Below are 45872 nucleotides of genomic sequence, written 5' to 3' on the forward strand. Positions count from 1 at the left end.
AGAATTTCGCCCGGCTTGACCGCCAGCTGCATTTTATCAAGAGCTACTACACCGGGGAATATCTTTGTCGTATTTTTTAATTCTACTACATATTCACTCATTGATTTTCACCCTTTTCTCTATTTCCCTGCGAGGAAAAGTGGTGCCCTTACCGATTTTTCTTCGATAAGGGCACCCCATATGATCGTTTCTTTTCTGCCCTTGTGTCTCTCTTACTTCAGGTACTCAGACAGCTGATCCAGACGCTCCTGTGCGGAGTCCTTATCAACGATACCGGAACCGGAGTCGATGAAGGAATCCAGCTTCTTGCCGTTCAGGTTATCTACTGCAGCCTGTACAGCCTTGTAGCCCATACCGTAAGCGTCCTGAATAACAGACATGGTCTCCTGACCTGCCAGAATAGCCTCGCATGCTGCGCGGTCACCGTTGAAGCCGAGGAAGATGGTCTTTTCGTATGCCTTGTTGCCCTTTGCTGCGCGAGCTGCTGCCATAGCCATATCATCATTGTTTGCACAGATGATTGCTACGCCTTCCGGATGCGTCTGCATGATCGCTTCCATGGAGTTTACAGCCTTATCTGCAACTGCATCTGCGTACTGGGTTTCCTTCTCAAGGAAGGTGCCGCCAGCTTCGTTGACGCCCTTCTTATAGCCTTCGTAACGTGCAGTGTTGGTCGGGTCACCCTGTACACCGCAGATTTCGATGCATTCGATCTTTTCCCAGCCTGCTGCCTTTGCTGCCTCTACTGCAGCCTTGCCGCCCTGTGCTGCCGCATCTTCGTTGCCGGTACCGATGAAGGAAATAACTTCCGGTGCATCAAAATTGGTATCAACCGCAAAAATCGGGGTCTTGGTTCCCTTTACCAGCGTTGCCGCCTGATCGCCCTGCAGCGGAGCAATGATGATGGAATCATATGCGCCAGACTGCACGTCAGTCTCAATCATGTTCTGCTGCTCATCGTATGCAGTCTCAGAGGTTGCGCCCTTTACATCAACGGTTACGCCGAGATCCTTTGCCGCTGCTTCTGCGCCAGCCTGTACATACTGCCAGTACTCTGCAGAGGTCGTCTTGAGAATCATACTGATCTTTGCACCGTCTGCGCTGCCGCCGCCGGAGCCTGCCGCCTTCTTGTCGTCTCCGCCGGAACTGCCGCAAGCACACAGACCTGTCAGCATGGCGCCTGCCAAGAGCATCGCTGCAATTCTCTTCATTTTCATAGGTCATTCTCCTTTTCTTTGTTCACAACATTCTATCTCTCTTGTCATCTGTTGTGTTTTTCTATGTATGCATTGTACCGTTTTGTCCCGTGCAAATAAATAACATTTCCTGCTATTGATTTGCGAAATCGTGCTCTTTTTGTGATTTTCTTATTAAATTGCACAAAATTTTTTTCTTTTTTTGTATAGTTTGTGAGATTTTCTTGTCATTTCCTTGTTTTCTCAATGGTTTCTCCGTAACATTGTTCAATGTGCACGGGCTTTCCCTTGTTCATCTTGTGTATTTTGCTTTGGATAAAATACTCTTTCGTACATCTGTCCGACATTCACCAAGAAAAACGCATATTTTTCAACAATTTCCCGCGTTTTTCCTTATTATAGTGACGAACAACCACCGATTCACACATTTCTTTACATCCCCTGTTTGCGTTATCTTGCTCTCCCCGCGATTTTTTGCAAGCGGGCACATGGTTCCATTTTGACATCTCGCAAACTAGATGCTACAATTTGACGTATTCTCAATGGATGATTTTCCTAAGGAGGTATCTTAACTATGCTCGGTTTCGAAGCCGGCACCTGCAACGGATCAGATTTATATTTTCAAAGCCCTTCTGAACAAGCACGCAGCATGCTGTTTTATATGACATCCTGCGGTTATTATTATACAGATAAAGACTATCGAATTGACCGCTCCCGCTATCCGGACGCACGCTATCTGCTCATGTACATCCGCAGCGGCCGGCTTTCTGTCACGGCAAATAATCGCACCATCATCGCGCACCGCGGACAATTGGTCGTTCTGGACTGTACGCAACCGCACCAATATCATACAATAGATAATACGGAATTCGTCTGGATGCATCTGGACGGCAGCAACAGCCCGCAGCTGTTTGAACAGGTATGCAGCCTATACCGCACACCGGTCTTTGATTCTTCCAGCGCATCCGAAGTGCATCGGCTGATGCTGGATATTCTATACGCTTGGCGCAACAATCAATTTATTGCAGAGGCACCGCTGTCTCTGCGGATCTATTCTATCTGGATTTCCTTGATTACCGGCAATGCCACTCAATCCTGCACAGACACCGGCAACGCCCAGACCGCCACAGAGGCTGCCATTCAATATATCGGCGAGCACTACGGAGAACCCCTGACGCTCCCTGAGCTGGCGCGGCATGTCAACATGAGTCAATTTTACTTCTCCCGCCTGTTTAAAAAGCAGTGCGGGTACTCCCCGCACGAATACATCATCCTTGTGCGCATCAATCGGGCGAAGCATTTGCTCAAAACGACGGATCAGCCAGTGAAAGTCATCGCAAACAGTGTCGGATATCCAAACATCACCACGTTTAGCAACCTGTTTTCATCACGCGTCGGCGTTTCTCCCAGTCAATTTCGAAAAAATCCGATTTGACATAAATGCGCTCCTTTCCGCCGTTCTATACACAAAAGAACATCGTTTTATACAACCTGCACAAATACATCCCACCGTATTTGTGCAGGTTGTGTTTTTCTCTAGATAAATGATAATTTATGTATAGAACAGGAAAACTCTATGCAATGACATTTCCAGATTTTCGCCGTATACTATGGGCACAGTCAAACGAAAAAGCACGAACAAAAACCAAAGAAACAAAACGTTTTTCCCTGATTTTCGAACTTTCCAAGGCTGTAAAAAAATCAGTAAATTTTATGTATCACCATTGAAAGAACATTTTTAGGAGGAAAAGAAAATGAAAGAAATCCGTATTGGTCTGGTAGGTTCCGGCTGGATGGGCAAGGCTCATTCCTCTGCACTGGCTGACGCTGAGATGCTGTTTGGTCCTGACTACGGCGTTGCATCCTTCGAGATCGTTGCTGACGCAAACGAGGAAGCTGCAAAGTCCGCACAGAAGAAAATCGGCTTTAAGCGCATCACCACCGACTGGCACGACGTTGTAACCGATCCGAACGTTGATCTGGTTGACATCGCAACCCCGAACGCTTTCCACTACGAGGTTGCTAAGGCGGCTCTGGAAAACGGCAAGAACGTATACTGCGAGAAGCCGCTGTCCATCTCCGCTGAGGAGTCCAAGGAACTGGCTGAGCTGGCTGCTCAGAAGGGCGTTGTAAACTACGTTGGCTTCAACAACACTCAGAATCCGGCAAACGCTTACGTTCGTGAGCTGGTTCAGTCCGGCGCACTGGGCAAGATCATGCGCTTCACCGGCACCTACGATCAGGATCAGCTGCTTGACGAGTCCCTGCCGATTACTTGGAGACACATCAACAAGCTGGCAGGCTGCGGCGCTCTGGGCGATCTGGGTTCTCATCTGCTGTCCATCTCCCAGTTCATCATGGGCGACATTTCTAAGGTAAACGCAGTTGCTACCACCGTATTCCCGAAGCGTCCGAAGTGCGCTGGTTCCGATGAGCTGGTTGACGTTGAGAACGAGGACATCATGACCTTCACCGCTGAGTATGCAAACGGCGCAATCGGTCAGATTGCTTGCTCCCGTGTAGCTACCGGCCGCAAGAACTACCTGTGCTATGAGATTCAGGGCACCAAGGGTTCTGTTCGCTACGATCTGGAGCGCATGGGCGAAGTTCAGGTATATTTCCAGAGCGACAACGAGCGTGACCGCGGCTTCCGCACCGTACTGCTGAACCCGCAGATGAAGGGCTACTCCGCATTCCAGCCGGCAGGCGGCATCTCTATCGCTTACAACGATATGAAGATCCTCGAAGTACATGCTCTGTTCGATGCAATCACCAATGGCGCTGACTACACCACCGACTTTGAGTTCGGCTACAAGATTGACCGCACCGTTGCTGCTGTTATCGAGTCTTCCAAGACCCGCGAGTGGGTTGACGTAAAGTAATCGTCACAGAAGAAATATCCGCCACTGCCGGAATATATTCCGGCAGTGGCTCCAGAAAATAGATGGAGGAAAAACTATGTCTATCAAAATTGGTATTGCTCCGGATTCCTGGGGCGTATGGTTCCCGGCAAGCGATCCGAACAACGCAAAGCAGCCGCAGTGGTGGCGCTGCCTCGACGAAATGAAAATTGCAGGCTACGACGGCTGTGAAATCGGCCCGTGGGGCTACATGCCGAACGACAACCCGCAGGTTCTCAAGAACGCCATTGACGCGCGCGGTCTGACGCTGGTTGGTGCTACCGAGGGCGGCAACTATCTGGATGACGCAAATGTTGAGCAGATGCTCAAGGACATTGACGACATCTCTGCCCTGCTCAAGAACTTCCCGTCCGCCAAGTATATCGTGCTGCTGCCGCCGATGTACACCAACCTCGCTACCGGCGAGCTGGAAATGAATCCGGATCTGACCGATGAGGAGTGGGCAAAGTACTGCGCAAACGTACAGAAGTGTGCTGACCGCTGTGCTGCAAACGGCTTCCAGGGTCTGTTCCATCCGCACGTTGACAGCCATGTGCAGACTGAGGAGCAGATTGAGCGCTTCCTCAACGACACCAACGTAGATCTGTGCTTTGATACCGGTCACCACGTATACGGCGGCGGCGAGCCAATCTCCTTCTACAAGAAGTGGGCAAAGCGCATTCCGTACATCCATTTCAAGGACTGCGACCTGTCTGTCAAGGCAAAGATGGACGAAAACAAGTGGTCTTTCGCTAAAGCTGTTACCGAGGACATCATGGTAGAGCCGGGCAAGGGCAGCATCGACTTCGCTGCTATGCATGACGCTCTCGTCGCGTGCGGCTATGACGGCTGGTGCGTTGTTGAGCAGGATCTGTTCCCGGTGAAGTCTTTCGACGTTCCGCTGGAGAAGGCTTCCATCGGCCGCGAAAACCTGCGCAAGGCTGGTTTCTAAACCACCTCTCTTATCCAAATATGTAAGCATCAATAGAAAACGCACCGGATGGGTTGTTCCATCCGATGCGTCCATTTTCTTTATGTTTGTGCATCTTTCAGCTTTTGGTAAATCTCACTCTGTCCGTCAAAAGGCGTTCCGAAGTCTAAACAAAGTGTATCGCCAATCTGTGCTGTCACATAACAAGCCTGCGCAGTCTTATCATAATTTACAGACAGCGTAACTGTATTTTCCCGTGAACTATCTCCGTTCAAATATCCGGATAACCCACCGGCAAAGCATTGATCTCCATTGTCCAACTTGATTTCTGTGAGCCTGCCTGTCAGAGACATCGTATCTGTAACACCATTTGCCGTAATCGTGGCTTCGGCATTCACGCTGGCGTCCGGATCCGAACACTCCGGAATATCCAATTGCAAAAAGCTATCGGAATCATTCGCAAGGGCATTCCATTCATCAAGCGTGAGACCATACTTTTCTTGAATTGCCAGTTCATTGTCCGGTGTATTCAAAGATACTGTGCACACAGGCAGTGTCAATGAACACTTTTCCAAGAACACGGAAGTCTGCTCCGTCTGCTGTTCTTGTACCACAGGTTCCTTCTCCTGCTCCGGTGTCCCACAGCCTGACATCAGCAGAGCAAGAACCGACAGCAACCCAACCACCATAGAAAACGCTCTTTTTTTCATAAACATGCTCCCTATTTAATCGTTTTTTGACTCCTGACAAAGCGCACAAAAAAACATCATATAAAGCAGTTCTTTTTGTCTATTTTTATTATATCCATTGCGTTCTCCATTGTCAACAATAGCTAAGGCAACATTCTTATGAGCTGTAGCAGAAATTTCCGTTTCTGTTTCAGCTCTTTTCTTTTTGAGTTGAAAACGAGTGATTGACAAATTCTTAAAGAATAGCTATACTCACGGTATCGAGAGGGGTTGATATCTCATGCTGGATGGCGGTAAACTTTCGGGCAAGGAAGCTCATGAAGAACACAAACACATGCAGAACGAAAAAGACACCATAGCAGTGCAAACGAAGAATGATGCATATGAAGCTTTCAAAGATAGAATTTCGATGCCGGGAAAACCTCAAAAACTCACAGCAGAGGAGATTAACAACTTGAGAAAACAAGGTCGTATTTAAGAACCACGATGCACACGCACCGTGGTTTTGTTATACCCATTTCTTTCTGTTCCCTTTTGGGAGTATTTATGGTATACTTTCGCTTATATGTATCTGTACACATAAAATCATTTGAAAATGAGGTTGTTTTGTATGGCAAATCTTAAGATATACTGTCAAATGTCAAGTAAAAAAGTACATCGAAAGGAGATATTTTTATGAGTTCGTCGCTGAATCAGCGATTTACCCCATGGTCTTTATTAAAATTCGCAGCGCCATCTATTGTCATGATGGTGTTTATGTCGCTGTATACAATTGTGGACGGCATTTTTGTCTCCCGCTTTGTCGGCAGCAATGCACTCTCCGCGACAAATATCGTCTATCCGGTTCTCAATATCGCCATTGCTTTTGCGACCATGCTTGCCACCGGCGGCAACGCAATTATCAGCCGTTATCTCGGCGAAGATCGTCCGCAAAAAGCCAATGCCTGTTTGACGCAATATGTCGTCATTGCCCTTGGATTGGGCGTTCTCATTTCCATTTTGGTTCAGATATTTGCCACGCCGCTCTCTCTGTTTTTGGGAGCCAATGACGTGCTTCTTCACGACTGCAACATGTATTTGCGCACGCTGCTTGCCTTTGCTCCCGCCTGCGTGCTGCAGGTATTATTCCAATCCTACTTTGTGACAGCAGGGAGACCAACGCTCGGTTTGCTGCTGTCTATCGGCTCAGGTATTTCCAACGCAGTATTGGATTATCTCTTTATTGTTGTCTTTCAGCTCGGCGTTGCCGGTGCTGCTTTGGCAACCGGCATCGGACAATGTATTCCGGCTGTTGTCGGTTTGATTTTCTTCTTGACAAACAAACAAGGACTGCATTTCACCAAATTTTCTTTTTACAAACGCGAACTGCTGCAGGCTTGTTATAACGGCTCTTCCGAGATGGTTTCTCAGCTGTCTATGGCGGTTGTAACCGTGTTGTTCAACATCGTTCTCATGCGCATTGCCGGAGAACACGGTGTTGCAGCCATTACTATCTTATTATACGGCCAGTTTTTGTTTAATTCGTTCTATCTCGGTTTTTCTATTGGCGTTGCGCCCATTGTCGGATTTCAATACGGCGCGCAAAACAAGATCTTGCTCCGGCGCGTATACCGGATTTCCTTCCTGTTTGTCATCGCATCCTCGATCTGTTTGTTGGGTGCGTCAGAAGCTTTATCCCGCCCGATTATTACAATATTTACCCACGACGCAAAGACCTTCCCGTTGGCATTGACCGGATTCCGCTTGTTCGCTTTCTGCTTTTTGTTCAGCGGTGTCAACATCACATCTTCCGGATTTTTTACCGCATTATCCAACGGCAGAGTATCCGCAATTCTTTCGTTCTGCCGTACCTTTGTTTTTACGGCAGCCTGTCTGCTTGTGCTTCCGCATTTTCTCGGCATCAACGGCGCTTGGATTGCCGTTCCGGCAGCAGAAGCGCTGACTTTGCTCATCTCTCTGTACATGCATCAAAAATACTTTATGCGTCCCGGAAAACAAAATTATTTCGCAGAATAAGTAAAAAAATCACGGCACGACGCCGTGATTTTTTTGTCTTTTATAGCCACGCACAATATAATCCAATCATGATTGGCATTGTGACAATGGAACATATCGTTGTCAAAACATATAGTACGCTGGATTTTGCCGCATCCTTGTCATACAACTGCGCCATGGAAGTGACGGTTGCACATGCCGGCGTAATGCAGGCCAAAAATACCGTCAATAAAATATTTTTGCCGTCTGCAACCATGCCAGTCACATGCATGACGCGAAACAAAACCAGCAATAACAACGGATACACGAGCAGCCGCAGCAGCACGGTTTTATAATTGCCCCACGCTGTAAAAACTTGCTTTAGCGGAATATCCGCAATGACCATACCAGCCAGCAGCATTCCCATAGGTCCTACCATATCACCGGTCATTTGAATCGTGTCATCAATCACAGATGGCAGTGTGATATGGCACAAAAACAACACGGCGCCAATGAAAATGGAAATCACATTGATGTTCCACAAAATCTTTTTCCATTGTATTCCGTTGTCTGCCGTCAGCTTACTGCGGCAATGCGTCCAAATCAAAACCAATTGCACAACGAGAAAGCCGCAGGAATAGACAACATATTGCTGTTCGAGCAGTGCTTGAATCAATGGTACCACCAAGATACCTGCATTGGTATAAATCACCGTCAACTGTTCGATTGTACTCAGTCGGCATGGCTTGCGCAAAATCGCTGTAAACAGCAAAAACAGCACATGAACTGCTGCCGCAGCTGCAAACGCAAACAGCAAACCTGTTCGTACCTGCGGAGAATCATCTATCTGAAATGCGTGAACAATCATACACGGGATGACCAAATAGACCAAAATCACCGATACAACTTTGCTGTCCTGCACACGGAGCAGCTTTGTTTTCACCAGCGCATAGCCCATAAACATAATCAGGAAAAGTTTTGCAATTTCTTCCATCAAAATCAAGCTTATTTGCATGTTCTTCGCCTCTTTTTCTGTTTTTCTTTTATTATATCACAGCTGTAAAGAGGTAATTTTTCATTATACGCTTGTCATGCGGTGCCGGCTTTCCACGATACGCGCTTCTTTTTCATCCGTCATGCTGTCAATGGCGGCATCCAATTTTTGTACGATTTCTGCTTTTTCAAACGGCATATGCACGACAAAAGGCATCGAATTTGTCGATGTCGCAGAAAAAACAACGATTTCATTGTTCATATTGGCAAGCAGGGTGCGAAATTCATCCAGCCGCTCGCGCTCTGTGACTTCCTGAAAGATTCCTGCATGCCATTCGTCATATAATTCCGTTCCCGGCAAAATCGCCAAAGTCGTGAGAATCATCAAATACGGATGCAGCTGGTTGAGCAGTGCGGCGGATTTTTTTGCACTCTCATGTGCTTTTCCATGTCCGGCCAAGCCGCCCAGATAAATCACGCGATAATCAACACCTGCTTGCTCCAGCTTTTTGCATCCCTCGAGAATATCTGCGGCAGTATATCCTTTTTTCGTATGTGTCAGTACCTCATCATCGCCGCTTTCAATGCCTACGACAATATCTTCAAAGCCCAATTGCTTGAGATACCGCATATCTTCTACACTTCGGCGCAGCAAATCATCCACACGGGCATAGGTGGAAATTCTGCCTTCCGGCAAATATTTTTTGAACAATTTTGCCAGCACTGCCAGCTTTTCCGTAGATAACGCATACGGATTTCCGCCAGATGCCCATACCTTTTTGGCGTGCGGATTGTACTGTGCCGCTTCTTTCAAATCCGCTTCAACCTGTTCCAGCGGCGCCACGCGAAATGGATATCCATCGTAAAAATTGCAAAAGGTACAACTGTCATGCGTACAGCCGACAGTCACTTCAATAAACACACTGTCTGCATCGGTCTGCGGCCGAATGACCGGGCCATTGTAATGCATCGTTTTTCCTCCAAATATCTATTCGTTTTTCACACTGCTATATAAGCTCATAAAAAGCCGGTTCCGTTTTGATGGTTAAGGTATAAAAATAGTATACCATCCATCCCATTGCGTGTCAAAAACTCGTTTTGTAAACGTTTCGGGAATCGTGTCATTTGCATTCCAATATGGATAGATTAAAACCGCGATATTCTACCTCATGTCCTTTTGCAGACGGGAATTTACATTCCAATATGGATAGATTAAAACAGTTTTTAACTCAAAAAAGAAAAGAGCTGAAACAGAAACGGGAATTTCTGCTACAGCTCATTGGAATGTTGAATCAGCTTCTCATAGGCGCGTCAGCATTCCTAACCGCATTACATAAATTCTTATCGTAATGCAACAGGGTATACAAGAGGTTCGCCCCTCTTGTATATTTCAAGTATATCATAGTACGGAGGGATTTTCAATGAAAAAATGTGATATCATTTATATTATTTTTATCGTATTCGCTTTGTTGTTTATCTTAGTAAACAACACGTAATAAAAAAAGACGGTTGACCAGCACCGACCAAAGCGCATCAACCGTCTCAATTACAACAGCATCAAGAAGCTATTGCACGTAATCATCCCACCGTATTCGGAATCTGCCGTCCGGTGTGATCCATCGTATAATTTTCCGTATAGATGAGCTTGGAGACCGGTAAAAACGAAAAGCCCTTCGCCTTGAGCCCCGCAATCACGGAAGGCAGTGCTGCCGGCGTGTTAACAGCAGCATTGTGAAACAGAATAATGCTGCCGTTTTGTGCATTTTCGACTACTCTTTTGGTAATTTCGGACGGAGCTGGGTTTCTCCAATCCAAGCTGTCCACGTCCCACTGAATGGAATACATGCCAATCGAACGCATGGTGGAAATAACCGCATTATTATAATCTCCGTATGGCGGGCGGAACAGTGTCGGCTGCACGCCGGTAATCGCTTTGATCTTTTCGTTGCAGCTCTGTACTTCTTCCGTCATTTGTTCTGTGGATAAATCCGGCATGTGCGGATGCGTTGCGGAATGATTCATCACTTCATGTCCGGCATCCGATAACGCTTTGACGGATTCTGGATACTTGTCAACCCACGCACCTACCACAAAAAACGTCGCTTGAATGTTCTCCGTTTTTAAGATGTCAATGAGCTGTTGGGTGTCCTCATTGCCCCATGCCGCATCAAAGGTCAGGGCACAGACCTTGTCTTTTCGCTCTACGCTGTAGATGGGAAGTTCCTTTTGTGCAGCTGACACACTGACCCAATTTCCTGCCCGAAAAACCAGACAACCTGCAGCGCACACCGCCATGCCTATCAGCAGTGCAGCCGCCATTTTTCTGCCGGATACTACCTTAAAATAGCACATTTCTCCACCTCAATGCCATATTACGTGCATAGTTTGTACATTATACCGCTTTCCTCACTTGTCTAGTTCTCTGTACGCTGTCACAATTTGATGCAAAAATATCTGGTGATTCTGCTGTGAAAAAAGTCGTGCTTTTCTCTTGCAATTCAAGGCATATCATGGTAAATTTATAAGCGTGGAAAGCATAATGCACAAAAGAGAATTCTTGTTCTCGCACAGGATAGTAGAAGTTTCTATTTGAAATGTGCCGACATCGCATCTCCGGCGTGGCGCAGACACCTTGTACAATTGGACGGATACAAAAAACAGCGGATGCTGGCAAAAAGGAAATCGCCAGTAATCATCCGCTTTTCTTTCTCCCAATTGCGTGCACGTGAACGCAACATTATGTAACACCTTCCCGTTGCACCTTTATAATTTCATAAAGGCATAGAATACGATCCTATGCATCCATAACAACAAAGGAAAAGGTTACTCAGATTCGATTCCGAATTTCAAAGACTACTTTTGTGTGACTTTGTTTTTCCCATACCGAAAGATATGTTCTTTTATGGAGAGAGTGTTATTTAGAGAATTTTAAAAGCGATCTTTTGGGGAAGCAACATGTGAAACAAAAGGAAATATAAAGAAAGAAGGAAAAATAAATGGGTTTTCTGAACTCCAACATTTGGGTTATTATCTCCTTCTTGGCCTTCACGATCTTAGTAGCAGTTATTGCTAGTGTAAAGACCAAGGGCGATAACCTCGAATCCGCAGACGGATACTTCCTCGCAAGCCGCAGCCTTCCGGGCTACGTCATCGCAGGTTCCCTTCTGCTGACAAACCTGTCTGCCGAGCAGCTGGTTGGCCTGAACGGCCAGTCTTGGCAGACCAACATGAGCCCGTCCGCATTTGAAGTTGGTTCCATCTTCACTCTGCTGTTCCTGGCTCATTACTTCCTGCCGCGTTACCTGAAGATGGGTACCACCACCATTCCGGCTATGATGGAAGAGCGTTTTGGCAAGGGCGTTAAGCTCATGTTCTCCGCTATCATCGTACTGATGTACTCCTTCCTGAACCTGCCGGTTATCCTGTACTCGGGTTCCGTTGCATTTGTAAGAATCTTTAACTTTGACAAGTTGTCTATCTTCAACGGCAACCAGTTCGCTGCTATTGCCGTTCTGTGTGTAGTTATTGGTATTGTAGGTGCTTGCTACGCAATCTTCGGCGGCCTGAAGGCCGTTGCTGTATCCGATACCATCAACGGTATTGGTCTTCTGATTGCAGGCTTCCTGATCCCGTTCATCGCTCTGGCAGTTCTGGGTCACGAAGTTGGCGGTTCCGGCATTGTTGACGGCTGGTCTTATATCCTGCACAACGAGCCGGAAAAGCTGAACGCATGGTCCGCTTGGAACTCCGCTCAGCCGAACCTGCCGTGGCCGCTGATCTTCACTGGTATGCTGTTCTCCAACCTGTATTGGTGGTGCACTAACCAGTCCTTCGTTCAGCGTTCCCTCGCTGCTAAGAACCTGGCTGAAGGCCAGAAGGGCGCTATCTACTGTGGCTTCCTGAAGTGCCTTGGCCCGCTGTACCTGATTTTCCCGGGTATCATTGCTTATCATATGCCGTCCATCCAGGAGACGATCAACAGCTCTTCTTCCCCGATCGACATGGCATATCCGGCACTGATTGCACACGTTGTTCCGACCCCGATCATGGGCTTCTTCGCAGCAGTCCTGTTCGGCGCTATCCTGTCCTCCTTCAACTCCGTTCTGAACTCTGCTTGCACGATGTTCACTCTGGATATTGTCAAGGATACCAAGCTTGGCAAGGGCAAGAACGACGCACAGCTGATTAAGATTTCCAAGTCTTACGGCACGTTCGCAGCAATCATCTCTATCATCATCTCCCCGTTCGTTATGTACGCAAACGGCATTACCACCTTCCTGAACTCTCTGGCAAACTTCCTGTCCCTGCCGGTACTGTGCACCGTCCTCGGTGTTATGTGGTTCCGCCGCGTACCGAAGTTCACTCCGTATCTGATTACTGTTATCCATTTCGTTGTTTACGGCGCATTCCTGCTCCTCAAGCCGTGCTATCCGGGAACCACCGAAGAGATCCATTACCTGTACGCAATGGCTGTTCTGTTCCCGATCTACCTGCTGATTATGTTCATTCTGCAGAAGGTTCGCCCGTGCGAAGAGTATGTCGTACCGGATGTTGGTGCAGTTGACCTGACTCCGTGGAAGTATCGTTGGCATCTGACCATTATCGGCCTGATCGTCGCTGCTATCTTCTACATCGTATTCTCCCCGCTGGTACTGGCAGCATAAGCTGTCTTCCAGCCCTTTATCCCCAATGATAGCTTTTAAGACAATTAAACACAATCTCCGCGCCCCCTGCAGTTCCTGATGCAGGGGGCTTTTGTCTTAGAAAAACACTCGCAAAACGCACAAAATCCCATACCCAGCACAAATTGAAGTGCGGGTATGGGATTTGTTTGTCACTTGGAATTGCCCGGTGCATCCTGACCGATATTGCGCGTAAAGATTTGTTCTCTGCTGCTCTTCCAGATCAGATATAAAATATCATCGCCGTACATAACAGAGACGTCTTCATCCACGGAAGATGTTTCTTCTTTGAGATGCAGGGTCTTGCAGTCATCGCTCAGCGTATAGGTACCGTTGCCCTTTTTGCCTTCATTGTCGGTCTCATAGGTACCGTCCTCATGAAACTGAATGGTCGCGGATTCATGGCCTTCAAAATACCATGTGCCGAGAATGGTCGTCTCATCAATGGTCGCCGGCGGCTCTCCGATATCCTCCTGCGTGTACGTGCTGCGAGTACAGCCGCACAGCAGCAGCGCTGCCATTGCAGCAAGCGCCAATCCAGCCAATATTCTTTTTTTCATATATGTCTCTCCTCTTGAAATTTGTTATTTTATTATACCAGACAATCCCGCCAAATACCACTGGGTATTTTCATGGCAAAATCCAGCAATTCGCAGTAACGAATAGACCTCTTGCGCGGATGCGTCAAACCGTTCTGGCGAAAAATACTTGCTTTTTTCTCCCAGTCATGCTAGATTAAAATAGTTAGAATGATTTCATTCAGAACGTTTTACCGCACACTGTGATAATGTGGTACAATCATTCTTTCGTATATTCACTGGAAGGGGTCTCAACATGGCTGTCACACTCAAACAAATCGCCGAGCTTGCCGGTGTATCTCGTGGCACGGTAGACCGTGCATTATATAACCGCGGCCGCGTCAAACCGGAGGTCGCGGAGCGCATTCGCAAAATCGCAGACGATCTTGGGTATCAGCCGAATCGCGCCGGAAAAGCGCTGGCAATGACGCACCGACCAATGAAATTGGGTGTCATCGCACAGGCAACCGAAACACCGTTTATGCACCTGCTGCGCTCCGGCATTGATGACGCCGCACGCGAAGTGTCCACCATGGGCTGTGAGGTTCTCATCCGAGAAGGTATCGGTCTGGATGTGGATGTACAGCTGCAATTGATTGACGAATTGCTCGCAGAGGACATCAGCGGCTTGGCAATCTGTCCGGCGGACGACCCGCGCATCAAAAAGAAAATCAACGCGCTGGTAGACGCAGGCATCCCCGTTGTGACGTTCAACGCTGACATTGACGACACCAAGCGCATGTGCTTTGTCGGTCAGAATAGTGAGCTTGCCGGCCGTACCTGTGCCGGACTGGTCAACGCCATCACCAACGACGGCGGCTTGGTTCTCCCCATCTCCGGTTATCACTACAATCATTCGCATGCCCTGCGTATTCACGGCTTTTGCGACGAAATCAAAAAGAGCTTTCCGAATCTGCGCACACTGCCTGCCGTATACTGTCAGGATGATGAAATCACCACGCAGGAGCTGACCGAACAGACGCTGCGCCGGCATCCGGATCTCAAGGCGATTTACATGGCTGCCGGCGGTCAGGCCGGTGTGTCCCGTGCGCTGGATCGCATGGGATATGCGGGCAAGGTACGCGTCATTTGTTTCGACCTCGTACCAAACAACATACAGAATCTGCTTGACAGTCGTATAGACTTCTTGATTGGTCAGGATGCGCACACGCAGGGTTTTCAACCGGTTATGCTACTTTTTGACCGTGTATTCTCCGGAAAATCGCCGGAAACCCGCTATTTTTATACCGATATCTCCATTAAAAACAAATACAATGTGTAATTTGACGATACTCTGCCCGCTGTTTTTCCTCGAAAAAGCAGCGCGGCAGAGTTTTTTCGTCAAATTTTATAAAAAATCCCAGCCGTTTTTCGTCACTTTGACGTGTATGCGTTCACGTGAACGCAATATTAAAATTATTTTTACAAGAGAAAAAAGTTGCATTTTTCCTTGAATTATCCATATTTTACGCTTTTCCCTCTGTAAAATTGGCGATTTTTCAGCGCTTGTCTGGTGCTTCTGTACAAATATTTTGAATTTTGGGCATTTTGTTCTATTGATTTGCACAAGAAAATTCGGTATACTGTAGTCACAACAACAGAGAACACCGGCGCGACGCCGGTTCGTATTTCGATTTTGGAGGTTTTTGACATGGATGAACTGAAAATCGCTCTGGTCGGCTGTGGCATGATTGGCAAGCAGCATATCGACCGTATCCAGAACAGAATCAAGGGCGCTACTGTAGTAGCAGTATGCGACGTATTTGAGGCAGGCGCTAAGGCAGCAGCAGAGATTGCTGGCCCGGGCACCAAGGTTTACACTGATTCCGCTGAGGCTATTAACGATCCTGACGTTAATGCAGTTGTAGTTACCACTCCGGGTCAGTTCCACAAGATCCCGATCCTGCAGGCTATCGCAGCAGGCAAGCCGGTATTCACCGAGAAGCCGCTGACCAACACCGCTGCAGAGTGCAAGGAAATCGTCGACGCTGAGATGGCTTCCGGCAAGCATCTGGTACAGGTTGGCTTCATGCGTCGTTACGACCGCGGCTACAACCAGGTAAAGGAACTCATCGACGACGGCAAGTTCGGCGCTCCGATGATTCTGAAGTGCACCCATCGCGCTGACGGCGTTGCTGAGGACTACACCACCGCAATGGCTGTTACCGATACCGCAATTCACGAGATCGACGTTCTGCCGTGGCTCATCAACGACGAGTGGGATGAAGTACAGTGCATCATGCCGAAGACTTCTTCCAAGGCTCATGCAGGTCTGAAGGATCCGCAGGTCATGATCATGAAGACCAAGACCGGCATCGTGACCATGCTGGAAGTAAACGTAAACTGCGGCTTCGGCTACGACATCAACTGTGAAGTTGTTTGCGAGAACGGCGTTATCAACCTGCCGTGCCCGTCCTTCCCGACCGTACGTTTTGCTAACAACGTATCCACGAAGATCGAGGACAACTGGATCCTGCGCTTCATGGATTCCTACGACGTAGAGATTCAGGACTGGGTTGACCATGCACTGAAGGGTGAGACCGGCGGTTCCTCTGCTTGGGACGGCTACGTAGCTTCCATCACTGCTGACGCTCTGGTTGCTTCCCAGACTTCCGGCAAGGCTGAGAAGGTTGTTACCGGCGGCACTCCGGACTTCTACAAGAAGTAATTTTACTTAGACACAATTTTCGAACGAAATACAAGAGAGCAGATGCCACAGCATCTGCTCTCCGACAACAACAAGGAAAAGGAGACTACACATCATGCTTAAGATGGGTTTTAACGAGGGTTGTACTTGGGATGGCAACCGCGGTTGTGCAGATCAGTCCCTGATGGCTGACCTGAAGGCTTGTGCAAAGTATGGCTTCAAGGGCATCGACATCCGTTTTGACTGCCTGGACAAGTATCTGGCAGAAGGCGGCACGCTGGAAGAACTGAACGCATTCATGAAGGCAAACGACATCGTTCCGCTGTCCTACAACGCACTGTGCTTCTTCAACATGAAGCAGACTGCTGAGGAGAAGCAGGCAGTGATGGACGAGCTGGACGACATCATCAAGAAGTGCGCTGCACTGGACTGCCACATGGTAGTTGTTGTTCCGTCCTGCGACCTGAACGAGAAGGGCATCGAAGCTACCCGTCAGGAAATCCGTGACGACGCTGTTGCTGTTCTGAAGGAAATGGTTAAGAAGTGCGAGCCGACCGGCCTGAAGCTGTCCCTCGAGTTCTGCGGCGCTCCGTCCATGTCCATCAACACCTTCGATGACGCTTACGAGATTGTAAAGCTGGTTGACTCCCCGCTGATGGGCGTTACCCTCGACCAGTACCACTTCAATGGCATGCGTTCTGACTGGTCCAAGCTGGAAAAGGCTGACGGCGACAAGATCTTCGTATGGCATCTGAACGACACCGAGGATGTACCGGCTGGCGCTGGCTACAACACCGATGCAAAGCGTCTGTGGCCGTCTGACCCGCGCGGCTGCCTGGATCACAAGCGTTTCGCTGACACGCTGAAGGAAATCGGTTACGACTTCGAGAACGGCTTCATCACCATGGAAGTATTCCGTCCGGATTACTACGAGATGACCACCGACGAGAACATCAAGACCGCTGCTGCAGAGACTGCAAAGCATATCCAGAGATACTGCAAATAAACACATCCGGTCAAAAGACCTTATGACTGAGCAATCAGTCGCCCCGCAGAGCGTATGCTCTGCGGGGCTTTTTTTATGTCCTCATATGCCCAATGCAACGTAGTCATCTATCAGCTCATGAAAATGTACCAGCGATGCCTGAAAGTCGTTCATACGCGCCACCAGCGCCTGTGCAGACCATCCGTTTGTTGTCAGCAGATCCGCCCGTGCGGCAGGCACTCCGTCTTGCAGCGCCAGCACCCCATACCATGTGCGCTGTCGGTCATCTTTTTGCTCTGTGCGGATATATGTAAGCATGTTCCACTCTCCTTTGCTCGTTGCTGCTTTTCAGTGTAGCATGCGCCACGCAAAAAGGCAGTCGAAGCACTTCCCCGCACACAAAAAAGCAGCGCAGGTATCGTACCTGCGCTGCTCTCATTTGTTCTCTCAGTCCTCAATGACTTCATCCGCAAAGCCTGCAATCTGCCGCACCAGATTCTTGTGATCGGGAATGGTATCCTGCAGCAGCTCAGCGTCATCCATGAGATTGACCCAAACGGCATATCTGCCGTCATGATGCACCGTGACCTCCAGTTCCGGCCACCGCGCCGCCATCTGCGGCGTGTAGCGGTCATCTTCCGCAAACAAAACCTTTGCCGCCTGCTTAATATGCTCTCCGATAAAAATCAGGCGCTTCATCCCTGCAGCATCTCCCCAACAATCTTGTTGACCAGCTTGCCGTCTGCCTTGCCCTTTACCTGCGGCATCAGGTGCTTCATAACCGGTCCCTTATCGCGCATGGTCGGTGCAGTAATTTCCAGCTGATCCAGAACACTCTGTACCAGCTTGCGGATTTCCTCCTCGCTCATTTCTGCCGGAGCAAATTCCTTATAGACATCCAGCTGATACTGGCATTCCTTGCGAATGTCATCGCGGTCAGCCGGAGCAGCTTCCATCGTCTCGCGGGTCTGCTTGATTTCCTTCTGGATGATGGCGTTCTCCTCTTCTTCGGTCAGATCTTCACGCTTGTCCTTTGCCTTTGCCTTGAGGGCGGACAGCAGCAGCGACAGCGCCGCCTTGCGTTCTGCATCCTTTGCCTTCATTGCAGCCATCATCTGCTGCTGAACTTCTTTTGTCTTAGACATAATACTTTCCTCCTATATCATTTTTGCGGGATTTATTTTTCGCCAATCAGAACACCCAATCCGCACCGGCGCAGCAGCCGCGTCAAATAATCCGATGCCAGATATGCCGCGGCAGCAATGCCAATACACAATACCCACGGCTGTATATCCCGCTGTCCCAGCCAGACATACAGCACATAAATAATCATTGGATGAAACAGATAGATGCCAAATCCATTCTTGATTTGCTTTTTGACCCATGCACACTGCATGATGTGCTTGGGCATATAATATGTTGCGCCGATGGCAAAACAGCCGCCGAACAGCGCTTTTATCATGCGCATGTGCCAAGCCGTCTGCTCGCTGAGCACAACCAATGCCGCCAGACAAATCACCATGACTGCCGGATGCTTGAGATACTTCATCACGGTGTCATACTGCGTGTGAAAACAATATCCGAAATAGAAAAATATCAGGTAAAATGCACAGCTGCTCAGCGAGAAGAAATATGGCGCTCTGCCGGATTCATGGGAAACGGCAAACAGCAGCACAATGGTCAGGACGCACACAATCGGATGCCGCAAAATCTTTCTGCCGGCATGCGAGCCGTGCGGCATCACGTTTTCCACCACAGCTTTGACTGCGCCGCACACGACAAACACCTCAAACAGGGCAATGATATACCAAAGATGCCTGTTATTGTGCGCCAGAACAATGCCGTCCCAGCAGTACCGCAGATAAGATTGATCGGTAAAGCCCAAGAGACACATGACCGGTGCTACATAGCAAATACCAAAAAACACATACGGAATCAGCAGACGAACCGCTTTGTTTTTCAAGAACCGTGCGGTGTCCTGATATTTTTGATAATCATGAATGCACAGCGCATATACCATACCGGAAACCGACATATACAGCGGCATATGAAACGAATAGATGATGTTGGTCAAATGATTGAGTCCGTCGCTGGCATTGTATGGAATGACCACGCCGGTTCCCGTATACATTCTGGATGCATGCGCCAAAACGACCAAAAAAGTCGCCACAAATTTTATTGCATCGTAATGGTTTGATTTGTCAGCAGTATCCCAATGTTGTGTCTTGATTTCCAGCCACTCCTTCTTTCCGCTCAAAAAGCAACGGAACGCAGGGAGACCCTTCGTTCCGTTCCGAAAATCCTGTTATCCAAATCGGTGGGAACGGAATAACTTATGAAAAAATCCGCTTTTTTCTTCCGATTTGTCCTCTATGTCCGCATGATCGGCTGTGATCAGCTGTTCCGCAGCTTCCGGCTGTGTATAGGCTTCGCCGGTCTGCACACAGCACAGCATCTCTTGCAGCTGCGCCTTGTCAGCCTCCGTCTGTTCTGTGCGCATCTGTGCGAGCAGCGCAATCAGCCCATTCATATTGCAGCTGACAGCCGGATACGCTTGCTTCATCTGTTCCGAGAGCTGCTGACGAGCCCGCCGCAGCGCTCGTTTGATTTCAATCTCCTGCTGAGAGAGAATCTCCGACGCCTGCGGCGCAGAGCATCCCTCTCCGCACAAAACGAGCAGCGCAAGCCGTTCCAATCGGGGGAGCTTGCCCATCAACGAATATGCCGCCTGCGCAGCATCTGACAGCGATGGGATTTCCGTCCCCTCTCTCTCCTCCTGCCGCAACAAAACCGCATATGCCCGTGTGCCAATCCATACGCGCAGATCGCTAGGGGAGCGCAAAGAGTCCAACGATGCCATTGCATCCCTGTAAATCTGTACGACAGCTTCACCCGGCTTGGAACATCCCAACATTGCCGCAGCCAGCCAAACATGCGGCACCGTATGCCAAAACAGACAGATAAAGCCGTCCTGCTCTCCTGCCTTTGCGCGGACAATCGCCTCAGCCAGTGTCATCGCAGCCCCTCCTTCCTATCTGTCTTTATCATACACTTTTTTACCGTGATTTTCCATTGTTATTCGGCAAAAAATCGCATGGCCACGCGGGCAGCCATGCGATCCTTGCAAATTTTCAATCAGCGTCAGTCGTCGTCTTCCTCATCCTCCGGAATATCATCTTCCGGAATGTTTTCTTCCTCGAAGGAAATCTCTGTCAGATCGCCTTCCGGTATATCGGCATCTTCAAAATCATCTGCCGGAACCGCATCGGGATCTGCCGGTTCGTCCTCATCGAGAGAAGACATGTCAAACTCCAACTCTTCACCGCATGCCGGACACGAAATATTGCCCTGCTCCAACGTTGCCTCGTCGATGTAAATTTCTTCGCCGCAACTCGGACACACAACCTCAAACAGCTCATTGTCCGGATCATAGATTGCATCGTCCTCGTCGACGTCCTCTTCATCATACGAATCATCGTCATCGTAAATGTCCTCAATCATTGCATCGAGAACACCCTGTAATGCATCGTTTTCTTCCTCCAGATCGGTGATGGACAGTGCCATATCCTCGAGAAGTGTAATCATCTCCTTGAACAGACGGCCTTCCTTTTTATCCACGTTGATCTCCAAACCTTCAAATAAGCCGCGAATATACGCAACACGTTCGGTTACAGTCATGGTTCCATTCCTCCTTTTCGGATCAATGCTGTACAGTCAGCTGATTATGTTTTTACTTTGCGCGTGCCAGATACTCGCCGGTACGGGTGTCAATCTTGATCTTCTCGCCCTGATCGATGAACAGCGGAACCTTAACCTCAGCACCGGTCTCTACGATAGCCGGCTTCAGGGTGTTGGTTGCGGTGTTGCCCTTGAAGCCCGGATCGGTCTCGGTGATCTCCAGTTCTACGAACATCGGCGGCTCAACAGCAAATACCTTGCCCTTGTAGGACAGGATCTTGCACATCATTTCTTCCTTTACGAAACGGAAGTCATCGCCCAGAGTCTCCTTGGAAACCGGCTCCTGCTCATAGGTCTCGGTATCCATGAAGTAGTACAGATCGCCGTCGTTGTACAGATACTGCATGTCTCTGCGCTCTACGAAAGCTTCCTCTACCTTATCGGTCGGGTTGAAAGAACGCTCGGTAACAGCACCGGTAATGACGTTCTTCATCTTGGTACGAACGAAAGCGGCACCCTTGCCCGGCTTTACATGCTGGAACTCAATGACCTGCAATACATTGCCGTCCAGCTCGAAGGTAACACCGTTACGAAATTCGCCTGCCTGCATAAAACAATTCCTCCATATAAAACAAGTTATAAATTTTCAGTAAATCTCTTATTATTCTACCCTATTATATCGACTTTTGCAAGCCTTACTTACAAATTGTCAGCTGTTTCGGCGCATTTGTCAAATCTCGGCATCCATCCGGCGTAATGCACAGCATATCTTCAATACGAACGCCAAATCTTTCCGGAATATAGATGCCCGGTTCTGCCGAAATAATGTTGCCCGCGCGCAAAAGTTTCTCATAGCGCGGTGCTGCCAGCGGCAGCTCATGAATATCAATGCCGATGCCATGGCCGAAGCTGTGTCCGAAGCACGCGCCATAGCCCTCTGCTGCGATGATGTCACGGCCCGCCTTATCGACAAACGCGCCGGTAACGCCGGGTCTTGCCGCCGCAATGCCAGCTTCCTGCGCACGGAGCACAATGTGATAGACTTTGTCCATCTCCTCCGTCACATGACCGACAGCGACGGTGCGCGTCATGTCCGAGCAGTACCCTTCATACGTACAGCCGAAATCCATCGTGACAAAATCGCCGTCCTCGATGATTTTTTCCGACGGAACGCCGTGCGGCATTGAAGATTTTTTGCCGGAGACCACAATCGGATCAAACGACATCTTTTCTCCGCCGTAGTCCAGCATGCGAAATTCCAGCAGCGACGCAATATGTTTTTCCGTCACGCCGGCGTGAATGTCATTGAGTGTCTCTGCCAGTGCGCGCTCTGCGATGCGCTGTGCCTTGACGCAGCACGCGACTTCTTCTTCCGTCTTGATTTCGCGCAGGTCGCTGATGAGCGAGCCCATCGGCTGCATCTTTGCCATCAGCGCCGGTTCCCACTGTGCATGATCCGCACAGGTCATAAATCCTTCTTCAAATGCAATCGTCTTGACGCCATCGCGCTGGCACACCGCATTGACCATCGCCGCATAAGACCGGCGCACCATATCCACCTGAATGCCCGCGCGGACGCGTTTTTTTGCCGCTTCAATATAGCGGAAATCCGTAAACAGATACCCACTCTTCTCTGTCACCACGCAAACGCCTGCCGAGGACGGAAACCCCGTCACATAGCGTCGGTTTTGCGGACTGGTAATCAAAATTGCGTCAAAATCAGCCTGGCGCAGGGCTTCCTGAATTTGCTTCAGCATAAAAAATTGCCTCGATTCTGCTTCTGATTCAACCTGTTTGCTTCATATAGTTTTGATAGATATGCATCATGGTCACGGCATCTTCCGCCTGCGTGCCGGCAGACTCACAGATAAATCTGGGTGTATAGCCGCGCGCCGCCGTCTCCGCAGCGATCGGTTCAAATGGCGGACCATAGATTTCATCAGAAAATGTCAAATGGCGGACTTCTCCGCCCTTGCTGTATTCAATTTTAGAAAAATGGCTGTGAAAGATTTTCGCCCGTTCGATGCCGATGGTCTGTTCCATCAAATCAAACAGAGCGGCAACTTCTTCTCGTGTCGCCATCTCGCCGTGTGTGCGCGCATTGAGATGCCCGAAGTCAATGCACGGCAGCAGCCGATCATCCAGCGCAACCAGCTCCATGATTTCCTGTGCGGTGCCAATCACGTTGATTTTTCCCATCGTCTCCAGACAAATCGTGATGTCGGTATAGCCCGCATCTTCTTTTGCCGCCAAAATTTCGCGGACATTGACGCGGCTGTTTGCCATCGCGGCATCCCGCGTGCGCTTTTTGCCCACGCCGCCGGTATGAACGACAATGCGGTCTGCGCCCATGTAGCGCGCCGCACGGCAGCTTTCCAACACATAGCCAATATTCTTCTGTTTCTTTTCCGCCTCATCGGTGGACAAATTGATAAAATACGGCGCATGCAGCGACAGCTGAATACCATGCTTTTGTGCCTCTTGTCCGATGAGACCTGCAGTTTCTGACCCAATGCGAACGCCGCGTCCACACTGATACTCATACGCAGTCAGACCTTTTGCAGCGATCCATGCAGGCGCATCTTTCGTCGCCTGAAAGCCCGCCTGTGTAAAGGACACTGCATTGCCCGCCGGGCCAAATATTGTTTTCATGTAATCACCTCATATAGTGTACTGGATTTCCGTCTAAATTGCAACCAAAGACACGCAAAAAACAAAGGGAGGACATCGCATGACATCAAACATTCATTGGATGATTGCAGCCGCCGGAGCGGACGCCCAGCAGACCAGACAAGCCGGCTTTTCCTGTGTCCATTTTTGCTCCCGCCTGTCCGAAGAAGGGACGTTTTCTCTGACCGCTTTGCCCGCCGGTTCCCGCGGCGATTATCTCGGCATCGCGGACAGCCGCGGCATTCCCAAGCACTGCGCCGCATTCGCGCGAGAGGCAGTCTGTGCCGCGCAAAACCGGCACTGCACGGGAATTTTGGCGGATTTTGAGCGGCCGCTGCTGCAAGAGCTGACGGCTTGTTTGAATCGCGAGACGCAGCAGCAAAACCTCACGCTGTTCGTTCCGCTCCCGCTGGCAGACTACGCGCCGCATGCGCAAGTCATCGCGGACACCGTCATTTCCGGCGGCAGTTTGGAGGAGTATTTTTCCAATTTGCTCTCGCGCTTTGGAGAGCATCGGCTCGCCGCACAGCTCACCTGCACCTGTATGGATTTCCCGCTCCCCTGCGCGTCTCCCAGTGGAACAGTGCTGACCGCCAAGCAATTTCAAGCACTGCGGACGGCTACCGGTTCTGCGGTCTTTTTCTCGCGCGAATTATGCGCCAAATACTTTACCTATACCAAAGACGATCAGGCGCATTTCGTTTTATTTGATGACGCGGATACCCTGCAAGCCAAAGCGCAGCTATTAACGCGCCTTGGTGTCCAATATCTGCTCGCCGTCTATCCCGACGCCAAAGCGATGGGATTATTTTGAATGCGTGCGGTCAAACAGCAGCGTGCCGGATACAAATTTTGCACAGATGCCATACGCATCCAACGCACTGTACGCCGCGCGCTCCAAGCGCTGGGGAATGGTCAGCGCAAACGGATGCCGCAAGCTGCTGTCATCCAGCACAACAGCGCTGAAATCATACCCGCGCTCCAGACTGCCTACGCTGCCAAAGAACGCACCGCCGCCCTTGGTCGCCAGATAAAACGCTTCACAGAACGTCAGCGGCACGGCACCGTTATCAACCAGCCGCCAATACAGTTTGGAAACCTGCACAGCATCGCAGACCGCCCGCAATATTGATTCCGTGTGACCGCCCGCGATATCGCTGCCCAAGCCCACATGCATATGATTTTCCAAATAGCGGCGAATCGGCGCGATACCCGACGACAAATTGGTGTTGGATGCAGGGCAGTGCGCGACAAACACGCCGTTGTCCCGCAGCAGCTTGATTTCCTCCTCCGTCGAGTGCACACAGTGTGCCATAATCGCCGGATAGGTGTGTTCTTTCGGATGCTGTCTGCCAAACAGACCATAGGCATCATAGGCATCGCCGTAAAACCTTGCATCCGGACAAAGTTCATGTACAAACGCAATTTCTCCCGTATTTTCCGACAGATGCGACTGCACCGGCAGCTTGTACTCCTGCTGGATGATTTGCAGCTTTGCGAGCAGTTCCGGCGTGCACGATGGAATAAAGCGCGGTGTCAGTATCGGTTTCGTGCGCTGATACTTTCCTGCGATTTCGTACAGCCAACGCAGGGTCTCCTGTGCGGATGCCTCTGCACTGCTTTCCCGCAGGTTATCCGGTGCCTCTCGATCCATATTGACCTTGCCGACAAAGCTGATCATTCCCGTCTGCTCCATGCGATCCATCAGCAATTCCGTCGCCGCGCGGTGCTGCGTGGCGAACAGACACGCATGAGATGTCGCGCTGTGCTTGATATTATCCGCAAAAATCGTATATGCTTTATCGGCATAGGAAAGGTCTGCATATTTTGCTTCTTCCGGAAATGTTTGCTGACCAAGCCAATCCATCAATTCCAAATCCATACCCATGCCGCGGAATGCATACTGCGGTGCATGCATGTGCAGATCCACCAACCCCGGAATAATCAGCTTTCCGGTAAAATCGTATACCGGAAAATGCGCATACTGCTCGGGCAGCTGCGCAAAAACGCCCTGAGAAATGCCGGTTTCGCACACGGCGTAGGCGTTTTTCATTGTTGTCCACTGGTCTTTCATCTTGCAAAAACAAATGTCGCCTTTGATTGCAAAGCTCTGTTTCGTATTCATGAAAATCCCGCTCCTTTTCAATCCGCATAGCAATATATCATACTTTGTCCAGCTTTTCAAGAACTCTGCGGAGCGTAGATTGGATTTTGTCTCCACTTGCGGTATGATAAGCGCAGGAGGTTTATATCATGAATCAAAAGAAAATCGGCGAACTCATTCGCGCCGCCCGCCGTGAGCACGGCTTCACACAGCAGGAGCTTGCGGACAAAATGAACATCAGTGACAAAACCGTTTCCAAGTGGGAATGCGGGTTAGGCTGTCCGGATTTATCCCTGCTGCCGCAGCTTTCAGAAATCCTCAAGTTGGATTTGTCCGCCCTGTTGGACGGACAGCTGCCCACGCGCCGCGTTTTGGCAGGCAACATGAAAAAGCTGCTGTTCTATATCTGCCCCACATGCGGCAATCTCATCACCGCTTCCGGAGAAGCACAGGTGAGCTGCTGCGGCAAAAAGCTGCTCCCGCTCACGCCGCAAAAGGCATCCGACGACCAAACAGTGACACTGGAAAAACTGGAAAACGAATGGCATGTGATTTCCGACCATCCCATGACCAAAGATCATTCGATTGCTTTCGTCACGCTGCTCACCGGAGATACCGTCGTGACGCGAAAACTATATCCGGAGTGGAACATGGAAACCCGCCTGCCGTACTTTCGCCACGGTATTCTCGTCTGGTACTGCAATCAGCACGGGTTGTTCTATCAAAATTTCTAAATTCCACGCAAAAATCCGCAGAGCGCTCAAAAAGCTCTGCGGATTTTTTTGATCTTATTTTACTGGGCATAAAAAATGCGGTACGAAAAACCGTACCGCATTTTCATTCCTGTTACCAAACCTGATTGCCCTTGTCATCAACAAACTTATGCTTGCATACACGGCACTCCAGCACCGGTCCGAGCAGCGGCAGCGTCTTGTGGCAGTTCGGGCAGCGCCACTTGAAGAAGTTGATGAGATAGAACCAGATAACCAGCACGATTGCCGCATAGCCGGAATACAGGCACGGCTTGCTGTCCATGCCAAACACTTGCCCCAGCACAATGCAGACAACTGCCAATGCAATGGCTGCATACAGGCAATAAAAGCCGATGCGGCGCCACTTATGATACTTTTTGTCCTCTGAAAATTTTATCTTATTTTTAGCCATGGATGAAAACACACTTTCCTTTGTTTTTTATCATTTTAACACAGAAAATGGCGCGATGCAATGTTCTGAGCAACAGTTCACAGGAAAGTCACGCTTTGTCAGCAGCAATCACCGCAGCCGCCGCAGGAATTGTTGCAGCCGCCGCAGGAACCGCAGCCACCACAGCCGCCACAGCCGCAGGAACCGCAATTGCCGCAGGAGCCACAGTTCCAGCCGCCGCAGCCGGATCCGCCGCAGCAAATAAGCAGGATCAAGATGAGAATCCACCAGCAGTCAAAGCCATTGTTGCAGTTGTTGCACATAACAGATTCCTCCTGTTTCAATTTTTTCATTCCCATACTATCGCAGGGACAACCAGAAGGTGATACATTTTTTTACGTGAAAAAACCTCCCGCAGGTTTTCACCCGCGGGAGGTTTGTATGGTATGTTTTACTCAATCTCGTTGATTTCGTCAAACGGATCGGTGTCTTTCATGCGGTAGCAAAGCGTCATGAGCGAATCGGAAAAATGAACATCCTGTACCGGAACGCCCAGCACATCCTCTTTCATCGAGACATTAGAGAAATTCCAGATGCCGCGAATGCCGTTCTTAACCAGACGCTGTGCCATGTCCATCGCTTTATCCGCCGGCACGCACAGAACCGCAATATCCGGCCGTTCGCGCTCGCAGTATTCTTCCAGCTCCTGCAGGGCATGTACGTGAATGCCGCGGAAGTCGCTGCCCACAACCGTTTGGGCGGTGTCAAATGCCGCAATCGGACGAACGCCGCAGTAGGAGAAATCGAAGTTGCGCAGCAGTGCCCGTCCCAGATTACCGACGCCGAGCAAAATCGCCCGCTGGCTTCCGGCAACACCGAGAATGCGCTCCAACTCCACGATTAACTTATCTACACTATAACCATATCCCTGCTGACCAAAGCCGCCAAAGCAGCTCAAATCCTGTCTGATCTGTGAGGCAGTCAGGTCCATCTGCAGGGCAAGTTCCTTAGACGAAATGCGTCCAATGCCCTGATCGGCAAGCTCCCGAAGCGTGCGGTAATACCGCGGCAGGCGGTTCACGACTGCTTTGGATACGTTTTTTGTGTTAGCCACTGATTACTCCTCCTGATATTCCTCTTACAGAGAAGCTTCCAGCGTCTCGCGGACAGCCTTGATGAAGCCTTCCGTATTCAGAGTTGTGACATGCTCCAACTTGGTGATAAGTGCAAGGTCCTTAGTCATCTTACCAGATTCTACGGTGTCAATGCAAGCTTTTTCCAGTTTGTCAGCAAATGCGGACAGTTCCGGCAGCTGATCCAGCTCGCCGCGCTTGCGCAGAGCACCTGTCCATGCAAAAATGGTTGCGATGGAGTTCGTAGAGGTCTCCTCGCCCTTCAGGTGCTTGTAGTAATGGCGCTGTACGGTGCCGTGTGCTGCCTCGTACTCGTAGACGCCCTTCGGGGAAACGAGCACCGATGTCATCATAGACAAAGAGCCGTACGCCGTTGCCAGCATATCACTCATGACATCGCCGTCATAGTTCTTGCACGCCCAGATATAGCCGCCGTTGGAGCGAATGACGCGGGCTACAGCATCATCAATCAGCGTGTAGAAATACTCCAGACCCATCTTCTCGAAGATTTCCTTGTACTCGTTGTCGTAAATCTCCTGGAAAATGTCCTTAAATGTGTGGTCATACTTTTTGGAAATGGTGTCCTTGGTTGCAAACCAAAGATCCTGCTTGGTGTCAACAGCAAAGCCAAAGCAGCTTCTCGCAAAGCTCTCAATAGACGGAACCAGATTGTGCTGACCCTGTACAATGCCTGCGGACTGGAAATCATGCACGGTCTCGCGCGTCTCCGTGCCGTCCTCCGCGGTGTACACCAGCTCTACCTTGCCCGGGCCCGGAACCTTCATCTCGACGCCCTTGTATACGTCACCGTATGCGTGACGCGCAATGGTAATCGGCTTGACCCAGTTCTTGACGTACGGCTCAACACCCTTGACGAGGATCGGCGCACGGAATACGGTGCCGTCCAGAATGGCACGAATGGTGCCGTTCGGGCTCTTCCACATTTCCTTGAGGTTGTACTCGGTCATACGTGCTGCATTCGGTGTGATGGTTGCACACTTGACGGCAACGCCGTACTTCTTGGTTGCCTCTGCCGAGTCAACGGTCACCTGATCATCGGTTTCGTTTCGATGCTTGAGTCCCAGATCATAATATTCGGACTTCAGATCTACAAAAGGGCAAATCAGCTCGTCTTTAATCATCTGCCAGATGACGCGGGTCATCTCGTCGCCGTCCATCTCGACGAGCGGTGTGGTCATTTTAATCTTTTCCATGACGGATCGTCTCCTCCTGCTTATGTACCGTGCGCGGCGGCTGTTTCCGCTCGCCCGCAGCTGCTTTGAATTTTCACTCGCGCAATCCTGCACGATTTTTTATCTCATCCAAACAGGGTACTCTGAAATTCTTCAGAGAGAATTTTGGAAGTTCTCTTTCATTTTACACCTTTTCGCCAAACTTTTCTACCTTTTTGCCCGTCTTTTTGCAATTCCGTTCTTTTGACAGATTTTCTCCGAGATTTCCGCTGTAGCAAAGGCATTTTGCCAAATTGTGCCGGTATTTCCTGCAAGAAATTCATAATATGCCTGTGCGCCAATCATCGCGGCATTGTCGCCGCACAGACTGAGCGGCGGCATATAAATCGGCACGCCAAATCCCTCTGCCATTTTTTCAAGGTCTGCACGCAGCTGAGAATTCGCCGCCACACCGCCGGCTGCGACCAAACGGCGCACGCCGGTCTGCTCTGCAGCGAGCTTGAGGCGCGGCACCAGCGTATCGCTGACCGCCCGCTGGAACGATGCCGCGAGGTCATGGCGATCCAGCGGTTCTCCCTTCTGCTCTGCATTGTGCGCCAGATTGATGACGGCTGTTTTGAGACCGGAAAACGAAAAGTCCAGCGGCGCACCATCCACATGCGAATGTGGCAGCTTATACGCCTTTGGATTGCCGCCCTGCGCCAGTTTGTCAATCTTCGGGCCGCCCGGATAACCGACACCCAGCACGCGGGCGACTTTGTCAAACGCTTCGCCTGCGGCATCGTCGCGCGTTCCGCCGAGAATTTCCATATCCGTATAGTCTTTGACCAGCACAATCATGGACGAGCCGCCGGACGCAGACAGACACAGAAACGGCGGCTCCAGCTGCGGAAACGCCAACAGATTTGCCGCGATATGACCGCGAATATGATGCACCGGAATAAACGGTTTTTGCAGCGCCCACGCCAGCGACTTGGCATAATTGGAGCCGACCAGCAGCGCACCAATCAGCCCCGGCGCACATGTCGCCGCGATGGCGTCTATTTCCTCCATCGTGAGACCGGCTTCACGCACAGCGGCCTGTGCTACGCCGGAAATCGCTTCTACGTGACCGCGGCTTGCAATCTCCGGCACGACGCCGCCATACAGCGCGTGTTCTTCCGCCTGCGAGTTGATAATATTGGAACAAATCTTTCGTCCGTCTTCAATGACCGCCGCTGCGGTCTCGTCACAGGACGATTCGATTGCTAAAATCTTCATAATCGTTCTTTCCTTTATTCAGCCTGTAAAAATACTGTCATCAGCAGCGCATCCTCTGTCGGATGGCTGTAAAACTTTTTGCGAACACCGACGGACTGAAACCCGCACTCCGTATACAGGGCGATTGCCGCCGCATTGGACGCGCGAACCTCCAGTGTGACAAACGCGAGATCTTCGGAGCGCTCCAGCAGCGTCCGGACAAGCTGTCTGCCGATGCCCTGTCTGCGAAATACCGGCGACACCGCCACATTGGCAATATAGCCTTCGTCCAGCACGGTATGGCAGCCAATATACCCCGCCACGGTGCCGTCCGCCGTCACCGCCGTGAGAAACCGCGCACAGCTGTTATCCAGCTCCTCGCGCAGCCCGTCCTCCGTCCACGGATCGGCAAAGCACGCCTGCTCTATTTGCGCAACGGCTTGGACATGAGATTGTTCAAACCGTGTGATTTGTATATCTGTCATGGCATTTCCTCCACAATGCGGCGAATGCGCTGTTCGCACCGCGCATAACCGTCGCGCCCGCTTCCTGCCGGATCAGAAATCTCCGGCAACGCATGAATTTTTTTGCTCGCCTCCGGATGTTCTTCCGTCAGGTGCCGCGCAATCGCTGCGGTGACACACCAAATTTCATCCGCTTTTGCCAGCATAGACGCAGACAGCTGCCGTGCCAAATGGGTGCGCAGCTGCTTCGGCCGTATGGCGTCCCCGAGCTGTGCACCTTCCTCTGCATAAACACCGGCGCTGTACGCCCGCCTGCCATGCTTCTGTGTGTACAGCGCTGCCGCCATGGGCGCGCGAAATACATCGTTGTAATCTACAAACAGAATCATACCGTCAACCCTTTGCGGCATACCAGTCGTGCCCGCATGCGACATCGACAATCAGCGGTACGTTGAGCTGGCAGGCCGCTTCCATTTCTTCTTTGAGGATGCGCTTTGCCTGCTCTACTTCCTGTTCCGGTGCTTCCAAAATTAGTTCGTCATGCACCTGCAGGACCAGTCTGCTCTGCATGTGCTCCTTCTGCAGTCTGCGGTACACGCGCAGCATGGCAATCTTGATGATATCCGCTGCCGTGCCCTGAATCGGTGTATTGAGTGCCATGCGTTCGCCCAGCTTGCGAATGTTCGTGTTTTTAGACTTGAGTTCCGGCAGCCAGCGTTTGCGGCCATACGCCGTTTGAACAAAGCCGTCCTGCTTTGCCTGCTCCTTGATGCGCAACATATACTCTCGCACGCCATGATATACCGACAAATATTTGTTGATGTATTCGGTCGCCGTTTTCACGGAAACACCAATATCATTGGACAGCGAATAGCCGGATATTCCGTATACAATGCCAAAATTTACCGCCTTCGATGACCGGCGCATAGACGCCGTCACTTCCTCAATCGGCACATGGAACACTTGCGATGCCGTCATGGCATGAATGTCCGTGCCGCTGCAAAACGCTTGCATCATCGTTTCGTCCTTTGCGATGTCCGCAAGCACACGCAGTTCAATCTGCGAATAGTCAGCATCAACCAGCACGCATCCCGGCTTTGCCACAAACATATGCCGCAGCTCACTGCCGAGTTCCGTGCGAACTGGAATGTTCTGTAAATTCGGGTCGGTGGAGCTGAGGCGTCCGGTGGCCGTCACCATCTGCTGGAACGTCGAGTGAATGCGTCCATCGTCACCGATGACCTTAAGCAAGCCGTCTACATAGGTCGAGCGCAGCTTGGTCAGCTGGCGATATTCAATCACCATGCCAACCATCGGATGATAGCCCTTGAGAGCTTCCAAAACCTCAATGTTGGTGGAATAGCCGGTTTTGGTTTTTTTGATAACCGGCAATTCCAGCTCTTCAAACAAAATTTGACCAAGCATTTTGGTCGAGTTGATGTTAAACTCCCGTCCTGCCTCTCGATAAATCTCCATCGTCAGCTCATCAATCCGCTGTGTCAGTGTATCGCCAAACGCCCGCAGAGCATCTGCATCCGCTTGGAATCCATAAAACTGCATCGAGGCGAGCACGCCTTCCAGCGGCAGTTCGATGGTGTGAAACAGGTCATACATGCCTTGCTTTTTGATATTCCGCACAATCTCCTGTGCCATTTCCTGTATGGCAGCCGCATGATCCGCCAGCGTGCGCAGCGCAGTTTCCCGCCCGCCGAGCGGGGAAAAGGCGTCCTCCGCTTCATAATCCGAAACCGGCGCCAGTTCTTGATTCAAATACGCAAGCGCCACTTTTTCCAGTCCGTATCCAGATTCAGACGGATCCAGCAGATAAGCTCCCAGCGCAGTATCACAGGCAAAATCCGCCGCTTGGATGCCTTCCTGCAGCAGCGCCAAAAGATACGGCTTGCCGTCGTGCACGGTCAGCGGATACTTTCCGGAAAACAGCTGCTGCAGAACCGTGTGCCAGCTCTGCGTTCCGACCTGATCGGCACACAGCAGGTAGGCGGTATCTTCCGAGAGCACGCAGACAGCCTCCAGCGAGTGCGGAGCAGTTAAAATCAGCTCCTGCTTGTCCGCAATCGCCGCAAATAATTGCTCTCCGCTGTGCAGCTCTTTGTGCACGATTTCTCTTTTTGGCACAGCATCTTCTTCCGGTGCATGCAATCCCAGCCGCGTGATATAATTTTTAAATTCCAAACGCGTAAACAGCCGATACAATGCCGTCTCGTCCATTTGCACTTCCGGCAGTTGCGCCGCAGTGCACGCCAGCGGCACATCGCGCACAATCGTCACAAGATGCAGGCTCTTGTCCGCCGCTTCTCTGCCGTCCAACAGCTTCGCGCGCTGTCCTTTTTTGATAAACGGATCCTCAATATTTTCATAAACCGCCTGCACAGAACCAAATTTCTGAATCAGTCCCATGGCGGTTTTTTCTCCAATGCCCGGCACACCCGGAATATTGTCCGACGTATCACCCATCAGTGCTTTGAGATCGATCATGTGAATCGGGTCAAAGCCATACTGCTCGCGGAATACATCCGTTGTGTATTCTGTAATGGTGGTCTGACCCTTGCGCGTGATGGACAGCAGAACGCTGGTTCCGCCGCCGATCAACTGCAGGGCGTCTTTATCTCCGGTTACAATCAGACAGGTATCTCCATGGTCATTTGCCTGTCGGCTCAATGTGCCGAGCAAATCATCCGCTTCAAATCCTGCCTTTTCCATATATGGGATTCCCATCGCGTCCAGCACTTCCCGAATGAGCGGAAGCTGCTGCGCCAGTTCGTCCGGCATACCCTTTCGTGTTCCCTTGTACTCTGCATATTCTTTATGCCGAAAGGTCTTTTCTCTGACGTCAAAGCATACCACAATACGGTCCGGCTTGTGCTCGTCCTGTAATTTAAACAGCGTGGATAAAAAACCATATACCGCATTGGTAAACAATCCCTCGTGGTTGGTCAGCAGCCGCACGCCATAAAAGGCGCGATTGAGTATGCTGTTGCCATCTATTGCCATCAGCTTCATTGTATGCCCTCCATTTCTTCTAACTATTGATTATACCATGAATGCAGGGCAATTTACTAGGGTGGGCGAATAAAAATTGACGTCCTGCGCGGAATACGGCTATAATACAAGTATTCTCCTGTGAAAGAAGGCGATATGTTGTCTCGCTGCTATGTTATCCGATTATATGGGTTGCCATGGCTCGCATGGTTTGCACCGGCACTGTTTGTGTCGTGCATATCCCACACAGCGGCATTTTTTCCGCTTCTCTGCTCCGCCGTATGGGCTGCCATATGTACGGCTCTGCTGTCTCTGCTTCCGCAAGCTGCTGCCCGCCTGCTCGGCACCCTTGCGAACCTGCTTGTCATTTGCTATGCGTTGATACAATCCGGTTATTTCTGTATCTTCCAACGATTTCTATGGCTGCGCGATCTTGCCTATCTGCGCGACGGTGCAGCATTTGCCAATTCTGTGTTTTCCTATTTATCTGTTGGTTTTCTCGCAGGTGCAGCGGGATTGCTTGCGTTGTCACTGCTTGCCTGCCGGCTACGTCCACGTACACAGCCAAACCGTTTTCGTTTCGTGCCGGTGTGCTTTGGTGCACTGACCGCCGCCGCTCTGGTGTCCTTCTGCGCACCGGACAACACGCGCTATGATGCCCTCGGCGTCTGCAAAACGGTCGGATTATATCAAACAGCCGCATATGATATTTCGGAGCACTTTATGCAGCCCGCGCTGTGCCAGACCGATGCCGAGCAGGCACGGGCACAGGTCTCCGCGTATTTAAACGCCTACGGCAGCGCCGGAGCGTCCAATTCCATGACCGGAAAACTGCGCGGAAAAAATGTCATCTTGGTATTGATGGAGAGTGCCGATGATTGGACAATTACGCAGGATTCTGCGCCGACCATCACGCGGCTGATGCAGGAGGGCATCCAGTTTACCAATTTTTGCACACCGCTGTACGGCAGCGCGCGCACGTTTAATTCAGAATTTGCGATGAACACCGGCATTTTTTCTCCAACCGACGGAACACTCGTGACTTCCTATCAGACAAATGATTTTTCCGAAAGCCTGCCCAATCAATTCCGGACGAGCGGCTATACCGCCAATGCATTCCATTACAACAGCCCGTCTTTTTACAGCCGCGGCGTCATGGATCCTGCCATGGGGTACGAGCAATACATCAGCTATATGGATTACACAAACAATTCTTTTTCCAGTGAACTATATGAGGATTGTTTTGTGTTGACGAATCCTGCGCTGCAAAACAAGCTGCTGCCCACAGACCGGCCGTTTTTCAACTTTGTCATCTCGCGCAATGCACATATGCCGTATGGAAACGGAGATTCCGTCGGCACATATGCGCTGCAAAAGTACCCGCAGTACGCCAACTGCGACAGCTGTTCCGAGGTTCCGTATTACTATGCAAAAATCCGGCTGCTCGATGATTTCTTCGCGCAGCTGCTGCAAACGCTTCAGCAACGCGGTCTATTAGACAACACCGTGATTATCGGCGTGACCGACCACTACGCTTATACGATGAACGATCAGCAGCGCGTGCGGGAGCTGTCTCATGTCCCCGCGGATTTGCTTGTAGAGCGCACGCCTTGTTTTATTTGGTCTGCAGATATGCAGCCGATGACCGTCACCAAGCCGTGCAATACAACAGATCTGGCGCCGACTCTGCTCAACCTCTTCGGCATGGACTGCGCCGGATACCTCGGACATGATATTTTCGACGAGACCTATGCGGGATATGCGATTTTCAGCGACGGCAGCTGGATTACAAGCGACGCCGTCTATCAAAACGGTGCAGTCGCATACACCTTTCCCAACCATACCATCACACAGACCGAGATTGCGGCCATGAACACACGAACTTCGCGGTATCTCGCCGCGAACAATCAAATACTATCCAGCGATTATTACTGCAGATAAGCAAAAAGCCGAAGATCGCGCGGTCTTCGGCTTTTTGCATTCATCCGATTTTGAGTTCCAGCCGCAGACGGTCTGCGACCATAGAGATAAATTCACTGTTTGTCGGTTTTCCCTTTGCGCCTGACACTGTAAAGCCAAAATACTCCTGCAAGGTGTCCACATCACCGCGATCCCATGCCACTTCAATCGCATGGCGAATGGCGCGTTCCACACGGGAGGATGTTGTTTTGAATTTTTTCGCGACAGTCGGGTATAATACCTTTGTAATCGCATTGATTACCTCCATGTCGTGAATGGTCATAATAATTGCTTCGCGCAAATACTGATACCCTTTGATATGTGCCGGTACACCGATTTGATGGATGATATCCGTCACGCGCATTTCAATTTCCAGCTCTTCATTCGGGATGCGCACCGCAGCCGAGCGCACATAGTTTCTCTGCCCGCCATAGCGGCACACGCGCTGTGCCAGCGCTTGTAAATCTACCGGCTTGCGCAGATAAAAGCTGACGCCCAGTGCATTGCATTCTTCCGTCGTCTCCTGTGATGCAAAGCTGCTCACCACAAAAATGACGGGCATTTTCGCCGGTTCTGCCTCGTTCAGTTCATGCAAAACGGTCAGACCGTCCACCCCCGGCAAAACCAGATCCATCAGCACGACATCCGGCGCATCCTGCAAAATGCGCTGCGCCAATCCGTTTCCATCTCCGTATGTTCCAATAATCTCCATGCGTTCATCAATACAGAACGTTTCGCGCAGCATCGCGCAAAACTCCTTATCTTCATCCGCAATCAATACACGAATCGTATTCTCCATGTGATCATTCCCTGCCTTCCAGCATTTCCGTTAGAATTTACCGTTTTCCGGCAGCATCAGCGTATCACAATTTTTCGGAAAAGACAATAAATTTCACTCATTTTTTCATAAAAATATTTCGCCCGTGCTCAACATATTTCGAAAAAATATCCGGCATTTTTAACTTGTTCTCGGTTTTACCACCGTATTTTTCCGAATTTTTCCGCGATATATATGTTTTTATATTTATGTGATTTTTGTCGTTATCTGGCATAGACAGCATTCGAAGCGCGGCACACGCGCCGCGCTTCGATTTTTTCTGATTATCCCGCTGCCTCCAGCATATTTCCAATGAGGATTCCATATCCCCGATTCGGGTGATTGACGAGCACATGCGTCACAGCGCCCACGATTTTCCCGTCCTGAAGAATGGGCGAACCGCTCATCCCCGGCACAATGCCGCCCGTCTGCTCCAGCAGCGCTTGATCCGTCACGCGCAAAGACAGATTTCGGCTGTCCGCAGCATGCGGCGCGATTTTTTCAATTGCAACGGCATACCGCTTGGGCTGCGAACCGGAAACGCAGGTCAAAATTTCCGCCTCTCCCGTGTGCACCTCCTCGGCTTCCGCCGTAGACAAAACCGGTTGTCCCGCATACAGGCTGCGATTTGTCAGCGTGCCGAAAATGCCGCACGCCGTGTTATCATCCAGCTGTCCCAATTGTGTCGAAAAGTCATACGTGCCGATCAGCTCTCCCGGTTTTCCTGCCGTTCCCATTTCAACACGAATGACCTGTGCCGGAATAATCGAGCCGGTTTCCAGCGGCAGCCGCGCCCCGCTATCAACGTCCGTGACCGGATGTCCCAGCGCGCCAAATGTCCCATTTTTCGGATCGACATATGTGAGCGTACCAATACCCGCCATGCTGTCCCGAATCAGCAATCCGATTTGATAGGCGCCGTCCGACGTGGTCTGCACCGGCTGTACTGCCGCGGAAATCTTGGTATCGCCGCGCAGTCCCGCAAGCTGAATCGGATACCCGCCGCTGTTTCGCACAATGTCCGCCAGTGTTTCGCTCGAATCAATGACTACGCCGTCCGCTTCCTGCAAAATATCACCGGTTTCCAACCCAGCCGCTTGTCCCGGACTCACAGCACCCGCCGGTGTATCCAGCTCCGACATGCCGGAAATCACAACGCCTTCCGCTGTCATGCGCACACCCGCCGGAACGCCCAGCGCAATGAGATCCGCCGCCTGTGCGGTGCACGAGAGCAGCAAAACAGCTGCCAGTACACCGCTCCAACACGTTCTGATTCTGTTCATCGCATCCTCTCCCTTCCTCTTTAGATTTTCCGCCGCCTCCGGACTCTATGCGTGCCCATGTCTGGCGGCATGTCCAGCCATTGCATGTGCATCCAGATTTCGAAAACGCCGCTGCAGATATTGAACCGCTTTTTTATTTATGGTATAGTACAGACAGAATGTGTATGAGGGAGAGATAATCATGCGAATTGCCATCGTCGGTTCTCGTTCCGTGACGAAGGACGCGTATCCAATTTTAGAAGCCTACATCCCGCGCGGAGTCAGCGAGATCGTATCCGGCGGTGCCTCCGGTGCCGATGAGCTGGCGGAAGAATATGCCCGCCGCAACCATCTGCCGATGAAAATTTTTCGTCCGGACTATCAGGTCTATCATAAGTCTGCACCGTTGCAGCGCAATCTATCCATCATTCGCTACAGCGACGCGGTTCTCGTTTTGTGGGACGGACAATCGCGCGGTGCGGCGCATGTGATTGTCAACTGCTTTCACGAATACACGCCGGTGCACGTGCTTCTTATTCGAGACGGAAAACTTGTCAAAACGCTGTTTGGGCAGGAAAACGGACGATTGTTATAATTTTATTTTTTTGCAAAAAAACGGACAGAAGCCGTCTCGGTCTCTGTCCGTTTTGTGTTATGCAAATACAATTACTCTGCGAGATACGGTGCCGCGATTTTCTCCACGCCGTCCGGATTCTCCGCTTTCCAAGCAAAATAGTCCTTTCCGCTGGCAGCTACTGTCTGTCCCAACTCCACGAGAAATCTTGGAATTTCGGTTTCCAGAATCGTTCCCAGCTCTGCACCCATTTTCTCTTCTCCCTGCCGGTCGCAGCCGCTCAGATAAAACATATAGGCGGGCTGTTTGTTTTTGATGGCTCCGCGGAAGCCCATCTCTCCAACCTGATGCGTACCGCAGGAGGACGGACATCCGGAAATGTGAATCTGCGGCAGCGCGCCGTCCGGAATCTTTGCTTCTCGAACAGCTTCTACGCAAGCGCGCAGCAGTGCCTGCGAGTCGCGCACGCCAACCTGACAGGTCGATGCACCGATGCAGCTAACCGAGGTCTCAAAGACGGTCTTTGCGGTGCTGCGTGTCAGCTCCAGCATCTTCTTTGCCTCTGTGCCGGTCAGGTTGATGATATATACCGTCTCGTACGGCGCAATGCGCATCTCTACCTGCTCCATCGCAGACATGGCATCGCTGACTGCACACAGATCTTCTACTGTCGGCATACCGCCAATCGGATGCCATGCGACAGCGTACAGACCTTCCTGCTTCTGCTCGATGACGCGCGGGTCGGAAACCGTGCTGCCGTCTCCGGTCTTGGTAAAGACAATCGGGTCAACGTGCAGCGTCAGATCCTCTCCGGACGCGTATACTTCCTTGAGCTTTTCCAGATAAGCTTGCTTGTACTTGTCTGCGCCGCCCAGAATTTCCTGCAAATAGCGCGTGCGGGCATGACCGCGATTTTGATAATCGCCGTAGGTGCGGAAGGTTACCCACATTGCCTTGAGATAAAACAGCAGCTGATCCGGTTCTACTGCCTCTGCCACTTTGACGCCAAAGCGCGGATTGTTGCCGAGACCGCCCGCCGTGTATACATCAAACTTTCCGTCCGGACGCGCGGCATATCCCATATCGCGGAATGTCGCATGGGTTACGTTTTCCGGAGAATTGGAAAAGCCAACCTTAAGCTTGCGCGGCATCGGCTCTGCGTTGATAAAATTCATTGCAAATTCACCGACCGCCTGCGCATACGGCAGAACGTCGAAATATTCGCCCTTCTGCACGCCGCTGAGCGGTGCGCACATGGTGTTGCGCGGAAAATCACCGCCGCCGCCCATTGTGACAATGCCGACATCCAAAGCGCCTTCCATGATATCGCTGGTCGTTTCTGCGTCCATGTCGTGCAGCTGAATGGTCTGACACGTGGTAAAGTGTGCGCGCGGCACATTGTACTTGCGGATGGCTTCGGCAATGTATGCGAGCTTCTGCGCAGTCACACGGCCAGCCGGCATGCGCAGACGCAGCATGTTTTTGGACGGATCATGCTGCGCATAGCTACCATAACGGCCGGAAAAACCTTTGTATTCTGCTTTTTTAATCTCGCCCTTGGCGTATGCAATCGCTTTTTCGCGGAACAGCGGCATATCCGCCTTCCAGCTCTGCGGGTCAATCTTTTTCATAACAATTCCTCACTTTGGCGGGATGATGCATCCCCGACTGTTTTATTGATTTCATGCAGGTTTCTGCCATTTTCGTTCGTGCTTTTATTGTAGCACCGGTATATTTGCTTTTCAACCATAAAATAATTTTTTCTTTCTATATTTTTGATTATTCATAGGTATTTATCTATGTACAATTCGCAAACTTCCTCTTGTCAATGCGGCAAATTCACGGTAAACTAAAGATACTTTCAAAAAAGGAGCTGACACTTATGAGCAATCCCATTCTTGTTACCGTTCGCTATACCGTCAAGGACGGCAAGCGCGAAGAATTTTACCGTCACATCGTCGAGCAGGGCATCGACACGGCATCGCGCGCGGAGGATGGAAACCGCAAATACGACTACTATTATCCGACGGATTCCGAGCAGGATCTGTGCCTGTTGGAGCTGTGGGACAGCCGCGAAGCACAAAAAATTCACGGCACGACCGACCATTATCAGAAGCTGTCCAACTTGAAGGTAACCTATGTCACAAACGCGGAAATTCACATTTACGATCTTGCGGAATAATCCGGCAGTTTCCGCTTGGCTGCTGTTTGCCGGATGCGGCGCATACTTGGAGCTGGTTTTGCACATAAGCGTATTTCACACCGCAGATGCACATGTGCTCTTTCCGATTTTGTTCGGCATTTGCATCGGAAGCGCAATCGCCTGCTTCAGTTCGCTGTTTCCGTCCAAAATCGGCGGACGCCTTGCGCTCGCTTGTTTGAGTTTTCTGTGCGTTTGCTGCGCGGTGCAATGCGTCTATCACGGTATCTTCGGCAGCTTTATGCCGCTGTCCCAGCTGACGCTCGGCGCGAACGCACTGACCAATTTCAAAGAACAGGTTGTGTACGGTATCTTCCAGCAAATTGTTCCTGTCGCTGCGCTGTGCCTGCCGATTCCGCTTGCATGGTATCTGCTGCGGTCACGCCGCGTCGTTTTGCCGCGTCTGACGCGCAAAACGCTGCTTCCCGCATTGGGAGCGTTGGCGGGTATCTGTGTGCTGACCAGCGGCGCTCTGCGCCTGCTGGACGGCGGCACGGTATATCGCCTGCTGACCAATACCAGTACGTCCACGGAAAGCAGCGTGCGCCATGCCGGTCTCACCGCTACCATGTTTGAGGAGTGTCTGGCACAGCTGGGCGGTTCCTCCGTCACACTGACCGCCAGTGCCCTAGATGGCGATTTGGAGCAATCGTCATCCGGCGTTGACAATGTGGATGCCGCGCTGGATTTTTCCGCATTGGCTGACAGCGCCAAGCATGATCCGGTATCTGCCCTTGACCAGTATTGTGCATCCATTGCGCCAACTGATAAAAATCAATATACTGGGCTGACCAAAGACTACAATCTCATTATGATTTGCGCCGAATCGTTCAGTCCATATGTCATTGACGAACAGCGCACACCTGCGCTGTACAAGCTGGCAAACGGCGGTTTTCGCTTTCACAACTACTATTGCAGTTTTCCCAACACAACGACAAACGGGGAATATGCGCTGTGCATGGGGCTGATGCCGGACATGTCGCGCACAAAGACTGCTTCCAGCTTTGATGTTTCCCGCAGCAACTATCTGCCGTACTGTATGGGCAACGTCTTTGCTTCCCGCGGGTATCCCGCCTACGCCTATCACAATTATTACGGCACATTCTATGACCGCAATCACACGCACCCCAATATGGGCTATACGTTTCGGGCAGTCGGCAGCGGTCTGGACATGCCGCTGTCATGGCCGTCCTCTGACAAGGATATGATAGATGCTTCTGTCTCAGAGTATCTGGACAGCAGCACGCCGTTCTGCGCGTATTACATGACGTTTTCCGGTCATTATCAGTACAACTGGGACAACGCCATGAGTGCCAAGAACCGCGATGCCGTCTGCAATCTGCCATATTCAGAAACTGTTCAGGCGTATCTTGCCTGCAACATGGAACTGGAATATGCTTTGGAAGATTTGTTTGAACAGCTCGAACGCGCAGGACAGGCAGACAACACCGTGATTGTTTTAACCGCTGACCATTATCCATATGGATTGTCTGAAAGCCAATACAACGAGCTTGCCGGAAAGGACATTGACACGACATTTGAAAAATATCACAATTCGTTTTTGTGTTATATTCCAAACATGCATCCGGTCGATGTGGATACCTATTGCTGTGATATCGACATTCTGCCGACTCTGCTCAATCTGTTTGGTGTTTCCTACGATTCCCGCCTGCTCGCCGGAAAAGATATTTTGTCTGACAGCACCCATGTTGCTATGCTGGCTGACCAAAGTTATTTGACGGATTCTTTCCGCTACAACGCGGAAACCGGTACCGCACAATCGTATGATACCCGTCCTGTCAAAGATGCCGACGCCCAAGCATACTGTCAGTATGTCAGCAATGTTTTTTCGTTTTCCACGCAAGTGCTGAACAACGACTACTACGCCCATGTATTTGGGAAATCAGCAGCCGAACAAACAGAAAGTTATGATTTTTCCGACATCACCGACCCTTTTGAGGAGGCAAGTGCCCTATTTGTCGCAGAAAACGGCTATATGCAGGCAAAATCCCGCACAGAATTCGGCGCACAAGCCTCTGCAGCCTATGGAGAAGTCCTGCGCGCCCTGTATCGCATGGCAGGCGGCACGCAAAGCCTTTCTGACGCCGCTGTGATAACCTGGGCACAGGAACACGCATTGATTTCTGACGATGTCTCTGCACAGGACACCGTGACCTATGGTTCTGTCAGCCGATTGTTCCTGCGCTATCTCGCAGACCGGAAAATAGATGTCTCTCTGACAGAAACAGATAAAACCCAGCTGGCACAAATTCAAGCAGGATATACAGAATTGGATGATACCACGTGTCTGGCTATGTATTGGATGCGCAAGCATGCCATTTTACAGGACAACGACCTCGGACAGTATTATTCTCTGGCGGATCAGGTTTTAAACCGCGCGCAAATATCGCGGTGTCTGCAGGGTATTTCTTCGCTTGTACAATCAACATCTTAAGAGGACTGCTTCGGCAGTTCTCTTTTTTTACGCTGCGCCAACCGCTTGTCTCTCTGCAAACAGCTGCCGGACTTCGCGTGAAACTGCTTCTGCAAAAGCGGCATGACCCGCCGCATTCATATGCTCTTGATCCTTTGCGCTGCAAACAGCATAGTCTGCTGCGCGCAGAAATCCGACATGCCATTTTTTTGCAATGGTCTCATAAACCGACTGCAGACGCTGTGAAACAACAATGGATGCCTGCGAAAATTCCGGATCACATTCCGGTCTCCAAACATTGTCTCCCAGATAAATCGGAGAAATCAGCAGGATTTCTGCCTGCGGTGCAGCATAGCGGATTTGTCGGAGCAATCGCTCGATACCTTTTCCAATCACTTCTGCCGATGCACCAAATGCCGTTTTGCAGTCGTTCGTGCCCAGCATCAAAACAACACCATCCACTGTCGCATGTGTTTCCAACAAAATCGGAAGCAATTCTGTGCCGCGTCTGCCGTCGCGCAGCGGATCATCGAAAATTGTTGTGCGTCCGCACAGCCCTTCCTCGATCACATGATACTGCTGCCCTAATTTTTCTTGCAGCAGACTGGTCCAACGAACGCCCCACGGCAGTCGTTTTCCGCTGTCTCCATCCAATCCCCATGTATTGGAATCTCCAAAGCAAAGTATTTGACGCATTGCCGCCCCTCCTTTTCCTAGTTAATTACTATGTTTAGTATGTAAATTACTATACCATACTTTTCTTTCTCTGCCAACCCTTTTTTTGCAAAATTTTGATAGTTGCTGTTTTGCGCATTTTTTCGTATACTAGTCTTATATCAAACCAAAAAAGGAGCTGGCTATGACCTCCAATGAATTGATTGACATTTCCGTCGACATCGGTGCGGCACTCTTGGAAAACGGCGCGGAAATTTACCGCGTCGAGGAATCCATTGCGCGCATCTGCTATGCCTATGGCGCAACGGAAACCAATATTTATGCCGTACCAACCGCTATCATCGCCTCATTTGTACGCGGAAATTCTCATCCGGTCACGCGTGTTCTGCGCATTTATCGGCGCGGAACCAATCTGGGACGGCTGGATCAACTGAATACCTTGTGTCGGGAAATTTGCGCAACGTCAATGACCTATGCACAAATCCGAGAACGTCTGGTTTGTATTCTCCACGACAAACCATTTCACCGCTATCATTTGTGTCTTGCCACCGGCGGCATCGGCTTTTTCTTTACGCTGCTGTTTCACGGCTCGATTCCCGAAGCAATATGCAGTTTATTTACCTGTATTATCCTTTGGGGCATTATGACATTTTTGCAGGCACTGCCTGCCAATCTGCTGTTTACTAACATCATCGGCGGCACATGGGTCGCGGCTTGTGCAGTCATCTGCTGGAAGCTGCATGTGATTGAGACGTATCGCGCAATGATTATCGGTTCCATTATGTTTCTGGTTCCCGGTCTGCCTATGACCAATGCCATCCGCGATTTAATCGCTGGAGACATTATGGCGGGCATCTGCAAATTCACAGAAGCGCTGCTTGTTGCCGTTGGCATTGCCGTCGGCGTGGCGCTCCCGCTGGGTATTTTGGCTATGATAGGAGGATAATATGACTGCCTTGTTATATGAGAGCATTATCAGTTTGTTCGCCAGTCTTTGTTTCGGTATTTTATTTCAACTGCGCGGGCGAAAGCTCATTTTTGCCGCCATTGGCGGAATGATTAGTTGGTTTTTGTATTTAGGAAGCAGCCTGCTTTTTCCGCATCATGATATTTTGAGTTATTTCATCTCGTCCGTTGGATTTACCTTGTATTCCGAGTGCAGTGCGCGCATGCATCACGCACCGACCAGTATTTTTCTCACCATTTCTCTCATTCCGCTTGTGCCAGGAAACGGCATTTATCAAACGATGTATTATTGTGTGCTCAGCGATACTGCCAAAGCACTCGCTGAGGGCGTCAACACCGTGGCAATTTCCGGTGCTCTTGCGCTCGGTATTGTGGTTGTTTCCTCGATATTCCACGCCGTTCGCGTGATTAAACCCAAGCATAGCTTTCTGCTGAGGTAGGAGATACTCCCATTCTTCCTAACATCCCCAGAAATCAAAAAAGCAGCCGTCCAGCTGCCCATGGATTCTTCCACGAAACAGCTGATTCAGCTGCTAAAACGTTCGCCGGAGATCGCAGATCCGCTTCTGCAAATGTCTCACATTTTGAAAGGTAATAAATAGGAATTATTCCTGCTTGTTCCCAAATGTTCCCACGAACGAAACCTCATTTATTAAGTGGCTTCAAAAGTACCAAAAAAGCCTGATTTCTTGCGAAATCAGGCTTCTAATGGAGCTGCTAGGCAGATTTGAACTGCCGACCTCATCCTTACCAACAGCAATCCGACCGTTTTATCGAACTTTTTCT

At 50.4% G+C, this 45872-nt stretch carries 45 protein-coding genes; 17 read left to right on the plus strand and 28 right to left on the minus strand.

Annotated features, from left to right (window positions below):
• Positions 1-212: 212 nt before the first annotated feature.
• Positions 213-1217, minus strand: coding sequence for a sugar ABC transporter substrate-binding protein (locus KQI75_RS12840; protein WP_216471234.1), 1005 nt, complete (start codon positions 1215-1217; stop codon positions 213-215).
• A 553-nt stretch (positions 1218-1770) separates the two neighbouring features.
• Between KQI75_RS12840 and KQI75_RS12845 the strand changes: the two genes are divergently transcribed.
• The 3 genes from KQI75_RS12845 (at position 1771) to KQI75_RS12855 (ending at position 5048) form a co-directional block, all read left to right on the plus strand.
• On the plus strand, positions 1771-2631 hold the full coding sequence (locus KQI75_RS12845; RefSeq protein WP_216471235.1) for an AraC family transcriptional regulator: 861 nt from the start codon (positions 1771-1773) through the stop codon (positions 2629-2631).
• A gap of 319 nt (positions 2632-2950) precedes the next feature.
• Entirely contained in the window at positions 2951-4078 is a 1128-nt protein-coding gene (locus tag KQI75_RS12850; RefSeq protein ID WP_216471236.1) for a Gfo/Idh/MocA family protein, read from the plus strand.
• A gap of 76 nt (positions 4079-4154) precedes the next feature.
• Complete coding sequence (locus KQI75_RS12855; RefSeq protein ID WP_216471237.1) at positions 4155-5048, plus strand: TIM barrel protein; 894 nt, start codon at positions 4155-4157, stop codon at positions 5046-5048.
• A gap of 80 nt (positions 5049-5128) precedes the next feature.
• On the opposite strand, the gene KQI75_RS12860 is transcribed toward KQI75_RS12855, so the two are convergent.
• Entirely contained in the window at positions 5129-5737 is a 609-nt protein-coding gene (locus KQI75_RS12860; RefSeq protein WP_216471238.1) for a hypothetical protein, read from the minus strand.
• A 259-nt stretch (positions 5738-5996) separates the two neighbouring features.
• On the opposite strand from KQI75_RS12860, the gene KQI75_RS12865 reads away from it, so the two are divergent.
• Both KQI75_RS12865 and KQI75_RS12870 read left to right on the plus strand, forming a co-directional pair.
• A complete protein-coding gene (locus tag KQI75_RS12865) occupies positions 5997-6194 on the plus strand; it encodes a hypothetical protein (RefSeq protein ID WP_216471239.1) in 198 nt (65 codons plus the stop codon).
• Positions 6195-6391: 197 nt separating this feature from the next.
• Positions 6392-7732 (plus strand): MATE family efflux transporter, encoded by a 1341-nt coding sequence (locus tag KQI75_RS12870; RefSeq protein WP_216471240.1) that lies wholly within the window; start codon positions 6392-6394, stop codon positions 7730-7732.
• A gap of 40 nt (positions 7733-7772) precedes the next feature.
• Here the strand turns inward: KQI75_RS12870 and KQI75_RS12875 are convergent, their stop codons facing one another.
• The 3 genes from KQI75_RS12875 to KQI75_RS12885 all read right to left on the minus strand — a co-directional run bounded on the left by KQI75_RS12875 (position 7773) and on the right by KQI75_RS12885 (position 11035).
• Positions 7773-8705, minus strand: a complete 933-nt coding sequence (locus tag KQI75_RS12875) for an AEC family transporter (protein WP_216471241.1) — start codon at positions 8703-8705, stop codon at positions 7773-7775.
• 63 nt (positions 8706-8768) lie between these two features.
• A complete protein-coding gene (locus tag KQI75_RS12880) occupies positions 8769-9653 on the minus strand; it encodes a radical SAM protein (protein ID WP_216471242.1) in 885 nt (294 codons plus the stop codon).
• Between the two features lie 608 nt (positions 9654-10261).
• Positions 10262-11035 carry a polysaccharide deacetylase family protein gene (locus KQI75_RS12885; RefSeq protein WP_246566679.1) on the minus strand — a complete coding sequence of 258 codons (774 nt, stop codon included), beginning with the start codon at positions 11033-11035 and terminating at the stop codon, positions 10262-10264.
• Between the two features lie 644 nt (positions 11036-11679).
• On the opposite strand from KQI75_RS12885, the gene KQI75_RS12890 reads away from it, so the two are divergent.
• On the plus strand, positions 11680-13347 hold the full coding sequence (locus tag KQI75_RS12890; protein WP_216471243.1) for a solute:sodium symporter family transporter: 1668 nt from the start codon (positions 11680-11682) through the stop codon (positions 13345-13347).
• Between the two features lie 170 nt (positions 13348-13517).
• Here the strand turns inward: KQI75_RS12890 and KQI75_RS12895 are convergent, their stop codons facing one another.
• Positions 13518-13925 (minus strand): hypothetical protein, encoded by a 408-nt coding sequence (locus KQI75_RS12895; RefSeq protein WP_216471244.1) that lies wholly within the window; start codon positions 13923-13925, stop codon positions 13518-13520.
• 274 nt (positions 13926-14199) lie between these two features.
• Here KQI75_RS12895 and KQI75_RS12900 point away from each other — a divergent pair, with 274 nt between their 5' ends.
• The 3 genes from KQI75_RS12900 to KQI75_RS12910 all read left to right on the plus strand — a co-directional run bounded on the left by KQI75_RS12900 (position 14200) and on the right by KQI75_RS12910 (position 17596).
• Complete coding sequence (locus KQI75_RS12900; protein ID WP_216471245.1) at positions 14200-15225, plus strand: LacI family DNA-binding transcriptional regulator; 1026 nt, start codon at positions 14200-14202, stop codon at positions 15223-15225.
• Positions 15226-15594: 369 nt separating this feature from the next.
• Complete coding sequence (locus KQI75_RS12905; RefSeq protein ID WP_216471246.1) at positions 15595-16611, plus strand: Gfo/Idh/MocA family protein; 1017 nt, start codon at positions 15595-15597, stop codon at positions 16609-16611.
• Positions 16612-16705: 94 nt separating this feature from the next.
• A complete protein-coding gene (locus KQI75_RS12910) occupies positions 16706-17596 on the plus strand; it encodes a sugar phosphate isomerase/epimerase family protein (protein ID WP_246566413.1) in 891 nt (296 codons plus the stop codon).
• 81 nt (positions 17597-17677) lie between these two features.
• On the opposite strand, the gene KQI75_RS12915 is transcribed toward KQI75_RS12910, so the two are convergent.
• The 9 genes from KQI75_RS12915 to KQI75_RS12955 all read right to left on the minus strand — a co-directional run bounded on the left by KQI75_RS12915 (position 17678) and on the right by KQI75_RS12955 (position 23905).
• Entirely contained in the window at positions 17678-17893 is a 216-nt protein-coding gene (locus tag KQI75_RS12915) for a hypothetical protein (RefSeq protein WP_216471247.1), read from the minus strand.
• Positions 17894-18022: 129 nt separating this feature from the next.
• Positions 18023-18274, minus strand: coding sequence for a hypothetical protein (locus KQI75_RS12920; RefSeq protein WP_216471248.1), 252 nt, complete (start codon positions 18272-18274; stop codon positions 18023-18025).
• Positions 18271-18720, minus strand: a complete 450-nt coding sequence (locus tag KQI75_RS12925; RefSeq protein ID WP_216471249.1) for a GatB/YqeY domain-containing protein — start codon at positions 18718-18720, stop codon at positions 18271-18273. The genes KQI75_RS12920 and KQI75_RS12925 overlap by 4 nt, the downstream gene beginning before the upstream one ends.
• Positions 18721-18752: 32 nt before the next feature.
• Complete coding sequence (locus tag KQI75_RS12930) at positions 18753-19832, minus strand: acyltransferase family protein (protein WP_281416242.1); 1080 nt, start codon at positions 19830-19832, stop codon at positions 18753-18755.
• 48 nt (positions 19833-19880) lie between these two features.
• Positions 19881-20591 (minus strand): RNA polymerase sigma factor, encoded by a 711-nt coding sequence (locus KQI75_RS12935; protein WP_216471251.1) that lies wholly within the window; start codon positions 20589-20591, stop codon positions 19881-19883.
• A gap of 125 nt (positions 20592-20716) precedes the next feature.
• Positions 20717-21253, minus strand: coding sequence for a CD1247 N-terminal domain-containing protein (locus tag KQI75_RS12940; protein WP_216471252.1), 537 nt, complete (start codon positions 21251-21253; stop codon positions 20717-20719).
• Between the two features lie 52 nt (positions 21254-21305).
• Positions 21306-21863, minus strand: a complete 558-nt coding sequence (gene efp, locus KQI75_RS12945; protein ID WP_216471253.1) for an elongation factor P — start codon at positions 21861-21863, stop codon at positions 21306-21308.
• An 85-nt stretch (positions 21864-21948) separates the two neighbouring features.
• Positions 21949-23010 (minus strand): M24 family metallopeptidase, encoded by a 1062-nt coding sequence (locus KQI75_RS12950; RefSeq protein WP_216471254.1) that lies wholly within the window; start codon positions 23008-23010, stop codon positions 21949-21951.
• Positions 23011-23038: 28 nt separating this feature from the next.
• Positions 23039-23905, minus strand: coding sequence for a TIM barrel protein (locus KQI75_RS12955; protein ID WP_216471255.1), 867 nt, complete (start codon positions 23903-23905; stop codon positions 23039-23041).
• A 79-nt stretch (positions 23906-23984) separates the two neighbouring features.
• Here KQI75_RS12955 and KQI75_RS12960 point away from each other — a divergent pair, with 79 nt between their 5' ends.
• Positions 23985-24737, plus strand: a complete 753-nt coding sequence (locus KQI75_RS12960; RefSeq protein ID WP_216471256.1) for a glycoside hydrolase family 18 protein — start codon at positions 23985-23987, stop codon at positions 24735-24737.
• On the opposite strand, the gene KQI75_RS12965 is transcribed toward KQI75_RS12960, so the two are convergent.
• Positions 24729-26048, minus strand: a complete 1320-nt coding sequence (locus KQI75_RS12965; RefSeq protein WP_216471257.1) for an amidohydrolase family protein — start codon at positions 26046-26048, stop codon at positions 24729-24731. The two genes, KQI75_RS12960 and KQI75_RS12965, sit on opposite strands and share 9 nt — an antisense overlap.
• Before the next feature lie 128 nt (positions 26049-26176).
• On the opposite strand from KQI75_RS12965, the gene KQI75_RS12970 reads away from it, so the two are divergent.
• Positions 26177-26761, plus strand: coding sequence for a helix-turn-helix domain-containing protein (locus KQI75_RS12970; protein WP_216471258.1), 585 nt, complete (start codon positions 26177-26179; stop codon positions 26759-26761).
• 112 nt (positions 26762-26873) lie between these two features.
• Here the strand turns inward: KQI75_RS12970 and KQI75_RS12975 are convergent, their stop codons facing one another.
• The 8 genes from KQI75_RS12975 to polA form a co-directional block, all read right to left on the minus strand.
• Entirely contained in the window at positions 26874-27191 is a 318-nt protein-coding gene (locus KQI75_RS12975; protein ID WP_216471259.1) for a hypothetical protein, read from the minus strand.
• A gap of 98 nt (positions 27192-27289) precedes the next feature.
• Positions 27290-27493, minus strand: coding sequence for a hypothetical protein (locus KQI75_RS12980; RefSeq protein WP_216471260.1), 204 nt, complete (start codon positions 27491-27493; stop codon positions 27290-27292).
• Positions 27494-27621: 128 nt separating this feature from the next.
• Complete coding sequence (locus KQI75_RS12985; protein ID WP_216471261.1) at positions 27622-28284, minus strand: redox-sensing transcriptional repressor Rex; 663 nt, start codon at positions 28282-28284, stop codon at positions 27622-27624.
• Positions 28285-28308: 24 nt separating this feature from the next.
• Positions 28309-29517, minus strand: a complete 1209-nt coding sequence (locus KQI75_RS12990; RefSeq protein WP_216471262.1) for an NADP-dependent isocitrate dehydrogenase — start codon at positions 29515-29517, stop codon at positions 28309-28311.
• 186 nt (positions 29518-29703) lie between these two features.
• Positions 29704-30756 (minus strand): tRNA (adenosine(37)-N6)-threonylcarbamoyltransferase complex transferase subunit TsaD, encoded by a 1053-nt coding sequence (gene tsaD / locus KQI75_RS12995; RefSeq protein WP_216471263.1) that lies wholly within the window; start codon positions 30754-30756, stop codon positions 29704-29706.
• Positions 30757-30770: 14 nt separating this feature from the next.
• Positions 30771-31220: a ribosomal protein S18-alanine N-acetyltransferase gene (gene rimI, locus KQI75_RS13000; RefSeq protein ID WP_216471264.1), complete on the minus strand. Its 450-nt coding sequence runs from the start codon at positions 31218-31220 to the stop codon at positions 30771-30773.
• Positions 31217-31588: an arsenate reductase/protein-tyrosine-phosphatase family protein gene (locus KQI75_RS13005; protein ID WP_216471265.1), complete on the minus strand. Its 372-nt coding sequence runs from the start codon at positions 31586-31588 to the stop codon at positions 31217-31219. The genes rimI and KQI75_RS13005 overlap by 4 nt, the downstream gene beginning before the upstream one ends.
• 4 nt (positions 31589-31592) lie before the next feature.
• A complete protein-coding gene (gene polA / locus KQI75_RS13010; RefSeq protein ID WP_216471266.1) occupies positions 31593-34220 on the minus strand; it encodes a DNA polymerase I in 2628 nt (875 codons plus the stop codon).
• A gap of 138 nt (positions 34221-34358) precedes the next feature.
• On the opposite strand from polA, the gene KQI75_RS13015 reads away from it, so the two are divergent.
• Positions 34359-36140 carry an LTA synthase family protein gene (locus KQI75_RS13015; protein ID WP_216471267.1) on the plus strand — a complete coding sequence of 594 codons (1782 nt, stop codon included), beginning with the start codon at positions 34359-34361 and terminating at the stop codon, positions 36138-36140.
• A 40-nt stretch (positions 36141-36180) separates the two neighbouring features.
• On the opposite strand, the gene spo0A is transcribed toward KQI75_RS13015, so the two are convergent.
• Positions 36181-36957, minus strand: coding sequence for a sporulation transcription factor Spo0A (gene spo0A, locus KQI75_RS13020; RefSeq protein WP_216471268.1), 777 nt, complete (start codon positions 36955-36957; stop codon positions 36181-36183).
• A gap of 302 nt (positions 36958-37259) precedes the next feature.
• On the minus strand, positions 37260-38258 hold the full coding sequence (gene spoIVB / locus KQI75_RS13025) for a SpoIVB peptidase (protein WP_216471269.1): 999 nt from the start codon (positions 38256-38258) through the stop codon (positions 37260-37262).
• Between the two features lie 181 nt (positions 38259-38439).
• On the opposite strand from spoIVB, the gene KQI75_RS13030 reads away from it, so the two are divergent.
• Positions 38440-38832, plus strand: a complete 393-nt coding sequence (locus KQI75_RS13030) for an SLOG family protein (RefSeq protein ID WP_216471270.1) — start codon at positions 38440-38442, stop codon at positions 38830-38832.
• A gap of 71 nt (positions 38833-38903) precedes the next feature.
• On the opposite strand, the gene KQI75_RS13035 is transcribed toward KQI75_RS13030, so the two are convergent.
• Positions 38904-40442 (minus strand): nitrite/sulfite reductase, encoded by a 1539-nt coding sequence (locus KQI75_RS13035; protein WP_216471271.1) that lies wholly within the window; start codon positions 40440-40442, stop codon positions 38904-38906.
• A 251-nt stretch (positions 40443-40693) separates the two neighbouring features.
• Here KQI75_RS13035 and KQI75_RS13040 point away from each other — a divergent pair, with 251 nt between their 5' ends.
• Positions 40694-40993 (plus strand): putative quinol monooxygenase, encoded by a 300-nt coding sequence (locus tag KQI75_RS13040; protein ID WP_216471272.1) that lies wholly within the window; start codon positions 40694-40696, stop codon positions 40991-40993.
• Positions 40950-43466, plus strand: a complete 2517-nt coding sequence (locus KQI75_RS13045) for an LTA synthase family protein (protein ID WP_216471273.1) — start codon at positions 40950-40952, stop codon at positions 43464-43466. The genes KQI75_RS13040 and KQI75_RS13045 overlap by 44 nt, the downstream gene beginning before the upstream one ends.
• Positions 43467-43493: 27 nt before the next feature.
• Here KQI75_RS13045 and KQI75_RS13050 read toward each other — a convergent pair whose 3' ends face one another.
• Positions 43494-44141 carry a GDSL-type esterase/lipase family protein gene (locus tag KQI75_RS13050; RefSeq protein WP_216471274.1) on the minus strand — a complete coding sequence of 216 codons (648 nt, stop codon included), beginning with the start codon at positions 44139-44141 and terminating at the stop codon, positions 43494-43496.
• 163 nt (positions 44142-44304) lie between these two features.
• Here KQI75_RS13050 and KQI75_RS13055 point away from each other — a divergent pair, with 163 nt between their 5' ends.
• The gene (locus tag KQI75_RS13055; protein ID WP_216471275.1) at positions 44305-45066 is read left to right on the plus strand and encodes a threonine/serine exporter family protein; all 762 of its coding nucleotides are present in this window, start codon (positions 44305-44307) and stop codon (positions 45064-45066) included.
• 1 nt (position 45067) lies between these two features.
• Positions 45068-45526 (plus strand): threonine/serine exporter family protein, encoded by a 459-nt coding sequence (locus KQI75_RS13060; RefSeq protein ID WP_216471276.1) that lies wholly within the window; start codon positions 45068-45070, stop codon positions 45524-45526.
• Positions 45527-45872 lie beyond the last annotated feature (346 nt).

The organism is Butyricicoccus intestinisimiae (assembly GCF_018918345.1).
Lineage (GTDB): Bacteria > Bacillota > Clostridia > Oscillospirales > Butyricicoccaceae > Butyricicoccus_A > Butyricicoccus_A intestinisimiae.

Coding starts and splice junctions, on each gene's coding strand:
- rimI (WP_216471264.1), bottom strand. CDS start 31,220: ATGACAGATATACAAATCACACGGTTTGAACAATCTCATGTCCAAGCC.
- KQI75_RS13030 (WP_216471270.1), top strand. CDS start 38,440: ATGCGAATTGCCATCGTCGGTTCTCGTTCCGTGACGAAGGACGCGTAT.
- KQI75_RS12860 (WP_216471238.1), bottom strand. CDS start 5,737: ATGAAAAAAAGAGCGTTTTCTATGGTGGTTGGGTTGCTGTCGGTTCTT.
- KQI75_RS12865 (WP_216471239.1), top strand. CDS start 5,997: ATGCTGGATGGCGGTAAACTTTCGGGCAAGGAAGCTCATGAAGAACAC.
- efp (WP_216471253.1), bottom strand. CDS start 21,863: ATGCAGGCAGGCGAATTTCGTAACGGTGTTACCTTCGAGCTGGACGGC.
- KQI75_RS12875 (WP_216471241.1), bottom strand. CDS start 8,705: ATGCAAATAAGCTTGATTTTGATGGAAGAAATTGCAAAACTTTTCCTG.
- KQI75_RS12845 (WP_216471235.1), top strand. CDS start 1,771: ATGCTCGGTTTCGAAGCCGGCACCTGCAACGGATCAGATTTATATTTT.
- tsaD (WP_216471263.1), bottom strand. CDS start 30,756: ATGAAGATTTTAGCAATCGAATCGTCCTGTGACGAGACCGCAGCGGCG.
- KQI75_RS13005 (WP_216471265.1), bottom strand. CDS start 31,588: ATGATTCTGTTTGTAGATTACAACGATGTATTTCGCGCGCCCATGGCG.
- KQI75_RS13060 (WP_216471276.1), top strand. CDS start 45,068: ATGACTGCCTTGTTATATGAGAGCATTATCAGTTTGTTCGCCAGTCTT.
- KQI75_RS13040 (WP_216471272.1), top strand. CDS start 40,694: ATGAGCAATCCCATTCTTGTTACCGTTCGCTATACCGTCAAGGACGGC.
- KQI75_RS12900 (WP_216471245.1), top strand. CDS start 14,200: ATGGCTGTCACACTCAAACAAATCGCCGAGCTTGCCGGTGTATCTCGT.
- KQI75_RS12880 (WP_216471242.1), bottom strand. CDS start 9,653: ATGCATTACAATGGCCCGGTCATTCGGCCGCAGACCGATGCAGACAGT.
- KQI75_RS12920 (WP_216471248.1), bottom strand. CDS start 18,274: ATGAAGCGCCTGATTTTTATCGGAGAGCATATTAAGCAGGCGGCAAAG.
- KQI75_RS12940 (WP_216471252.1), bottom strand. CDS start 21,253: ATGACTGTAACCGAACGTGTTGCGTATATTCGCGGCTTATTTGAAGGT.
- KQI75_RS12965 (WP_216471257.1), bottom strand. CDS start 26,048: ATGAATACGAAACAGAGCTTTGCAATCAAAGGCGACATTTGTTTTTGC.
- KQI75_RS12975 (WP_216471259.1), bottom strand. CDS start 27,191: ATGGCTAAAAATAAGATAAAATTTTCAGAGGACAAAAAGTATCATAAG.
- KQI75_RS13055 (WP_216471275.1), top strand. CDS start 44,305: ATGACCTCCAATGAATTGATTGACATTTCCGTCGACATCGGTGCGGCA.
- KQI75_RS12840 (WP_216471234.1), bottom strand. CDS start 1,217: ATGAAAATGAAGAGAATTGCAGCGATGCTCTTGGCAGGCGCCATGCTG.
- KQI75_RS12950 (WP_216471254.1), bottom strand. CDS start 23,010: ATGCTGAAGCAAATTCAGGAAGCCCTGCGCCAGGCTGATTTTGACGCA.
- KQI75_RS12905 (WP_216471246.1), top strand. CDS start 15,595: ATGGATGAACTGAAAATCGCTCTGGTCGGCTGTGGCATGATTGGCAAG.
- KQI75_RS12850 (WP_216471236.1), top strand. CDS start 2,951: ATGAAAGAAATCCGTATTGGTCTGGTAGGTTCCGGCTGGATGGGCAAG.
- KQI75_RS12955 (WP_216471255.1), bottom strand. CDS start 23,905: ATGAAAACAATATTTGGCCCGGCGGGCAATGCAGTGTCCTTTACACAG.
- KQI75_RS12990 (WP_216471262.1), bottom strand. CDS start 29,517: ATGGAAAAGATTAAAATGACCACACCGCTCGTCGAGATGGACGGCGAC.
- polA (WP_216471266.1), bottom strand. CDS start 34,220: ATGAAGCTGATGGCAATAGATGGCAACAGCATACTCAATCGCGCCTTT.
- spo0A (WP_216471268.1), bottom strand. CDS start 36,957: ATGGAGAATACGATTCGTGTATTGATTGCGGATGAAGATAAGGAGTTT.
- KQI75_RS12960 (WP_216471256.1), top strand. CDS start 23,985: ATGACATCAAACATTCATTGGATGATTGCAGCCGCCGGAGCGGACGCC.
- KQI75_RS12895 (WP_216471244.1), bottom strand. CDS start 13,925: ATGAAAAAAAGAATATTGGCTGGATTGGCGCTTGCTGCAATGGCAGCG.
- KQI75_RS12910 (WP_246566413.1), top strand. CDS start 16,706: ATGCTTAAGATGGGTTTTAACGAGGGTTGTACTTGGGATGGCAACCGC.
- KQI75_RS12935 (WP_216471251.1), bottom strand. CDS start 20,591: ATGACACTGGCTGAGGCGATTGTCCGCGCAAAGGCAGGAGAGCAGGAC.
- KQI75_RS13035 (WP_216471271.1), bottom strand. CDS start 40,442: ATGAAAAAGATTGACCCGCAGAGCTGGAAGGCGGATATGCCGCTGTTC.
- KQI75_RS12925 (WP_216471249.1), bottom strand. CDS start 18,720: ATGTCTAAGACAAAAGAAGTTCAGCAGCAGATGATGGCTGCAATGAAG.
- KQI75_RS12915 (WP_216471247.1), bottom strand. CDS start 17,893: ATGCTTACATATATCCGCACAGAGCAAAAAGATGACCGACAGCGCACA.
- KQI75_RS12885 (WP_246566679.1), bottom strand. CDS start 11,035: ATGTGCTATTTTAAGGTAGTATCCGGCAGAAAAATGGCGGCTGCACTG.
- KQI75_RS13045 (WP_216471273.1), top strand. CDS start 40,950: ATGTCACAAACGCGGAAATTCACATTTACGATCTTGCGGAATAATCCG.
- KQI75_RS12870 (WP_216471240.1), top strand. CDS start 6,392: ATGAGTTCGTCGCTGAATCAGCGATTTACCCCATGGTCTTTATTAAAA.
- KQI75_RS12980 (WP_216471260.1), bottom strand. CDS start 27,493: ATGTGCAACAACTGCAACAATGGCTTTGACTGCTGGTGGATTCTCATC.
- KQI75_RS13050 (WP_216471274.1), bottom strand. CDS start 44,141: ATGCGTCAAATACTTTGCTTTGGAGATTCCAATACATGGGGATTGGAT.
- KQI75_RS12890 (WP_216471243.1), top strand. CDS start 11,680: ATGGGTTTTCTGAACTCCAACATTTGGGTTATTATCTCCTTCTTGGCC.
- KQI75_RS12970 (WP_216471258.1), top strand. CDS start 26,177: ATGAATCAAAAGAAAATCGGCGAACTCATTCGCGCCGCCCGCCGTGAG.
- spoIVB (WP_216471269.1), bottom strand. CDS start 38,258: ATGAACAGAATCAGAACGTGTTGGAGCGGTGTACTGGCAGCTGTTTTG.
- KQI75_RS12855 (WP_216471237.1), top strand. CDS start 4,155: ATGTCTATCAAAATTGGTATTGCTCCGGATTCCTGGGGCGTATGGTTC.